48 protein-coding genes, 2 tRNA genes, 2 rRNA genes, 1 pseudogene and 1 other annotated feature (1 of these 54 running past the window's edge) are annotated in these 57671 nt (G+C 47.4%); of the genes and pseudogenes, 11 read left to right on the top strand and 42 right to left on the bottom strand.

The features are described 5' to 3' along the window. A protein-coding gene (locus LUCIF_RS10665; protein ID WP_122627876.1) for a hypothetical protein crosses the window boundary here: on the top strand, positions 1-349 show its 3' portion. 134 nt of this gene lie to the left of the window's left edge; the window shows 349 of its 483 coding nt (coding positions 135-483); its start codon lies beyond the left edge, outside the window; the stop codon is at positions 347-349. Positions 350-524: 175 nt separating this feature from the next. On the opposite strand, the gene LUCIF_RS26055 is transcribed toward LUCIF_RS10665, so the two are convergent. The 17 genes from LUCIF_RS26055 to LUCIF_RS10580 form a co-directional block, all read right to left on the bottom strand. Beyond that, positions 525-674 (bottom strand): hypothetical protein, encoded by a 150-nt coding sequence (locus LUCIF_RS26055; protein ID WP_165865961.1) that lies wholly within the window; start codon positions 672-674, stop codon positions 525-527. A gap of 319 nt (positions 675-993) precedes the next feature. Next, complete coding sequence (locus LUCIF_RS10655) at positions 994-2115, bottom strand: aldo/keto reductase (protein ID WP_122627875.1); 1122 nt, start codon at positions 2113-2115, stop codon at positions 994-996. A gap of 89 nt (positions 2116-2204) precedes the next feature. Next, positions 2205-3236, bottom strand: a complete 1032-nt coding sequence (locus tag LUCIF_RS10650) for an SDR family NAD(P)-dependent oxidoreductase (RefSeq protein WP_207857470.1) — start codon at positions 3234-3236, stop codon at positions 2205-2207. Between the two features lie 28 nt (positions 3237-3264). Next, on the bottom strand, positions 3265-3843 hold the full coding sequence (locus tag LUCIF_RS10645) for a Crp/Fnr family transcriptional regulator (protein ID WP_122627874.1): 579 nt from the start codon (positions 3841-3843) through the stop codon (positions 3265-3267). Positions 3844-3951: 108 nt separating this feature from the next. Next, positions 3952-4524: a LysE family transporter gene (locus LUCIF_RS10640; protein WP_207857461.1), complete on the bottom strand. Its 573-nt coding sequence runs from the start codon at positions 4522-4524 to the stop codon at positions 3952-3954. A gap of 196 nt (positions 4525-4720) precedes the next feature. Beyond that, on the bottom strand, positions 4721-5626 hold the full coding sequence (locus LUCIF_RS10635; RefSeq protein ID WP_122627872.1) for a LysR family transcriptional regulator: 906 nt from the start codon (positions 5624-5626) through the stop codon (positions 4721-4723). A gap of 208 nt (positions 5627-5834) precedes the next feature. Further along, a tRNA-Arg gene (locus LUCIF_RS10630) sits at positions 5835-5911 on the bottom strand. A 152-nt stretch (positions 5912-6063) separates the two neighbouring features. After that, positions 6064-6588 carry a hypothetical protein gene (locus LUCIF_RS10625; protein WP_122627871.1) on the bottom strand — a complete coding sequence of 175 codons (525 nt, stop codon included), beginning with the start codon at positions 6586-6588 and terminating at the stop codon, positions 6064-6066. A 168-nt stretch (positions 6589-6756) separates the two neighbouring features. Continuing rightward, positions 6757-8283 (bottom strand): PAS domain-containing sensor histidine kinase, encoded by a 1527-nt coding sequence (locus LUCIF_RS10620; protein WP_122627870.1) that lies wholly within the window; start codon positions 8281-8283, stop codon positions 6757-6759. 123 nt (positions 8284-8406) lie between these two features. Next, complete coding sequence (locus tag LUCIF_RS10615; protein ID WP_122627869.1) at positions 8407-9225, bottom strand: undecaprenyl-diphosphate phosphatase; 819 nt, start codon at positions 9223-9225, stop codon at positions 8407-8409. Positions 9226-9312: 87 nt separating this feature from the next. Then, positions 9313-10974 (bottom strand): ribonuclease J, encoded by a 1662-nt coding sequence (locus LUCIF_RS10610; RefSeq protein ID WP_122627868.1) that lies wholly within the window; start codon positions 10972-10974, stop codon positions 9313-9315. 379 nt (positions 10975-11353) lie between these two features. Next, positions 11354-11430 (bottom strand) — tRNA-Arg (locus LUCIF_RS10605). Between the two features lie 213 nt (positions 11431-11643). Next, a complete protein-coding gene (locus LUCIF_RS10600; RefSeq protein WP_122627867.1) occupies positions 11644-11937 on the bottom strand; it encodes a hypothetical protein in 294 nt (97 codons plus the stop codon). 254 nt (positions 11938-12191) lie between these two features. Then, complete coding sequence (locus LUCIF_RS10595; RefSeq protein WP_207857453.1) at positions 12192-12635, bottom strand: ACT domain-containing protein; 444 nt, start codon at positions 12633-12635, stop codon at positions 12192-12194. A gap of 26 nt (positions 12636-12661) precedes the next feature. Beyond that, positions 12662-13960, bottom strand: coding sequence for a phenylacetate--CoA ligase family protein (locus LUCIF_RS10590; RefSeq protein WP_122627866.1), 1299 nt, complete (start codon positions 13958-13960; stop codon positions 12662-12664). Positions 13961-14259: 299 nt separating this feature from the next. Continuing rightward, positions 14260-16362 carry an RNA degradosome polyphosphate kinase gene (locus LUCIF_RS10585; protein ID WP_122627865.1) on the bottom strand — a complete coding sequence of 701 codons (2103 nt, stop codon included), beginning with the start codon at positions 16360-16362 and terminating at the stop codon, positions 14260-14262. Further along, positions 16359-17915 carry a Ppx/GppA phosphatase family protein gene (locus LUCIF_RS10580; protein WP_122627864.1) on the bottom strand — a complete coding sequence of 519 codons (1557 nt, stop codon included), beginning with the start codon at positions 17913-17915 and terminating at the stop codon, positions 16359-16361. The genes LUCIF_RS10585 and LUCIF_RS10580 overlap by 4 nt, the downstream gene beginning before the upstream one ends. A 186-nt stretch (positions 17916-18101) precedes the next feature. Here LUCIF_RS10580 and ppx point away from each other — a divergent pair, with 186 nt between their 5' ends. Then, positions 18102-19619, top strand: a complete 1518-nt coding sequence (gene ppx / locus LUCIF_RS10575) for an exopolyphosphatase (RefSeq protein WP_207857450.1) — start codon at positions 18102-18104, stop codon at positions 19617-19619. 188 nt (positions 19620-19807) lie between these two features. Here ppx and uraA read toward each other — a convergent pair whose 3' ends face one another. The 6 genes from uraA to LUCIF_RS10545 all read right to left on the bottom strand — a co-directional run bounded on the left by uraA (position 19808) and on the right by LUCIF_RS10545 (position 26884). After that, a complete protein-coding gene (gene uraA / locus LUCIF_RS10570; protein WP_122627862.1) occupies positions 19808-21106 on the bottom strand; it encodes a uracil permease in 1299 nt (432 codons plus the stop codon). 198 nt (positions 21107-21304) lie between these two features. Continuing rightward, the gene (locus LUCIF_RS10565; RefSeq protein WP_122627861.1) at positions 21305-22273 is read right to left on the bottom strand and encodes an ABC transporter ATP-binding protein; all 969 of its coding nucleotides are present in this window, start codon (positions 22271-22273) and stop codon (positions 21305-21307) included. Next, entirely contained in the window at positions 22270-23262 is a 993-nt protein-coding gene (locus LUCIF_RS10560) for an ABC transporter ATP-binding protein (protein ID WP_122627860.1), read from the bottom strand. Before LUCIF_RS10560 ends, LUCIF_RS10565 begins: the two co-directional genes overlap by 4 nt. A gap of 13 nt (positions 23263-23275) precedes the next feature. Next, positions 23276-24163: an ABC transporter permease gene (locus LUCIF_RS10555; protein WP_122627859.1), complete on the bottom strand. Its 888-nt coding sequence runs from the start codon at positions 24161-24163 to the stop codon at positions 23276-23278. Positions 24164-24176: 13 nt separating this feature from the next. Then, positions 24177-25181 (bottom strand): ABC transporter permease, encoded by a 1005-nt coding sequence (locus tag LUCIF_RS10550; protein WP_122627858.1) that lies wholly within the window; start codon positions 25179-25181, stop codon positions 24177-24179. A 131-nt stretch (positions 25182-25312) separates the two neighbouring features. Next, entirely contained in the window at positions 25313-26884 is a 1572-nt protein-coding gene (locus tag LUCIF_RS10545; RefSeq protein WP_207857439.1) for an ABC transporter substrate-binding protein, read from the bottom strand. Positions 26885-27032: 148 nt separating this feature from the next. Between LUCIF_RS10545 and LUCIF_RS10540 the strand changes: the two genes are divergently transcribed. Together LUCIF_RS10540 and LUCIF_RS10535 are read left to right on the top strand one after the other, a co-directional pair. Further along, positions 27033-28124 carry a tetraprenyl-beta-curcumene synthase family protein gene (locus LUCIF_RS10540; protein WP_207857437.1) on the top strand — a complete coding sequence of 364 codons (1092 nt, stop codon included), beginning with the start codon at positions 27033-27035 and terminating at the stop codon, positions 28122-28124. 68 nt (positions 28125-28192) lie between these two features. Continuing rightward, on the top strand, positions 28193-28507 hold the full coding sequence (locus LUCIF_RS10535) for a hypothetical protein (RefSeq protein WP_122627856.1): 315 nt from the start codon (positions 28193-28195) through the stop codon (positions 28505-28507). 94 nt (positions 28508-28601) lie between these two features. On the opposite strand, the pseudogene LUCIF_RS10530 reads toward LUCIF_RS10535, so the two are convergent. Then, a pseudogene (locus LUCIF_RS10530) lies at positions 28602-28775 on the bottom strand (YjbQ family protein); the annotation flags it as partial. A 177-nt stretch (positions 28776-28952) separates the two neighbouring features. Between LUCIF_RS10530 and LUCIF_RS10525 the strand changes: the two are divergent. The 6 genes from LUCIF_RS10525 to LUCIF_RS10500 all read left to right on the top strand — a co-directional run bounded on the left by LUCIF_RS10525 (position 28953) and on the right by LUCIF_RS10500 (position 38472). Continuing rightward, the gene (locus LUCIF_RS10525; protein ID WP_122627855.1) at positions 28953-31415 is read left to right on the top strand and encodes a sigma-54-dependent transcriptional regulator; all 2463 of its coding nucleotides are present in this window, start codon (positions 28953-28955) and stop codon (positions 31413-31415) included. Positions 31416-31604: 189 nt separating this feature from the next. Further along, positions 31605-33101: a xylulokinase gene (xylB, locus tag LUCIF_RS10520; RefSeq protein ID WP_122627854.1), complete on the top strand. Its 1497-nt coding sequence runs from the start codon at positions 31605-31607 to the stop codon at positions 33099-33101. 3 nt (positions 33102-33104) lie between these two features. Then, positions 33105-34331: an ROK family transcriptional regulator gene (locus LUCIF_RS10515; RefSeq protein WP_207857435.1), complete on the top strand. Its 1227-nt coding sequence runs from the start codon at positions 33105-33107 to the stop codon at positions 34329-34331. A gap of 180 nt (positions 34332-34511) precedes the next feature. Then, positions 34512-35555, top strand: coding sequence for a sugar ABC transporter substrate-binding protein (locus tag LUCIF_RS10510; RefSeq protein ID WP_122627852.1), 1044 nt, complete (start codon positions 34512-34514; stop codon positions 35553-35555). Positions 35556-35726: 171 nt separating this feature from the next. Continuing rightward, entirely contained in the window at positions 35727-37244 is a 1518-nt protein-coding gene (locus LUCIF_RS10505; RefSeq protein WP_122627851.1) for a xylose ABC transporter ATP-binding protein, read from the top strand. A 1-nt stretch (position 37245) separates the two neighbouring features. Then, a complete protein-coding gene (locus LUCIF_RS10500) occupies positions 37246-38472 on the top strand; it encodes a sugar ABC transporter permease (protein WP_122627850.1) in 1227 nt (408 codons plus the stop codon). Between the two features lie 225 nt (positions 38473-38697). Here the strand turns inward: LUCIF_RS10500 and LUCIF_RS10495 are convergent, their stop codons facing one another. From LUCIF_RS10495 to ilvN, 14 genes are all read right to left on the bottom strand, one after another. Next, entirely contained in the window at positions 38698-40008 is a 1311-nt protein-coding gene (locus tag LUCIF_RS10495) for a hexokinase family protein (protein WP_122627849.1), read from the bottom strand. A gap of 138 nt (positions 40009-40146) precedes the next feature. After that, positions 40147-40716, bottom strand: a complete 570-nt coding sequence (pdxT, locus tag LUCIF_RS10490) for a pyridoxal 5'-phosphate synthase glutaminase subunit PdxT (RefSeq protein WP_122627848.1) — start codon at positions 40714-40716, stop codon at positions 40147-40149. Positions 40717-40737: 21 nt separating this feature from the next. Further along, complete coding sequence (gene pdxS, locus LUCIF_RS10485; RefSeq protein ID WP_122627847.1) at positions 40738-41619, bottom strand: pyridoxal 5'-phosphate synthase lyase subunit PdxS; 882 nt, start codon at positions 41617-41619, stop codon at positions 40738-40740. A 120-nt stretch (positions 41620-41739) separates the two neighbouring features. Further along, positions 41740-42426, bottom strand: coding sequence for a pyrroline-5-carboxylate reductase family protein (locus LUCIF_RS10480; RefSeq protein WP_122627846.1), 687 nt, complete (start codon positions 42424-42426; stop codon positions 41740-41742). An 89-nt stretch (positions 42427-42515) separates the two neighbouring features. Next, on the bottom strand, positions 42516-43811 hold the full coding sequence (locus LUCIF_RS10475) for a DUF445 domain-containing protein (protein WP_122627845.1): 1296 nt from the start codon (positions 43809-43811) through the stop codon (positions 42516-42518). 13 nt (positions 43812-43824) lie between these two features. Further along, positions 43825-45072: a DUF445 domain-containing protein gene (locus tag LUCIF_RS10470; RefSeq protein WP_243638718.1), complete on the bottom strand. Its 1248-nt coding sequence runs from the start codon at positions 45070-45072 to the stop codon at positions 43825-43827. A gap of 237 nt (positions 45073-45309) precedes the next feature. Further along, positions 45310-45453 carry a hypothetical protein gene (locus LUCIF_RS26050; protein ID WP_165865960.1) on the bottom strand — a complete coding sequence of 48 codons (144 nt, stop codon included), beginning with the start codon at positions 45451-45453 and terminating at the stop codon, positions 45310-45312. A gap of 45 nt (positions 45454-45498) precedes the next feature. After that, on the bottom strand, positions 45499-47163 hold the full coding sequence (gene ilvB / locus LUCIF_RS10465) for a biosynthetic-type acetolactate synthase large subunit (RefSeq protein WP_207857431.1): 1665 nt from the start codon (positions 47161-47163) through the stop codon (positions 45499-45501). Positions 47164-47181: 18 nt separating this feature from the next. Then, positions 47182-48234, bottom strand: a complete 1053-nt coding sequence (leuB, locus tag LUCIF_RS10460) for a 3-isopropylmalate dehydrogenase (RefSeq protein WP_122627843.1) — start codon at positions 48232-48234, stop codon at positions 47182-47184. Continuing rightward, positions 48231-48722, bottom strand: a complete 492-nt coding sequence (gene leuD / locus LUCIF_RS10455) for a 3-isopropylmalate dehydratase small subunit (RefSeq protein WP_122627842.1) — start codon at positions 48720-48722, stop codon at positions 48231-48233. Before leuD ends, leuB begins: the two co-directional genes overlap by 4 nt. After that, the gene (gene leuC, locus LUCIF_RS10450) at positions 48719-49981 is read right to left on the bottom strand and encodes a 3-isopropylmalate dehydratase large subunit (RefSeq protein WP_122627841.1); all 1263 of its coding nucleotides are present in this window, start codon (positions 49979-49981) and stop codon (positions 48719-48721) included. Before leuC ends, leuD begins: the two co-directional genes overlap by 4 nt. Continuing rightward, complete coding sequence (locus LUCIF_RS10445; RefSeq protein ID WP_122627840.1) at positions 49981-51537, bottom strand: 2-isopropylmalate synthase; 1557 nt, start codon at positions 51535-51537, stop codon at positions 49981-49983. Before LUCIF_RS10445 ends, leuC begins: the two co-directional genes overlap by 1 nt. 23 nt (positions 51538-51560) lie before the next feature. Then, positions 51561-52556: a ketol-acid reductoisomerase gene (ilvC, locus tag LUCIF_RS10440; protein WP_122627839.1), complete on the bottom strand. Its 996-nt coding sequence runs from the start codon at positions 52554-52556 to the stop codon at positions 51561-51563. Continuing rightward, on the bottom strand, positions 52537-53061 hold the full coding sequence (ilvN, locus tag LUCIF_RS10435; RefSeq protein WP_122627838.1) for an acetolactate synthase small subunit: 525 nt from the start codon (positions 53059-53061) through the stop codon (positions 52537-52539). Before ilvN ends, ilvC begins: the two co-directional genes overlap by 20 nt. Positions 53062-53132: 71 nt before the next feature. Then, positions 53133-53369: a binding site (T-box leader), on the bottom strand. A 373-nt stretch (positions 53370-53742) separates the two neighbouring features. On the opposite strand from ilvN, the gene LUCIF_RS10430 reads away from it, so the two are divergent. Continuing rightward, complete coding sequence (locus tag LUCIF_RS10430) at positions 53743-53976, top strand: DUF2164 domain-containing protein (RefSeq protein ID WP_122627837.1); 234 nt, start codon at positions 53743-53745, stop codon at positions 53974-53976. Between the two features lie 34 nt (positions 53977-54010). Here LUCIF_RS10430 and LUCIF_RS10425 read toward each other — a convergent pair whose 3' ends face one another. The 4 genes from LUCIF_RS10425 to LUCIF_RS10410 all read right to left on the bottom strand — a co-directional run. Next, positions 54011-54964 carry a 3-hydroxyacyl-CoA dehydrogenase family protein gene (locus tag LUCIF_RS10425; protein ID WP_122627836.1) on the bottom strand — a complete coding sequence of 318 codons (954 nt, stop codon included), beginning with the start codon at positions 54962-54964 and terminating at the stop codon, positions 54011-54013. After that, on the bottom strand, positions 54945-56300 hold the full coding sequence (locus LUCIF_RS10420) for a uracil-xanthine permease family protein (RefSeq protein WP_122627835.1): 1356 nt from the start codon (positions 56298-56300) through the stop codon (positions 54945-54947). The genes LUCIF_RS10425 and LUCIF_RS10420 overlap by 20 nt, the downstream gene beginning before the upstream one ends. A gap of 872 nt (positions 56301-57172) precedes the next feature. Next, positions 57173-57289 (bottom strand): 5S ribosomal RNA (rrf, locus tag LUCIF_RS10415). A gap of 70 nt (positions 57290-57359) precedes the next feature. Next, positions 57360-57671: ribosomal RNA gene (locus tag LUCIF_RS10410) — 23S ribosomal RNA — on the bottom strand; the annotation flags it as partial.

Raw genomic sequence — 57671 nt, 5'->3', positions numbered from 1 at the left:
GAATGAACACAATCGTGGTTTCGGTTTGGAATACACATTGCAGAAAGATGTTGCCGTAACAACTGGATTTTTTAATAATAGCTTGCGAAAAGATACCTTTTATATCGGCGTTCAATATACGCCATATCGTATATTAGGGCTACATTCGGGCGTTGTCGTAGGTCTTGATTTAAGTGGAGGGTATAATTCTGTCAATCCGTTCAAGCCTATAATTGGAGCCTTGCATTTTACTACTGGTAATGAGTCTCTGATTGGCTTCAATATCGATATACTGCCCGGCGGTAGATATACGAATGGTGATGGGGTGTATGGGGCCGTAGCCATCTCCATGAAGTATTCATTCCGATAATCTTGCAAGCAGTCGCCGTAGCATACAAATAGCATACAAAACTACAGAAATGGCTCTAAAAAACACAAAGGCGGCAAGGTTCAGAATCTCTGAAGCCTTGCCGCTCTAATATTTTTACTGGTGCCTCTTAGTTTTTAACGCTATGAGCTATATCGCCGAATCCAGCCGTTTATAATCAATTTACTAATTTCCCTCGAAGGGGGAAGGTTAACGGTATAGTAGCTAAGAGAACAACAGCCACGATAATAACAGTAGTCGTTATACCAGCAAAATCACTTAATGTCCCGTAAATAGCCGGTGATACCGCTCCTGCCCCTAGTGTCATCGTATAAAAAATTGAGAAGGCCGGTCTGTTGTGCCTAAGTCTGTGGCCAATACATTCGTCCAAACGGGACAATTTGTGATTCAGCGGTTACTGGCTTCACCGCCTGAGCGGATCTGCTATAAGATTATACACAAAAATAGTAAGCCGTCAGTAAAAAGAAGCCTTGCTGTTTTGGATCAGTATATGGCTGATTTATTCAAAAAAAAATCAATTTGATTTCTTTTAATTACTCCGGTATTGCTTCCGCCACGGTCACTCAATGTGCATGGAGTAATGATAAAGGCTGTAAAGAAAACACAAGCTCAGACTGATGCGTTTATCAAGAAACAACTTTTCCCATAAATTCTTCATGAACTGCTTTGAGCAATTCCGATATTTTGAGACCTTGAGGGCACTTTTTCTCACATACACCACAAGACACACATTGGTCTGCACCTAGACCGGAAGGAATCACGTTATTCTGATACACAACCTTATCGATTGGATGTGGCTTCACAAGCTGATAATTATTATATAGTTTAAACACCGTTGGAATACTCACTTTTCGCGGACATGGCATACAGTATTGACAGCCTGTACAACCAATGCTATTTTTAGCTTCAAACATTCCTCTTATCGTATCAATCAGTTTCAAATCTTCTGCTGACATAACGTTTGGTACAGCATGGTCAAAAATTCTCAAATTATCTTTCAACTGGTTAAGAGTACTTGTCCCACTTAGAATGACAGAGACTTCCGGCATATTATATAGCCAGCGGAAACACCACTCGACGAACGAGCGTCTTTCCGGGTACTTATGAATCAAGTCAATTACTTCTGGGGGTACATTATTCAGTAAATACCCTCCTCGAAGCGGCTCCATTATGACAACAGGCAATCCTTTGTCGGCAGTATATTTTAGGCCTTCAACACCAACTTGCTGTGATTCACCGAGGATATTCAACTGAATTTGTGCCATCTCCCAATCAAAAGTGCCGACAATTTCCTTGAATGCCCGCAATGTGTTATGAATTGAAAAACCCTTATGACGTATTTTCCCTTTGTCGACCGTCTTATCAAGAAATGTAAGTCCATCAAATTTTTTTATTTTTTCCCAATTGCCATAATTCAGGTTATGAAGGAGATAAATGTCAATATAGTCTGTCCCCAGGCGCTTCAACTCTTCGTCTAAATATTTTTCAAAATCTTCGTGTCTACCAACATTCCAAATTGGACTTTTGGTAGCTAAAACCGTTTTATTTCGGTAGCCCTCTTTTAACGCCTTACCGGTAATAATTTCGCTATCTTTATATATATAAGCTGTGTCAAGATAGTTTATTCCATTGTCAATCGCGTATCGAACCATTTCTATTGCCTCGCTCTCACTTGAAGGAAAGCGCATGCACCCTAGCCCCAACCTTGATACCATCATCCCTGTTTTACCGAAATTAGTATATTCCATTATTTTACTCCTTAATATTAATCTATGCTCAATATAAATATCGTTGTCCTTTTGTTATATGCGAGTTGACATATCTGTCCTTCTTCTTATTAAAATCGGAACGTTACCCCTGTTAACTCCTCGCTTAGTTTCCATAAACGCGTTGCAAGTTCCGGATTAATTGCCCAAGGACGAACTCCATATGGCTCATCGCTATCCGCCGATACCGCCTGTGCAATATTGCAGTCCTCACAATAAACACCGCCAAGATCATTCAAATCGCTGCTGACCGCACACCACACCAAGGTTGATGCTCCCTGTTCTATGGTTTTGAATGCGTCTTCAATCCGTGGATGTCTAAGAATGTTCAGTAATTCGGTTACGTGCAGCCCCCGCATAACTTGGGCAGACAGCCGTATGAGACTGACAACCCACGGGGGTTTGATCCCAACGAGACTTTCTGCGAAAAGGTCTGATGTGGGAATCGGCCCTGGGTGTACAGCAAAAGCTCTAACTTTATCCTTTTTGGCAAGTTCATCTAGTTTAACGGCAAACAAAGCAGTAGCAGATTTAGATTGTGCATAGGCTCTCATCCCGTTATATTCGGTTCTATTAAAATGGACATCATCAAACAGCACGCTGCCAAAGCGATGTCCCCGTGAAGCCACTTCGATTACACGAGCACCATTTGCCATCTTTAGTGCAGGGTATAATCTTGCAGTTAACTGAAAATGGCCCAGGTGATTTGTCGCAAATTGATACTCATACCCTCGTTTATCCCTAGTAAGTGGCGTGTTGATGATTCCCGCACTATTAATCAGGTAATGGACTGGTCTACCGGTTTTTAGAACCTTATCTGCAACGGCATCAATTGTATCTGGTTTTAAAAGATCGAAGTACTCGATTTCGATGTTATTTATCCCGCGAAGGTTTCGTCTTGCCCGCGCCAAATCCCTTGCAAGGACAATCACGCGAGCACCGGCACTAGTTAATGCCTTCGTAGTATAAAGACCAATTCCGGTATATCCGCCTGTTACCACTGCTAGTTTCCCACTCAGGTTCATTCCATTTACGATTTCATTCGCTTTTGTAAAATGTCCATACGGGGATGCAATCGGCTTTTGCAACTTATTTTCATTCACAATGTATCCCTCCAACTTCAAGATGAGGTTATTCTTCTCGGATTACCCGGCGAATTCTACTTAGCGATACAGGCGTAATCCCCAGGTAGGAAGCAATATGGACTTGGTTGACCCTCTTCTCTATATTGGGGTATTGTTTTTTCAAATCCAAATAGCGCTCGGTGGCAGTTTTGGTGACAAGACTTATTTCTCGTAGGATTTTTCCTTTTAGTGCTTCCTCCAGCATATTAATATAGGCCATCTGCCAACCATGGTCGGTTCTGATGTATTCCGCAATAGCGGCAGAATTTAACGGGACAGCCGTGCAATCTTCCAAAGCCTCAAAATTGCAGACATGAGGTTTGTCTGTCGTTAAAAACTGAGAGCCATAAACCATAGTTTCAATGATAAACATATTGGTGACTTCATTTCCATCCATATCCAGATAGTATCCCCGTATGATGCCTGAAAGCAGAAGAAATCCATTATTTTCAGAAAAAATCATATCTCCCTTTTTATAATGAATCAGCCTGTCGAAATCGATAATCCGATTAAGGGTTTCTTCACTGATGTATTTCATTAAATTATTTCGTATTTGTCCTTGTTGTGCTAGAGTTTTAATATCCATAGTATCCCCCCTCTTGGCCTATACCCTGATTATATATTGTTCTAAAAAACGATCATTAACATATGATAAGTGTTCTGCTGCATATTCATACCCGTTGTCTGCTTGGGGTTAATTGCCGGTCAGTTGATATGCACATTCTAAAAGAATTAAAGCCAAAACCACGTTCACTATCCTGAAATGTTTGCTGTAGGGCTTCTGGAATGCTGCTCCAAAAAATATCCACGTTATAGTTGCAATACTTCCTATTGTAGCGATAAACATTTCAAATAATAAGAGCATCCTAAAAGATGCATAGTAGGGAATTATATATCCTGTCAAAACGGTAATTCCAAACAGAAATATTTTTACATTTACAAACTGTAAGATGAAACCAATCCAAAAAGAGGCTTCTTTCTTCTCAGATTGGTCACACGGGTTACTAAGCGCAACATGAAGAGCAAGCCAGGTGATATAGATAATTCCGCCATACTTCAATAAATGCATGACAGGATGTAAGAACTGGTCTAACCCATATACAAAAAATGCGCATAAAGCCTGCACGCAATAATATCCCGCAAAGATTCCGAAGAATAGTCGTTTTCCTTTTTTCCAACCGTAGTTGCTTATGGTATTCAACGCCAAAATATTACCCGGCCCTGGTGTAAAGGCATTAATAAACACAAATACCAGAAATGAAGACATCGAGTGTATTTCCACGTTGCTATTCCCCTCCTGCTCTTATCAGCCGCTTTTCATATCAGATATCCCCACTTAGTCACTGCCGGGAAAAACCTGACAGTTACGATTATATAGCTTTTCTCTGGTATAATATAATACCAAATAAATATAGCCTGATATAGCTAAAATCTATACCAGGCTACTTATCTTATCCTTATTATTAAAGTTCCTTTGCAATTTTCTTTAAGGCATCCAGATAGATTTCTCCCAATTTCGTCATCGTGATATCTTTATGCATAATAATACCGATCTTAATATCTTCCTCGACCTTAAGGGGTACAGCAATAATTTGCTCGCCGTGCAGATATTTTGGGAAAATCCCAGAAGATATCGTATATCCGTTCAGACCAATCATGAAGTTGACTATGGCTGCCCGGTCACTGACTTTAATACTCTTCTTTACACTCCTGGTGCTTAAAATTTCTTCGGAAAAATAGAAAGAATTATATTCTCCCTGCTCAAAAGAAAGGCAAGGATAATCTTCCAATTCTTCTAGCTGAATTAGGTTTTTATGTGCTAATGGATGTGTCTTACTGATAAATACATGCGGTTTTGCCGTGACCAGTTCCGAAAAACTAATATTACTTTCCCTTAGTAATTTCAGGATAACTGTCTCATTATATTTGCTTAAGTAAATAACCCCTAGTTCACTCCGCAAATTCTTTACATCTTCAATAATCTCATAAGTTTTTGTCTCCCGGATAGTAAATTCATATTCCGAGCCTCCAAATTCTTTTACAAGATCGACAAAGGCATTCGCCGTAAAGGTGTAATGTTGGGTTGAGATGCAAAAACGCTGCTTTGCAGGTTCTCCGTTTAGATATTTTTCCTCCAGCATATCCGCTTGCTGTATAACCTGCCTAGCGTATCCAAGAAATTCTGCGCCTTCATTAGAAACAGCTATTCCACGATTACATCTGGTAAATATGGTGATCTGGATTTCTTTTTCCAGCTCTTTAATCGCATTAGATAAACTGGGTTGAGAAATAAATAGGCTTTTGGCCGCTTCACTAATTGATCCTTTCTCTGCAACCCTTAAAACGTATTTCAATTGCTGTAAAGTCAACTTATTCACCCCAACCTAGCTGTTAAATTTGGGACCGTTACTTGCAATGGCAAAAAAGGACCTTCCCCTTACACCTATTTTATGCGATTTCTCTAGTTGTTCGAATTCATACTATTTCGGGAGGACAGGTCACCTGTTTAAAGTATTTATTCCTACCCGTATAAAAAACGCCTTCCGGCAAATCGCCGGAAAGCGTGATTTTTCTATATGGTGCGCCCGGGAGGACTCGAACCACCGGCACGCGGTTTAGGAAACCGCTGCTCTATCCACCTGAGCTACGGGCGCATACATCTAGCTACGCAGCATCGGACCTTCTTACAATACGCTTCTACAAACTATGTCCTCTGCTCTACTCAAAGTATTATAACATTAACATAACTGAGAAGCAATGCTGCCCGGCAGGTATTTTCTAACTTTGGTGATTGCGTAACCCCGGACTAACTGTCATTATCATCCGATTCCCCGGTATAACGTTTGTAGGCAGGCACGGCAACTGCCGAATCCACTTGACGGCTTTCACGGGCAGTAGCATATTTCTCCATTCGTGTTAAGGCTACGGCGGCAACTACGCCCCATATTGCGGATGTAATAAGGTGGGAAAAGGCGTTTGTCGGTGACGATAGATAAAATAACGATAATTTATAGAGCGAGCCTATAGCAAAAACAGTAAACCAAACTACCGCCCCATACGTCGCCCCTTTGAATAAGAGATACTTATTATCAATTACCGGAACAAGAAATGCAAACGTAATCCCGACTAATGCGGCGTGGCCCAATTGTATTACTTGGGCAATACTTTGTCCAAAAACAGTTAAGGGGACGTAACCCCAGATCATAATTGCAACAAGATCGAGATATCTGGCCTCAGATATACCCAGCACAAATAATATATAATCCAGCAATACCATTACTATGCCACCAATAACCCCCGCAATGTAGCCTCTTATAAACCTGTCTTCCAAGTCTTTCCCCCCCATTTTTCACCTGCAGAATACTAATATACCAGTATACCCTTATCTTCCCCGTCAAATTGGCAATTATTCTTCTATGAAATTCCAGCATACAGAAAGGCTCTGAGAATTTATCTCAGAGCCCTCAATCGAAAGATATTGTAACCCGGTCTACAGTTACTACGCCGTTTTCTCTTCTTCTAATTTAAATTTAATGATAAACTGGCTGCCTTTTTCCACCGCCGGCTGTACTTCGATCGTAGCAGAATGCCTGGCCGCAATACTGGCACAGACCGCCAATCCTAATCCTGTCCCGTTCTCCTTGGTAGTAAAAAAGGGCGCAAATATTTTATCTTTAACGTGTTCGGAAATACCACAGCCGGTATCAGCAATCGATAATATAATTTCGTCCCCTTCCCGTCTGGTCGAAAATGCTAAGATTCCTTGTCCGCCTATTGCATCCATGCCATTTCGCGCTAAGTTGAGAACCATCTGCTTTATTTCCGTGGAAGATAAAAAGAGTTCCGGCAATCCTTCTTCCAAATTGAGCTGAATCTCTATGCTTTGCTTCACTGCCTCCGCATGCAGTAAAGGAATAATTTCATTTAATATGTTATTTAAATTACAAAACGATTTTTCGGCACTCTTATCCTTGGCGACCGAAAGAAAACCATTCAATATGGTTTCAACCCGGCCCAGTTCCCGTAATATCAGATCAAACTGGGATTGCATGCCCGGATTCACTTTGGGTCTAAGAAACTGCATATATCCCGAGATCACGGCCAGGGGATTGCGGATTTCGTGAACAATACCGGCCGACAGTTGTCCGATTAAATCCAGTTTATCCAGCCTATATATTTTATTTTGATAGGCTATAATTTCCGTAATATCCTGAAAAATAACAGCTGCGCCAAGAATCTGCCCGTCATTATCCTTCAGAGGGAAACAAGTCAATAATAAATTATAATCTAAAACTTTGCGATGTTCCGCAAAAATCTTCTGCCCCCTCAATGCTTTAAGAAAAACGGAATTATAATATTCTTCTGCATTAAATCCCAGCCGGAAAAAAATTTCCTTAAGAGATAGTCCTGTTGGACCCGGGATACTGCCAGGATAGAGTTTGGCGGCCAGTTCGTTATAAAGCAGGATGTTCTCCTCCCTGTCTATTAAGACAACGCCAAAAGGACTGTATTTTATAAATTCTTTAAACCATCTTGTGTATTTTATCAACTCAGAATGGATAGCAACTTGCATTGTATTCCAGATCGTGCAAATTACTGCGCCAACATCACCCTCGCCGGCATGCAAGGGATTCAATACATATTCGTAATTGTAAAGGTCTTGATTGTTCCGGCAAATAATGATTTTATCCCGCAACGAAACATCCTTGTCAAAAACAGTTTTTATGTTCGTTGTAACCGCTTCCGCCACTTGGGATGAAAATCCTAAGTCACTGAGTTTCTTCCCTTCCATTTCGAAAGGAGTATATCCCCAATGTTTGGCACCCGCTGTGCTGGCATAAACAATTTTCATATCCCGGTTACAAATGTAGCTAAAGGGAATTTGCATTTTAAAATCAGGTTCCAAATTCTGCCGGATCACAAGGATTTTTTCTAATTGTTTTTCCGTCCTTCTTAGCCTTTGTATATAATCCTTAATCGTATCCAACAGCTTCACTTCCTTGCAACGCTTTACATTATTATTCATATTTTGACATCTTTCAACAAATTCCTCTTTTCCCCTTGGAAAAACATAAGTAAACAAATAAGGCTCTGAAAAAATCAGAGCCTTATTTGTTACTTGTTTAGAAATTACCTTTGCATTACCACTTTACAAAAGCTGGCTGGCTAACACACCGATCCCAACTAGCCAGCAATACCAGGAAAATGGACGCATAGCGTTTATCTCATTAGTATGAAACCATTTCATTAGCGCCCAGACACTCAAGTATGCCATAATGCCGGCGACAACTCCACCAATAAGAGAAATTTGCAGCAAACCCGTGGTACTAATATGGAGCAATTTAGGGATCTCAATAATCCCCGCCCCGATAATTATTGGCGTTGCCAGCAACATAGATAACCGTGCGGAAGCCTCATGCCGTAATCCCATCCAAAATCCTGCCGTAATGGTTGCGCCCGACCGCGAAAAACCGGGAATCAGCGCCAATGCCTGGAATACTCCCACAATAGCGGCCTGCCCGTAGGTAAGGTCATTAATTTCTTTGCGGCCATGGCCTTTTAATTTTTCGCCCCAATAAAGAAGAAAGCCGTTAATAATTAAAAAAACTGCGGCGCTGGTCACATTACTAAAAGCATGACGAATCGTTTTTTCCAGGATAAAACCCAATAACGCGGCAGGAAATGTTCCGGCCGCAATTAACCATAACAATTTTCTTGCTTGCCTGTCTTTAGTAAATAGGGAGCGGATAATCCGAATCCATTCCGTACCAAAGAATAAAAGCAGCGCCGTCGCTGTTCCCAGATGCAGCATTACCACAAAAGGTAAAAAATGCTCTTTCAGAAAGCTAGGCGCTAAATTCCAATGGAAAAAATAGGGTGTCAAAACGCCATGTGCTACACTACTAATCGGGAAGAGCTCGGTAATTCCCTGAATCACCGCAAAAACGAGTGATTGAAACAGTGTCATATAAAAGCCTCCAAGTATTTGCTCTAACTATTACAAAAACTTTATCTTCATACACGTCAGCCTAGTAGGTTGTCTGGCCGAAACTTGTCATACTTCAATAATAATCGGTAAAATCATGGGGCGGCGTCCGGTTTTTTCATTAAGATATTTGCCTAAAACCTCACGAATCTGAAGCTTTATAGAAGACCAATCCGTAATCTTGCCGGATTCGCAGCGCTCCAGCGCCACTTTTACTCTGTTCTGAGCCTCATTCATAAGTTCGCCCGAATCCCGGACATAAACAAAGCCGCGTGATACCAAATCGGGGCCCGACAACAAAACGCCCTTCTGTTTATCTAGGGTTACAACGACAATCAAGATGCCTTCTTTGGAAAGCTGCTGTCTGTCGCGAATGACGATATTACCGACATCCCCGACGCCCAGTCCGTCAACAAAGACCTTTCCCACCTTAACTTTTCCGGCAACCCGGCCTGTGTCTTTGGTAAATTCGAAGATATCTCCGTTTTCTCCCACAAAAATATTCTCGCGGGGAACTCCCAACCCCTCGGCAATTTTGCTATGCTGCTTTTGCATACGGTATTCTCCGTGCACCGGGATAAAAAACTTGGGCCTCACCAGATTCAGCATCAGTTTAAGTTCTTCCCGGCTGGCGTGACCGGAAACATGGATACCCGAGATTCTTTCATATACCACCTGGGCCCCTAAACGGAGCAGATTATCGATGGTTTTTGATACGGACGTTTCATTCCCCGGAATGGGTGTCGCCGCAATCAAAACAGTATCCCCCGGACTAATAGACACACTTCGGTGATTGTTGGTAGCCATGCGGCTTAAACCGGACATAGGCTCTCCCTGGCTGCCGGTAGTAAGAATGAGGATTTGCTCATCCCGATACCGCTTCATTTCCTCCGCTTCAATCAGCATTCCTTCGGGCATCTCCAGGTATCCCAGTTCCATGGCAATATTCACAACATTAACCATACTCCGGCCAAGCACCACGACTTTGCGCCTATACTTACAGGCCGAATGAACAGCCTGCTGAATACGGGATACATTCGAAGCGAACGTAGCCATAATAACCCGGCCTTTGGCGTCTTTAAATTCTTCCTCCAACGCCATGGCAACCTCACGCTCCGAACCTGTATATCCGGGCCGTTCGGCATTCGTGCTGTCTGACATTAGCACTAAAACTCCCTGATTTCCCAATTCAGCAAATTTATGAATATCAATTAACTTGCCATCCACCGGCGTTTGGTCAATTTTAAAGTCCCCGGTATGAACGACAGTGCCCACAGGTGTTTTGAAATACAGGCCGCAGGCATCCGGAATGGAATGGCTGCCTTGAATAAAACCGATTTGAAACGCTCCCAGGGTTATTTGGTCTCCCGGCCTGACGGGCATCAATTGGTAACCCGACACCCGGTTTTCTTTTAACCGCTCTTCCGCCAATCCCAATGCCAGTCTTGTACCATAAACAGGCACATTAATCTCTTTCAGGAGATAGGACAAAGACCCGATATGATCCTCATGTCCGTGAGTCAGGACAACGGCCCGTACTTTATCCCGGTTGTCCAATAAATAAGTAATATCCGGTATAACCAGATCAATCCCCAACATCTCGTCTTCCGGAAAGGCAAGCCCGGCATCCAAAATAACGATGTCCTCGCCATACTGAAAAACAGTCATGTTTTTGCCGATTTCGCCCAACCCGCCAAGCGGAATAATCAGTAATTTATTATTTTGTTCCAAAAAATAATCCCTCCATTTAATTTGATACCGTCCGCGCAATATTGAATCATCGTGATCACGTTCGCTGATGCAGTCAATCTATTATACATTACATTTAGTTCCAATACAAGTTAGGGTCCCCTCCTGCCGCAGTAACCGTCGTCCACCGTGCAATTATTTTAGGGTATCCTATGTTTTTGTATTTTATCAACAATGATCAGGATAAAGAAAGGCCTCCCACACGTTAACGTGGTGACAGTAAAAAAGACCGCCTGACGCGGTCATCAAACTTAATTTCACTAAAAAAAGGAACTGACGTACTTGATACACGCCAGTCCCGTAAATTTATTTAACAAAATAAAAAGCTTTACATAACCGTAAAACCCTCTTACGGTAGCTATGGCCTGCCCGGGAGGATTCGAACCTCCGGCCTTTTGATTCGTAGTCAAACGCTCTATCCAGCTGAGCTACGGGCAGACGAATAAAAGTCTTCCGTTTTACCGACAAAAAGGATTGTATCATACCCCATAAGTAAAGTCAAGTTCTTGGCTGCTTGAAGTTTTCCCCAGAAACAACCCCAGTTATCCACAGGTTCAATCCCGGTTTTTGTCTATTTTGGGTTGTTACCCTCAATTTCCCCACAAAGTTATCCACATAAACAGACTTTTTGTGTATAATTCTGTGGATAACTCAAGGCACAGGATGACTCCAATCTACATAGACTCCGGTTTTTCCCCACATCCGGGTCAACGCCAGCTTAAGATTGTCCAAACTAGATGTAGGTTCAACCGTCGTTTCCTGAAAATCCAGCAAGGTTTGATCCGCGCTGGGGATAACATAAGTTCCGGCCAAATAGTTTTCCACATCCTGGCGAGCCTTTTCATTCGCTAAAACGACCTGCACCGTCTTGTTGTCCAAATCATAAACAATATATCCATATTCGTCTTTTGCGGTGCGAATACCCACCTTAAACTGATTGCTCATGGTTTTACACACCTTTCTTTTCATAAAATTCGTTTATATAATACGGTCAACATAAGAAAAAATCCTGCCTGTAGAGGGAAAATCCGTAAAAACAATTAAGAAAGACCGCTAAAAACGCGGTCTTTTGCTCGTAGTTCAGAGCTCATCTGTATGGTTGGCACTCCGTGCCTTTGAACTTAGCCTGTGTGTCACAGATACTCTGACACACAAAAGAAGTTAGTTTAATTGATTGGGTTTGTGCCTATCGAGACGGCTTACCAGTAAAATCCGGGAGCTTCCGATGGTTCATAGGGGGTTGAGCAGCCTTCCTCACCGCAAATCAGACGCTCGGCCCGGGTTAAATCATCAACTTTCAGAACAACCCTTGCCTCTTGCTCGGGAGCAGCCGCAAAGGCATACATATATTCAACGCTAATACCGGCGGAGCTTAGCTTTTCAATCTGGCCCAAAAGACTTCCCGGGTGGTCCTCTACCGTAATAGCCAACACCTCGGTTGTTTTAACAGCAAATTTGGCGCCGCGCAACACTCGTTCCACCTTTTCCGGTTCGTTCACAATCAGCCGGAGAATGCCGAAATCGGAAGTATCCGCAACGGACAGCGCCCTCATATTCACACCATGCTCTTTAAGCACAGCCAGTACTTCGGCTAGTGTACCCGGCCTGTTCTCTACAAATACTGAAATCTGCCGAATAATCATGTTGTCTCCCTCCTTATTCTAACTGCCTAAATTTTTCTTTTATCAACTACCCGCTGGGCCTTTCCTTCACTGCGCTCAAGAGCTTTAGCGCTTACAAGGCGGACTTTGGCCGTGATATTCAGTACGGAAGCTAGCTGAGCCGCAATTTTATGCTCCAGTGCCTCCAAGCCTCGTACCTCATCGCTAAACATATTTTCCGTCATCTCCACCAGCACGGTCAAACTGTCCAAATTATCTTCCCGTTCCACAATTAACTGATAATGTGGCGACGTTTCGCCCAGGCTCAAAAGCACCGTTTCCACCTGGGAAGGAAATACGTTGACTCCCCGGATAATCAACATATCATCACTGCGTCCCAGTACCTTGCTCATCCTCACCAATGACCGGCCGCAAGTGCACACGCTATGATTCAGGGTGGTTAAGTCCCGGGTCCGGTAACGGACCAGCGGCATGCCCTCTTTGGTAATCGTTGTAATTACCAATTCTCCTTTTTCGCCGTCAGGCAGGGGATCGCCTGTTAGGGGATTGATGATTTCCGGATAAAAGTGATCTTCGTTGATATGTAGTCCGTCCTGCATCTGGCATTCACACGCCACACCCGGGCCGATGATTTCACTCAGGCCATAAATGTCAATTGCCTTAATATTAAGCTGTGACTCAATTTCCCGCCGCATATTTTCCGACCAGGGTTCTGCCCCAAATATGCCCACTTTTAGCGAGGTGTCAGCCGGGGAAATACCCATTTCCCGCATGGTTTCCGCAATATATAAGGCATAGGACGGTGTACAGGCCAACACCGTGGTACCAAAATCTTTCATTAACATAATCTGACGAGAGGTATTGCCGCTTGATACGGGAATGACAGAAGCGCCAATAAGCTCGGCGCCATAGTGAACGCCCAGTCCGCCGGTAAATAGCCCATAGCCGTAGGCAATCTGAATGTAAGACTGTCTGGTAACCCCGGTTGCGGTTAAGGCTCTGGCCATCGCTTCCGCCCAAATTCCGAGATCCCGTTTAGTATAACCGACCACCGTCGGTTTTCCCGTTGTACCGCTTGAAGCATGAATACGGACAATTTCACTGGGAGGAACGGCAAACAAACCATACGGATAGTTGTCCCGCATATCCTGCTTTATAGTAAACGGCAGTTTCTTAATATCCTCCAGGTTATTTACATCCCCCGGCAATAGGCCGGCGGCCTGCATTTTAGCCCGGTAAAACGGTACCTGACGATAGATGCGGTCTATCATGTCCCGCAACTTGCCACTTTGCAGCTTACTTAATTCTTCCCGCTCCATCGTTTCCATCGGTTGATTCCAATACATTTTGTCCCCTCCTAATATCCCTGCCATTCCGGCGCAAGACAAAAACTCCATAGACATTTCTCTTTTTCCCGCGCACAATGTATACAATTTTGCCAACATTATACCAAGCCGTTTTTTTACGGTCAAGAAAAATAAGAAAAACCGCTGACGCGTTTTTTTCGGTCCATGGCGCAGGGCTAGGAGCGCAGGGAAACTATCTGGAAATTATTTTGGGCGAACAATCCAGGCAGAAGGATCATCTTGTCATAAGCGTAGGCGGAGCAGTGTATCAAAAAAAATCGCCCATGCGGGCGATTCTCTTACTCTTGTTTTCTATACATCGGCTTAAGCATTTGTTCCAATGTAATATCCTGCGGTTTAGCTGCCAGTTGGGCCATCTCGTAAAATAATTCCTGACTGTTTGTTCCCGCTCTTCCCCGCCGGTCTGCCCGGCGGTACGTTCCATCGCTTTTCATAATATGGGCCTTTTGATTGTCTTTTAGCATCAGATCCAGCAATCCTCTAATCCGTTCCGCCTGACGGGGATCTTCCACGGGAAAGAAAAGTTCTACCCGCTCCCGCAAGTTCCGGGTCATCCAATCGGCGCTGGACAGATAAACTTTTTCATCGCCCCCGTTAGCAAAATAGAAAATCCGGCTATGCTCCAAAAAACGGCCTACAATACTGCGTACGGAAACGTTTTCACTAACCTCGGGCAAGCCTGGCCGTAAAATGCAGATCCCTCTTATGATCAAATCAATTTTTACCCCTTTATGGGCTGCTTCATATAACTTTAAAACGATTTCTTTATCCACCAGCGCGTTCATCTTGGCTATAATCCGGCCGGTTTTACCGTTCTCTACATGTTCAATCTCCCGGGCAATCAACTCTTCCAATTTCCGCCGCAAACCCATGGGGGCGACTACAATCTTATTCCATACAGGTGGATCGGAATACCCGGACAGCAAATTGAAAAACGCCGATGCATCGGCTCCCATTTGGTCATTGGCTGTAAAAAGTCCCATATCGGTATAGACACGGGCGGTGGCATCATTATAATTACCGGTCCCCATGTGGACATACCGTTTAATGCCGCTGCTTTCCCGCCTCACCACCAACAAAATTTTGGCATGAGTCTTTAAGCCAACCAAACCATATATCACATGGCAGCCCGCTTCTTCCAACTGCCTGGCCCAAAGAATGTTTCTCTCTTCATCAAAACGGGCTTTCAATTCCACCAGCACCGTCACTTGTTTGCCATTTTCCGCCGCCTGTGCCAACGCACGGACAATCGGCGAATTGCCGCTTACCCGGTACAAGGTCTGCTTAATCGCTAAAACGTCCGGGTCTGCGGCCGCCCGCCGGATCAACTCAACAACCGGTTCAAAGGACTCATAGGGATGATGCAGCAAGATATCCCTCTCCCGGATAGCCGCAAACAAATCATCAACCTCCACAAGATCCGCCGGCACTTGCGGCACAAAAGCAGGATAGCGTAAAAAATCACCTTCCGGCAAATCGACGAATTTCATGAGAAAGGTAAGGTCAATGGGGCCATTGATTTCATAAATATCTTGTCCTTCTATTTTTAGGGCGTCAATCAGAAAGTTTTTCAGATTTTTATTAGCTGTTTTGCTTAGCTCGAGACGAACGCCCTGTCCTCGCTTCCGTTGCCGCAGTGATTTTTCTACCAGAGCCAAAAGGTCCTCCGATTCCTCTTCGTCAATGGATAAATCCGAATTGCGGGTAATACGGAACGCCAAAATGTCCTTGAGTATATACCCATGAAACAGGTGAAAGCAAAAGGACCGGATTAACTCTTCCAGTAAAATAAATTTCTTTTTCTTGCCGCCGCCGGGTATTGGTATAATCCGGGGCAGTACGGCCGGAACTTGAACAACCGCCGTCATGCATTCCCGTTCATGACCCAGCATGACTGCCAGATTCAGGCTGCGATTAGCCAAAAAGGGAAAGGGATGGGACGCATCTACCGCCAAGGGCGTTATGACCGGATAAACGGTGTGTAAGAAATAGTCTTCCGCCCAGGCTTTATTTTTCTCCGACAAGCTTTCCACATCAGTAACCAGGATTTCCTGTTTAATCAATTCCTGCAAGATAGTCCGCAGATAACGGTACTGCGTCTTGACCATGGCATGGACAGCCCGCGATATTTCTTCCAACTGCTGCTTTACGGTCAGACCGGCGGCATCCTGCTTATTAATGCCGCTTTCCAGTTGCTGCTGCAATCCGGCCACCCGGATCATAAAAAACTCATCCAGATTCGAAGCAAAAATAGCAATAAACCGCAGCTGTTCCAGGAGAGGGTTCGCTTTATCATCCGCCTCCTGCAGCACCCGCATGTTAAATTTCAACCAGCTTAGTTCCCGGTTTAAAAAATAACCCGGTTTATCAAATTCTGTCATCTTGATCCCGCCTGTCTCTCAAGAATAGCCCGAATTCCAAATACATCTTCAAAAAAATCAGCCTTATCCACAAATGTCCATTCTTCCAGCGACATATCCTCTTGAGCGGACACACTGATAATCATCTCGTCCCCTTTCAGGACAATATCATGAATGACTGCTTTTTGCCGGTGGCTGCGGTCCAAAGCATCGGCCAGCCGGATTAGAGCGGCCAGTTTAGCTACTGTTACTTTCTGTTCCATGGATAATAGCGAAAAATTACTGTCTGAATCATTCGGTGTACCTTTGGAATGGTAATAGGCCACATTCGCGATAACCTCTTTTTCCCGTTCCGAAAAACCCGGCATATCGGACGAAGCAATCAAGCGGTAAGAATAAAAATAGTGCTTCCGCAAACTGACAAACTTACCGATATCATGCAGTATCGTTGCCACCTTAAGCTGCAGACGTTCCCGTCTTCCCAGACCGTGAACTTTCACTAACCTGTCAAACAATAAAAGCGATGCTTCCTCCACCCGCCCGGCATGCTGAGAATCGTACTGATATTTACGGCCTAATGCCCTGGCAAAGCTGACAACCTGCTCTTCCAGCATGTCCAGCCATTTGTCTTCATACTGCTGAGCGACATGAAGATAAGTAATACCGTCCATTACACTGTCACCCGCTATAACAATCTCATCACTGCTGGCTAGCGATAAAATTTGGCTGTAAAGCAAAATCGTCGGCAGAACCATCTCCGCTTTCGATTCGGATAAATCAAATTTTTTCATCAACTGAGGCAAATTTAACATTCTCACCTGTTCATACAAATGATAAAAATCAGCCAAACTAACAAAGGACAATTGAGCACTTTGCTCTCCGCCCAGCATCTTCTGCAAAAGACGGGTCTCGAATCCCGAGAGCACAAGATACTTGATTTTATATTGCCCCAGCTCTTGTTCCACCAGCTCAATCGTACTGTATATATATTCAGCCAAAGCCTGCTGAAAATATGCCGAATCCCGCTGGGTTTTATCAAAACTTTCCTTAATTCTCAGAGCCCCGATATGAATGTTTTGATGATACTTAATTTTCCGCTCCTGATAAAGGGTAAATCCCAATCCGCCGGAGGAAATATCGACGAAAAGAATACCATCGGCTTCTTTCGTTATCTGCCGCTCCTGTAACGCTTTAAACATCGCCACATATTTGAAAAAAATCTCTTGCGGCATATCGACAACTTCTACTTTGAAACCTGTTTTTACCTTAATTTGATCAATAATATATTGCTGGTTCTTAGCTTCCCGGATGGCGGTTGTGGCAATAAGCCGGTATTCTCCAACGTCATATTCACTCATCATGCGGCGATATCCTTTGAGCAACTCGCAAACTTCACTGATTGAATTAAAGCCGATCCGTCCCGTTTTAAACGTTTCTTCCCCCAGTACAACCTGCCGTTGCGCCCGCTCAACGATTTTAATACTACGGAGGTCTGTATACTCTACAATTTGCATGCCGATCTGCTCTGATCCTACATGAATAGCGGCAAATAGTTCAGGACTTGTCTTGGGCATTTGATTTGATTCCTCCTCCTTTATAGATTATTATTGATGATTCTTACAAATACCTTTCCGGATATGTAAAAATTGTGTTAAAATTCCGCCTATATTTTTTTCTCCATCCGCGCAAGGATTTTGCGTCTGGATGCCAAATTAGAATAAAGATAATATTAATGTTCCGGGTAAGGGGTTGAGTATATAGTGCAACGAATAGCCATTATTGACCTTGGATCCAACTCAGCGCGTCTCATAGTCATGCACATCTACGAAAACGGTGCGTATAATTTGATATACCATCAGAAGGAGGGAGTCCGTCTCAGCGAAGGCACCACCGGTGAAAATACGCTTCGTCCGGAAGCAATCAGCCGGGCGATTTCAGCGCTTAAAACATTTTCCCATATGTGTTCCCTGTTAAAAGTTGACAAAGTGCTCGCCGTTGCCACTGCCGCCGTCCGCAATGCTACGAACGGTCAAGAATTTGTTAAGCTGGCTTTGGAGCAAACTGGCATTCCACTCCGGATTGTCAGTGGCGAAGAAGAGGCAAAACTTGGCTTTATCGGCGTGATCAACTCGGTTGACATCAACGATGCCCTGTTATTTGACCTAGGTGGCGGCAGCACGGAACTGACCCTGATCCGCAACCGGCGAATTGAACAAAGTGTAAGTCTTCCCTTTGGCGCCGTTAATCTGACCGAGAAGTTCAGCACCCAGGACAAAGTCAGTGAAAATCAATTGACGGAGTTAAAAATTTTCATCAATCAGAAACTCGACGCGTATCCCTGGCTGAAGGACATCGGCTTGCCAATTATCGGCATTGGCGGAACGGCACGTAATATTGCAAAAATGGATCAGCGCCGTAAAAACTATCCTTTTCCCAAACTTCATAACTACCGGTTGGGCGTCTATTCACTGGAGGACTTGTGGAAATCTATTGTACGGACTTCCGTGAACCAACGGGGAAAAATTCCTGGTCTCAGCAGTGAACGCGCCGACCTCATCGTAGCCGGCACAACGATTGTAAAGTGCCTGTTTGATGCAACCCGCAGTCCAAACCTGATTATCAGCGGCTGCGGCATCCGGGAAGGCTTATTCCTGGAACAATACCGGAATCAGGAACAGCAAGATGTCGTGATTGATGATATTCTAACCCATAGCGCGCATAACATTCTGTTGTTCTATAACGGCAACAGCCTCCACGCCGAGCATGTGGCGCTCTTAACAACAGCTATGTTTGACGGCTGGCAGGAATTGCATAAAATGGGCCCGCGGGACCGGACTTTGCTGCAAATTGTCTCATTACTGCATGATATCGGTATTACGATTAATTATTACGACCATCCCCGTCACAGCGCCTATTTAATCGAGAATGCCCGTTTGTTCGGCCTGACTCATCGGGAACAAATGCTGCTGGCCGTTGTAGCCGGCTGGCATCATGGACAGTCCGCCAAATATGTTCGCAATAAAATCTACAGCGAATTTCTGGATGAAGCGGACTGGCAAAAAGCCCGGAAAATGGCCTTATTATTAGCGCTGGCGGAAAGCCTGGACACTACCCAAGCCGGTCTGATTGAGCGTCTGGACGCCGGCTTGAAGGATGGTAAGGCTTACCTGGGGTTACTGCCGAATACAATTCCGGTCATCGAAAAACAGGCAGCGGAAAAACATAGCAGGTGGTTTAAAAAAGAATTCGGACAAGAATTAAAGATTGAAATTCCCTGATATAAGAAAGACCGTTGACGCGATCTTTCAGCTCATGGCGCAAGGTCCAAAGCGCGGGAAAGCTCGTGCTTCTAACAAACATAAAAAAGGAACAGGCTCAAAGCGCCTGTTCCCCATTGAACATTTTGACTTCCCGGACAATGCGTCCGGGATTTCTTATTCTAACCCACTTTTCGCAGTTCTCGCATTCAACGGCCGGAAAAACCGGGTTCCGCTTCCTCTTCGGCTGTTTCAGCGGCTTCATCATTCGTCAGTTTGCACAGATCCAGAATCTTAAACGTTACACTGATAATGATCGCGATGACGGTGGCCAGCGACATTCCTTTTAGGCTGATCGATCCCAGCGTCACTTCCACGCCGCTAAGGCCCAGAACCAGCACGGCCGCCGTAAGGATCATATTTCTGGATTTGCTGTAATCAACCTTGCTCTCTACCAACATCCGGATACCCGAAGCGGCAATGACGCCGAAGAGAAGAATGCAGACCCCGCCCATAACCGGGACCGGAATACTCTGAATGAGGGCCGCCATCTTTCCTACGAATGAAAGGATAACTGCAATCACGGCTGCTCCGCCGATAACCCAGGTGCTATATACTTTCGTAATCGCCATGACGCCGATGTTTTCCCCATAAGTAGTATTCGGCGTAGAACCGAAGAAACCGGAAAGGGTATTGGATATGCCGTCGGCAAACAGGGAGCGGTGCAGGCCGGGGTCTTCCACCAGGTCACGGCCGACAATATTGGCTGTAACGATAAGATGTCCTACATGCTCGGCGATGACTACCAGCGACGCCGGAACAATGATCGCAATCGCATTCCAATTCAGCACAGGCCTATAAAAAGTCGGTAAGGCAAACCAGGGGGCTTTGGCCACCATGGACAAATCGACCATGCCCATAGCCAGCGATAAAACATACCCGGCCACGACTCCCACCAGTACCGGAATAACCGAGAGAAAACCGCGGAAAACAACCGAACCCAGAATCGTTACCACAAGGGTGAACAAGGATACGGTAACAACATGCACATCAATCGTTTTAGCGGTCATACCGGCCATTCCTGCCGCTACCGGTGCCAGTTCCAGACCGATAATGGCCACAATGGCGCCCATAGCCGCCGGTGGAAAAATGATATCAATCCATTTTGTACCTGCCTTTTTTACCAGTAAGGACGCCAGCAGAAAGATAATACCGTTGGCAATGAAACCACCCAGCGCCGCTTCATAGCCATATAGGGGAAGGATAGTCAGCACCGGCGAAATAAACGCGAAGCTCGATCCTAAGTAAGCCGGAATTTTTCCTTTACAGAACCATATGTAAAACAGGGTTCCGATGCCGTTGAAAAAAAGAACGGTAGCCGGGTTAATCTTGAATAAAATCGGCACCAATACGGTCGAACCAAACATTGCAAATAAGTGTTGCAAACTGAGGGGAAACGTTTGCGCCAAGGGCAGCCTTTCGTCGACTCGAATGATTCGTCTGCTCACCAATATTCCTCCTTATTTGCCTTTGTGCATAATAAAACCTCTTGCCTAAAAGGACAAGAGGTTAAGGGCATAAGGACGTACATACACCACGTACTATGCACCTTGCCGGCCTCTCTGGACCGCCTTAAAGGCTTTTGTCTTATTGTAACATGGGTACTATTCCGTTGCAAGCAAAATTCCTGATTTCGTGACAAGTTTTTACTGTATTAGATGACAGGCAATATGGCGGGAACCAACCTTACGGAATTCCGGTTCTTCCTCGGCGCAAACGGGCATGCACTCCGGGCAGCGGGTATGAAAGCGGCATCCCTTGGGCGGATTGGCCGGACTAGGCACATCCCCTTCTAAAAGGATACGGCTTTTTTTTGCCCCCGGCTGCGGCACGGGAATGGCGGACAAAAGCGTTTTGGTATAAGGATGAAGCGGCTGGGTAATCAGTTCCTCTCCGTTGGCCAATTCGACCATCTTACCCAGATACATGACCCCGATGCGGTCGGATATATGCTTCACCACATTCAGGCCGTGGGCAATAAACAGATAGGTCAAACCCAGCTCCCGCTGCAATTCCACCAGTAAGTTGAGAATCTGGGATTGAATCGACACATCAAGGGCCGACACCGGTTCGTCACACACAACCAACTTAGGCTGTACGGCCAGCGCTCTGGCAATCCCGATACGCTGCCGTTGCCCGCCGGAAAATTCATGGGGATAGCGGTCGGCGTAATGGGGGCTTAACCCAACCAGCCGCATCAGTTTTTCAACCAGCTTGGTCCGTTCGGCACCAACAGCCAGATTGTGCAGCATCATCGGTTCGGCAATAATATCGCCTACGGCCATACGGGGATTGAGGGAAGCATAGGGGTCTTGAAAGATAATCTGGGCATGCCGGCGAAATTGACGCAACTCTTTACGCTTAAACTTGGTTACATCCCGGCCTTCAAACCAGATTTCCCCCTCCGTCGCCTCCAGTAATCGTAAAATCAGCATTCCCGTCGTAGACTTGCCGCAGCCTGACTCGCCCACAAGCCCCAGGGTCTCTCCCTTCTCAATCTCAAAGGAGACCCCGTCTACCGCCTTCACACTGCCAACCGGGCGCCCCAGCAGTCCGCCGCGGATGGGAAAATACTTACGCAGATTTCTCACGGTCAACAGCATTTCCTCACTCATGCTTCCACCCCTTCCAGCGGATAATGGCAGGCAACCTGCCTGTCCGGCAAGGCCCTTAACTCTGGCCTTTCCTGGCGGCATTTTTCCCTGACGCATTCACAACGGTCGACAAAGCTGCAGCCGGGCGGCAACTGACTTAAATCAGGCACTGCTCCCTCAATAGTATGCAGCTTTTGCTTTTTCTGTCCGTCTAATTTGGGAATCGAATCCATCAACCCTGCCGTATACGGATGACAAGGATGGGCAAAGACATCGGCAACCGTTCCCTGCTCCACAACCCGCCCGGCATACATGACAACCATGTTTTGGGCCATTTCGGCCACAACTCCCAGGTCATGGGTAATAAGAACCAGAGCCGTGTTCAATTCCTGAGCCAGTTTACGTATAAGGTCCAAAATTTGGGCCTGAATGGTAACATCCAGCGCCGTAGTCGGCTCATCAGCCAATAACAGCTTGGGATTGCAGGCTAAAGCCATAGCGATCATGACCCGCTGCCGCATACCACCGCTCATTTGATGCGGATAATCCTTGGCCCGCTGCGCTGCCGCCGGAATACCGACCAGCTCCAGCATTTCCACCGCCCGCGCCCAGGCGGCTTTTTTATCCTTGCGCGCTGCAGAATTATGGACCCGGACGACTTCGGCAATTTGCTCCCCGACGGTATAGGCCGGGTTTAGCGAAGTCATAGGTTCCTGAAAAATCATGGAAATTTCTTTTCCCCGGATATTCTGCACTTCCTGGACCGGCAATTGCAGAATATCCCGTCCTTCAAATAAAATTTGACCCCGGATATGTGCCGGCGGCTCTGGTACCAGCCGCATCACTGACATCGCCGTCACACTTTTTCCGCAGCCCGACTCTCCCACAACCGCCAGCGTCTCACCGGGCTGAACAGAAATATTCACTCCATCCACCGCTTTTACAATCCGTTTGCCCACATGGAAGTGGGTTTGCAAATTTTTTATTTCCAATAATGGTTTCTGCGTCATTAGGCTGCACCTCCTATTTCAATCGCGGGTCAAGCACATCCCGCAGCCCGTCGCCCAGCAGGTTAAAGGCCATAACCGTCAACGTGATGGCAATTCCCGGAAAGGTTACCACATGGGGAGCACTGAAAATAGTCTGACGTCCGGATCCCAGCATAGTTCCCCATTCGGCTGTCGGCGGCTGAACTCCCAAACCAAGAAAGCCCAATGCGGCCGCATCCAGTATCGCCATCGACACCCCGATTGTCGCCCGTACAATAATCGGCGCCAGCACATTCGGTAAAATGTGCTTGAATATCAATCGGCGGTCACTATTGCCGATGGCCTTGGCCGCCATAATATAGACATTTTCCTTTACGGACAAAACACTGCCCCTCACAATCCGGGCATACTGGGGGATAGAGACAATTCCGATGGCAATAACCGCCTTATCCACCCCACGGCCCAGTACGGTCATAAACGCAATGGCCAGCAAGATATCGGGAAAAGACATCATAATATCCATAAATCCCATAATAACGGTATCAATTTTTCCGCCATAATATCCGGCCACTGCTCCCAGGACCACCCCGCATAAAAGGGCCAGCGCCACGGCTTCCACGCCAACCATCAGAGAAATGCGGGCGCCGTAGAGAATGCGGGAAAAAATATCCCGTCCCAGTTCATCCGTACCCATTATATGGGCAGCACCGGGAGCCTGAAGCGCATGCGGCAAATCACTGTTATAGGGATTATACGGAGCCAGAACCGGTGCCAAAACAGCGCACAATACCAGAATTACCAGCATTATTAAGCCAATCATGGCCGAACCGGATTTTGAAAAACGGGCAACAAAATCTTTCAGTTGTTTATGCCGATGCACAGTGTTTACTGGTGCATTCACTACCTTTAAATTCGCTTCCATGATATCACCCGCCCTATGAATGTTGAATCCGGGGATCCAGATAACTGTATAAGACATCAACCACCAAGTTGGCCAGCACATAAACCGTGCCAATTAGTAGGACCGTCCCCTGTACCCTGGGATAGTCGGACGCCATAATGCCGTCCACCACGTAGGAGCCAATGCCTGGCCAGGAAAAAACTGTCTCCGTAAGCACCGCTCCGGCCATCAATTGTCCCAATTGCAGTCCGATAACGGTGACAATGGGAATCAGTGCATTCCGGAGCGCATGTTTAAAAATAACTACGTTTTCCTTTAGTCCTTTGGCCCGGGCTGTGCGGATATAGTCCTGCCGGATGGTCTCCAGCATGGCGGCCCGGGTCATTCTGGCAATAATGGCCATGGAATAAGCGCCCAGAGCAACGGCAGGCAATATAAGATGTTTTAAAGCATCCCAGAAACTGGCCATATTGCCGGTTATTAATGAATCCACCAAATAAAATCCGGTTATATCGGTCGGTTCCATACCGATGCCAATCCGGCCGGCAACCGGCAGCCAGCCCAATGTTACTGAAAATAGAATAATCAACATTAATCCCAGCCAGAATATGGGCATACTAACTCCCAACAGGGCACCCGCCATGGTGCCATAATCCCAAATGGTATTTTGTTTTACCGCCGAAATAACGCCGGCAAAAATCCCAAATACAGAAGCAATAATCATAGCCGCCAAGGATAATTCCACCGTAGCGGGAAACCGTTTCATCAGTTCTTCCGAAATCGAAGTTTTCGTAATGACCGATCTGCCTAAGTCTCCCTTGACCGCATGAGAAAGGTAGTCCCAAAATTGAACGTAAATGGGTTTATTTAAGCCCATCTCTTCGCGGAGAGCCGCTACCCGCTCGGCTGTCGCATGCTGGCCGAGGATAATCTCTGTCGGGTCGGTAGTAAACGCGTGCATAACGACAAACGTTGCCAGTGAAACGCCAAAGAGAATGGGAATTAATAGAAGCAATCGGCGAACAATATAATTTGCCACAACAATCCTCCTTTTTTTGTCTGATTCCAGCTACATCACGGCATTCCTAAAGTAGCGTGAAAAGAAGGTGATTTCTTGAGAAACCACCTTCTCCCAACTTTATTTAACCTCGCCTTTGAGGCGTACCGGAGTTATTCCTTGCTAACGACATCAAGCCAGTGAATTCCGGTCGGATGCAGGGCAAACCCTTTAATATTAGGCCGGGCCGCCGCCATATCCACGCTATGGCTGATAAACACCCAGGGAGCGTCTTCCGCTATAAGTTTCTGCGCCTCATGGTAAATAGTAACCCGTTTTGCCGGATCAAGGGTGGTGCGTCCTTCTTCCAGCAATGCATCATACTTGGGGTTAGCGTATTTTGAAGAATTGAGCGAGTCTTTAATCTCTTTGGAATCCAGCAGCATCAGGAAGTTGTCGGCGTCGCCGTTATCTCCGATCCAGCCGTAGAAATAGGCGTCGCCTTCGCCGTCGAACAGCACTTGTTTATACTCTTTCCACGGGTAGGATTTGATGTTCATTTTTACGCCGATTTTAGCCAATTCGGCCTGAATGGCGGCGGCCAGTTTTTCCCCGTTAACCGGATTATAGGGCCGCGGATTCGAATAGGTAATGGCTGTAAATTCAAAACCGTTCGGATAACCGGCTTCGGCCAGCAGTTTTTTGGCCTCTTCCGGATTGTAATCATAGGTTTTTATATCTTTGGCATAACCGGGAATAAAATCAGGCAGCATACCATTGGCAGCAACCGTTGCATTGCCCTGATACAAATAATCGACCAGGTTCTGACGGTTGATGGCCATACTGATAGCTTTACGCAGCAGCAGATTGTTAAACGGTTTCTTGTAGGTAAAGAAACCCATATAGTTAATGTTCATACCCGGTGATTTGATCATCTTTATGCCTTTGCTTTCGAGTGTCTTAACGTCATTGGCATCCACGCCGTCCATGATGTCCACCGAGCCGGTCATCAGCTCTGAAGCGCGGACGGAATTTTCCTTCACGAACTTATATACTACCTTGCCGACTTTTGGTTTTTCACCCCAATAGCCGTCAAATGCCGTTAATTCAATCTGTTGCCCTTTGTCCCATTTTACAAATTTATACGGACCGGTGCCCACCGGATGTTCAACAAACTTATCCCCGTATTTCTTGACCGCCGCCGGGCTGACGATCGGCGCCGCCAAAGCCATGGCCATGTTAGCCAGGAATGCGGCATTGGGTTTTTCCATAATAATTTTCACCGTATAATCGTCTACAACTTCGACTTTTTTCACACCGTCATAAACAAAGGCGGCATACGGCATATCATCCTTGCGCTGAGGCGGCAACTGACGGTCAATACTGAACTTGACCGCTTGCGCATTAAACGGAGTTCCGTCCTGGAATTTAACATTCTTGCGCAATTTGAACGTCCACTCTTTCCCGTCGGGGCTGACGCTCCATTCGGTTGCCAGCAGTGGTTCAATCTCCGTACTGCCGGGTTTATACCGTACCAATCCTTCATAAATCTGGTTCATTATTTTGGCGGATTCCCCGTCATCCACATAGGCAGGATCCAATCCGCGCGGGTCGGAACCCTGGGCAAACACCAGCACTTTTCCGCCGTTGGCCGTTTTGGCGCTGTTGCCGCCACAGCCAGCCAGGGCAATGCCGGCCACAAACATCAGTACCAGCATCCAGGCAATATTCTTTTTCTTCAACACAGTCCCCTCCTAAATAATTTCTCTCTAAAAAATAGATTTCATGGAAAAATATAATTAGCTATAAATCCCAAAAATCCTGCCAATAAATTCTTCTATGGCAGAATAAAATATGTATACAATGGACAATATGTTATTTTACCAACATCAATTGAGTAACTTTGTAAATGGAGTGAGGTCTTCCTTGACTGCTACCGTAACCGGCCTGGCATTAATCGGGAAATTAGTATACCGGACCTTTCCCGCCGTCAACCACGAATTGAGCCAATGGCGCAAATACGTTCTTTGTCATTCCCGTGGCATACTGCAAGAGCAAGCCCTGGCCAGTCTGCGCGAAAAAAAATTTCACTGCCTCGGCGGCAGTGTCTTCAGTCTGTACCCGGAGGTCGACCCGGCCGGATTCCTCCGGTTAATCGTTGCTTTTCAGACGGTCAGCGACTATTTGGACAACCTTTGTGACCGGACCGGCCTGGCCGACGAGACGGCTTTTTATCAATTGCATTTGGCCATAACCGACGCGTTGAATCCGGAAACGACTCCCGCCGACTACTATCAATTTTATCCTTACAAGGAAGACGGCGGTTATCTGGTTAATTTGGTAACCCTTTGCCGCCAGGAAATTCAAAAACTTCCCTCGTATTCCCTGGTCCAGGGAACGCTTTTACACTGGGCAGACCTATATAGCAGGCTCCAAACCTATAAACATTTAGCGCCTGACTTCCGGGAGGAAAAAATGGTCACCTGGCTCGAAACATTTTCCCGTCTTTATCCGGAAGCAACAATTTGGGAACTGGCTGCCGCTACCGGCTCCACGCTGGGAATGTTCATGCTGTGCGCCGCCGCTGCGAATCCCACCTTAACGAAAACTGAACTGGACCGGATTCGCTGTGCCTACTTTCCCTGGATCAACGGCTTTCACATTTTACTGGATTATTTTATCGACGCGGCTGAGGACAGGCTCCACGGTGACTTGAACTTTGTCTCCTATTATGGAAATGACCGGATCATTCCCACCCGTCTGCTTTATTTTTTTCGCCAGTCCCTCCGGCAGGCCCGACCGCTCTCCCGCCCGGACTTTACTGAAACGGTAATCCACGGCTTGCTTGCTTTCTATTTATCCGATCCCAAAACAAATACCGCAGCAGCCAAAGAAATCAAGCGTCACCTGCTAAACGAGGCGGGATTCCGGTCCTGGCTGCTTTATCAGTTGTGCCTTTGGCTGCGGCGGAAAAAACTATTATAAAACATCGCGCATAGTTTGAGGCGGTTTCGCTCATAATAGCGGCAAAATCACTTAAAGGAGAAGCCGCCATGCCTAAAACAGTTGCCTTGTCACGGCATACTTATTCTCTTTCCCGGCATTTGCGGGACGCAGGCTATCAGGTCATTGACGATGATCATTTGCCGGCCGCCGGTCGCCATCCGGATGTATATCTTTATTCCGGTCACCATCCGGATTTAAACGCCGATATGACTGCCGGCGAAACTGCGGACATCTCCTTGGGCAGCACCGGCGAAGACAATACCGACTATCCTGCAGCCATTTCCTTGAATATTACCGGATTAAAGCCGGCAGAAGTCGTATCCCGGTTAAATCATATCATCCGGCCTAAAAACTGGCATTAAGTAAGAAAGACCGCTAATGCGGTCTTTGCTCATGGCGCAGGGCTCAGGGCACGGGAATTACCAATTACCGAAAAACCGCCTTAAGCGGTTTTTCTTATGCTTCCTGCCGTATAATGTGCACATTAACCGTTCGCTGCCGCGGCCCGTCAAACTCACACAGATAAATTCCCTGCCACACACCCAGTTGTAACCGGCTGTCCAAAACGGGAACAAGAACGGAGCATCCCATCAGGGATGCTTTGACATGCGCCCGGGAATTCCCTTCACTATGACGGTAATTGAACTATTAATTTCCGGTATTGCTGTAAATTTACAGAAGAGTGTTAATTTTCCTGCTTACGTAGTACAACTTGTGTGTCATCCGTGTTAAAATAAGAATAACTGTGTAGTTACTTTCCCCCCAAAATTCGTTGTCACCAACTTTTCCGAAGAGCGAGGTGTCCTTGTGAAGCGTATTGACCGGATTTTGGCAACATTGCAGGAAAAATGCCGGCAAAGCCGTTCCCTATTATCCGTATCCCCTAATTACCGAAAAGGATTTTCTGCCCAGGAAATTGCCGCTTCCCTTCAACTGGACAGGACGAATGTCAGCCGGGACCTAAACCTTTTATATGCACAGGGAAAAGTCGACAAAATTCCGGGTAAGCCTGCTCTTTTCTTCACACGGGAATTGGAGCCGGAAATGGATGTAACGGTTCCGGCCACTGTTGTGGCGGAAGCCATTGCGCCAGACCCACCCGGCCGGATTGATGCAGGCGCTTTTGCCACGCTAATAGGTGCCAACGGTAGTCTGCACAGTCAGGTAAAACAAGCGCAAGCAGCAGTTTTATATCCCCCCCACGGTTTACATACTTTGCTTTTAGGAGAGACGGGCGTAGGAAAAAGCATGTTTGCCGAAATCATGTACCGTTTTGCCGTACGCACCAAACAGTTGTCTGACAAATCTCCTTTTGTCTCTTTTAATTGTGCCGATTACGCTTCCAATCCCCAGCTCCTGCTTGGCCAGTTGTTTGGGGTAGTAAAAGGGGCCTATACCGGTGCCGAAAAAGACCGTTCCGGATTAATTGAGAAAGCCAATGGCGGTATTTTGTTTTTGGATGAAGTTCACCGGCTGCCGCCGGAAGGGCAAGAAATGCTCTTTTATCTTATGGATCGCGGCTTTTTCCGCCGCTTGGGTGAAACGGAAAAACAGCGGCCGGCCAATATTCTGATTCTTGCCGCCACTACGGAAAATCCGACCTGCCTCTTGCATACCTTCTTCCGCCGCATTCCTATGGTCATTCGCATTCCTTCTTTGCTTGAACGTCCCTTCCTGGAACGCCTGAAACTAATTGAGCTTTTTTTTCTGCAAGAATCAACTCGCATTGACATTCCCATCCGTATCACCGCCGATGCCTTACGGGGATTTTGCTCCTACGATTGTCCGGGCAATATCGGACAGCTTCGCAGTGATATTCAATTAAGTTGTGCCGGTGCTTTTCTGGAATGTATCCGGCAAGATGACTCGGAGCTTAGGATTACTCTCAGTGTGGCTCCCCAGCATGTAAAAAACGGTCTATTTAAGGTAAAACGCCCTAAAGTGGAAGTAGATTATTTTTTAAATCAAGAAAATCAGGATCTCATTATCTCCGGCAATACTGATTTTCCCCGCCAAAATAGAATCCCGCCGCTGGCCGGCAGCTTCTATGATCTAATTGAGCAACGCTACCAGGCTTTGCGTCTCGAAGGACTGTCCGATGACGAAATCTACAACGGCGCCTCCTCCCCTGCCGCTGCCCGTGTAGGCATTCTAGTCGTAGCCCATGGTCATTCCGCCGCCCGCGCCATGGCGGAAGTTGCGAATCATTCCCTGGGCGTTGAATATGCGCATGCCATTGATGTTCCCCTTGACCATCAACCGGAGACGATTTTAATTGCCGTTGAGGAGACAATCCGGAAAATCGATACTGGAAAGGGCGTTCTTTTACTGGTGGATATGGGATTTCTGCTGCTGTTTGGTGAAATAATTACCAGCCGCACGGGTATTCCTGTAGCGACAGCAGAAATGGTGAGCACGCCGATGGTGCTGGAGGCCGTTCGCAAAGCCTACTTTGGCCGGGCGGAATTAGCGGAGGTGGCTCAGGCTGTCGTTAACTTGAATCCGTGTATCATCCGGTCCGGCATCGGAAAACCATCGGATAGTAAACGGGTTATCCTTACGGTCTGTCTGACGGGAGAAGGAAGCGGACTGCGGCTGAAAGAGCTTTTGGAAGACTGTCTGCCGGAACTGGCCGAAAACGGCATTGAAGTCCGGCCGGTCAGCTTAATTGCCGGTACGGCCGCACCGGAACCGCTGCAAAACATTGCATCAGAAAAAGAACTCCTGGCAGTAGTCGGCGCATTTAATCCCAACCTGGGCGAAATCCCCTTTTTCTCTACTGAAAGTATAATTGCCGGAACGGGACTGCAACGGCTGCGTCTCCTAATTCATGGTCTGCCTAAAAAAATCACTTTGTCACCGGAAGCAGATGTTTCCCGCCAGACACTGTTAAATAAAATGGAAGCGACCCTGGCCGAAACAATGCGCTTCATTAATCCACACTTATTTCTGAAACATATTTTAACAGTTCTTGCCAGACTGGAAACGCACTTTTCTCTTTTGGACAATGGCCGGCTCACCGGCTTTATTCTACATGCCGGAGCCATACTGGAGCGAAAAATTCAAGAAGATCAGCCGGTGGCACCATTTCCGGCCCGCCGTCTGTTTCTTTCCCGCTATGCCCGGGAATTGGACTGGGTCTCTCAGGCTTGTTCCATTCTTGAAAAAGCCTACAGCATCCGTTTTTGTCAGGATGATTGTTGTTTCCTTTTACAAATCATTATCCAGGAAGACATACCCAATGCCCTGCATTCACAGCAGTCGCTGTAGAAAAAACCAGCTGTCACAACAGCTGGTTTTTTCAATCTTTTCACAAATAAAAAAATTTTAAGAAAATAGAAAAGATTAGCAGGAATCTTTCTGTACTTGTTGAATAAGTTTGTTGCATAGACAAACTAAGTATTATTTTGTAATTCAGAGTCGAACGAAGCTTGTTGCGCTATAAGGAGGCCCTTTGTTATGGCTTATTTAGGAATTGATCTCGGAACGTCTTCGGTAAAAATTATAGCAATGGATGAATCCGGCAAGGTCATCGGCAGCGTTTCCAAGGAATATCCGGTTTACTATCCGCAACCAGGCTGGGCGGAACAAAACCCGGAGGACTGGTGGACGGCTACCCGGGATGGCATCCGGGAATTACTATATAAAACCGGTCTTACCGGCGAAAAGGTGCAAGGCATCGGTTTAAGCGGTCAAATGCACGGCATGGTGCTGCTGGATGAAAATCAGCAGGTTCTCATGCCGGCACTCCTATGGTGTGACCAGCGGACCCAGGCGGAATGCGATCATATCATGAAAACACTGGGCCGGGAACGCCTCTCGGAATATACGGGTAACAAGGCTCTGACCGGTTTTACCGCCCCCAAGGTATTATGGGTCAAAAAGCATCATCCGGATATTCACGCCCGTATTCGTCATATTTTACTTCCTAAAGATTACATCCGTTTAAAACTGACCGGCGAATTTGCCACCGATGTATCGGACGCGTCGGGAACCCTTTTCTTCGATGTGGCTCGCCGGCAATGGTCGGCTGAAATGATCGACTTTCTCACGATCAAACCTTCTTCTTTGCCCGCCTGTTATGAATCCTATGAGCCAACCGGCGGGATTACGTCCCAAGCCGCCGCTGCAACCGGACTTAAAACCGGTACTATGGTTGTCGGCGGTGGTGGTGACCAGGCCGCCGGCGCGGTTGGCACGGGCGCCGTCAACACCGGTACTGTTTCTTTGGCCCTCGGCACATCCGGTGTGGTCTTTGCCTGCCAGGAACAGTATTCCGTCGATCCGGAGAACCGGCTTCACTCCTTCTGCCATGCCAACGGCAAATGGCATGTGATGGGTGTTATGCTGTCCGCCGCATCCTGCCTCAAATGGTGGGTGAAAGAAATTTGCCAGAGCGGTTCCGACGCCGGGTATGACCGGCTGTTGAATGAAGCGGCCAATGTACCTGCTGCCACCGGCGGGTTAGTCTTTCTCCCCTATCTTATGGGAGAAAGAACCCCTCACAGCGACCCCTACGCCCGTGGTTCTTTCGTGGGTTTGAATATGACCCATGGGCGCGGTCATATGACCAGGGCCATTATGGAAGGAGTCGGTTTTGGTCTGAAAGACTCCTTTGAAATCATTCGCGCCCAGGCAATTCCGGTTCAGGCCGTACGGGTGAGCGGCGGCGGTGCCAGAAGCCGTCTATGGCGTCAGATTCTGGCCGACATACTGGGCATGCGCGTCGATTTGATCGGTGCAGTGGAAGGTCCGGCCTATGGCGCGGCTATTTTGGCCGCCGTTGGCGCCAGGCAGTTTGCCAATGTGGAAGAAGCGTGCGCCGCTTTCATCAAGGTAACTGACGGAGTGGATCCCCAGCCGGCCAGTCTCGCCCCGTATCAGGCCATGTACCAAGTGTATCAGGGCTTATATGGCACAATGAAAGAAACATTTAAAACCATTTCAATGTTATAGAATGTGAGCGATGGAATGTTAACAGCAGATCAAGTACTTGTCAAACAAATTAACAAAGCGATCGTTTTGAATACCATACAAAAAAATGAAACGGTCTTCCGGGCGGAAATCGCCAAAAAAACCGGTCTTAACCGCTCCACCGTTTCCGGTCTGGTCGATGAGCTTTTAGCTGACGGACTGATCCTGGAGACCGGCATCGGCATATCCCAGGGAGGCCGCAAACCGGTGATCCTTTCCATCAACCGGAATTATGGCAGCATTATCGGCGTTGACTGCGGCGTTAATTACATATTGATTGTTCTAACTAATTTTGCCGGTGAAATCCTGCTGGAACGCCGTATCCCGGTCAGCGCGGCCGATTTGCCGGAGGAACGGATTGGCCTTCTTAAGCAATTGATTCAGGAAACAATCAACAGTGCCCCTTCCTCCGTAAGCGGCATTATCGGCATTGGCATCTGCGTTCCCGGTATTGTTAATTACGAAGAAGGGCTGATTCTTCAAACCCCCAATCTCAACTGGCATAATGTGCCCCTAAAAAAAATCATTCAGGACCAGTTCCAGATTCCCGTGCTGATTGATAACGACGCCAACGCCGGCGCCATCGGTGAGAAATGGTTCGGCCTGGGTAAAAAAGCAACCGATCTGGTTTATCTGAGTGCCGGTATCGGTATTGGCACCGGTGTACTGATAAAAAACGAACTGTACCGGGGGGCTTCCGGCTTGGCCGGAGAAATGGGGCATGTAACCATTCATATGCACGGTCGCCGCTGCTCTTGCGGCAACATTGGCTGTTGGGAAGAATATGCAGCCGAAAAGGCACTGCTTAATTTTATCAGTGAAAATATCGGTAACTATCCCGCTACCGGCTTTCTTGACAAACATCATATCGGTCAACTGACCGTATTTGAGATCGTACAGGCGGCTAAGGCAGGAGATCCGCTTTCCATTGCCGCCCTAAAACATATTGGCCAACAACTGGGGATCGGTGTGGCTAATATCATTAATACCTTTAATCCGTCCACTGTCATTATTGGCAATACGCTGGCCGTTGCCGAGGAGTTTATTCTGGATGAACTGAAAGCCGAAGTCAAGGCCCGCTGTTTTACTGCCAAATATTATCCCATTACTATTGTCTGTTCGGCTTTGGGAATCTACGCGGGTGCCATGGGAGCCGCCTCTCTGATTCTGTCGAGAGTTTTTGCCGCTCCTGTAACCCAGCAAAAATTATAGATTTATACTTCCTTTTGGCCATGCGTGTTACACACATTTTGGCATACATTATGCAAGATTATTGAGTCACCGGAAATAGATTCCGGATTTATTAGGAGGTGGACGGGTAGGGATAAGTAAAAATCGGGTTTCCATTTGGTTTGTTCGGGTTCTCTAAAAACAAAAAAGGGAGATGTACAAATGAAAAAAGCTTTAAAAGTGTTTTCCCTGGTAGTGGCTTTGGCATTTGCAGTGACTCTGTTCGCCGGCTGCGGCAGCAGCGGCGACAAAAAAGCAGAAGCGCCGAAAGAAAAGAAAATAGTAATCGGTTTATCTTTACCGACTCAACGGGAAGAAAGATGGGTAAGAGATAGAGATGCCATGGTTGCGGAAGCGAAAAAGTTGGGTATTGATCTTGAAGTTCAAATTTCCGACAATGACTCCGCGAAACAGGAATCACAAGCTGAAAACCTGATCACCAAAGGCGTACAAGTTCTGATCGTTGCTCCTAACGACAGCAAAGCGGCCGCCAACATCGTAGAAAAAGCGCACGCCGCTAAAATCCCGGTTATTTCTTATGACCGTCTCATCCTTGGTACGGATGTAGATCTGTATATGTCCTTTGATAATGAGAAAGTTGGCGAACTGCAAGGTAAATGGCTGACTGATCATGTCAAGAAAGGTAATCTTATTGTTCTTTCCGGCGACCCTGGCGACAACAATGCGACTCTTTTCAAAAAAGGCGCTATGCAAATCATTCAGCCGCTGGTTGACAAAGGCGACTTGAAAATCGTTACCGACCAGCCCTGCAAAGATTGGCAGCCTTCTGAAGCTATGAAACATGCGGAAGACGCATTAACCGCTAACCATAACGATATTCAGGGCGTTTTGGCTCCTAACGACAATACCGCCGGCGGCGTTATTCAGGCTCTGGCCGCCCAAGGATTGGCCGGAAAAGTGCCAATCACCGGTCAGGACTCCGACCTTGCCGCTGCTCAACGGATTGTTCAGGGCACTCAGGGCATGACCATCTTCAAGGATACGCGTGAATTGGGTAAAGCCGCCATCGACGCTGCCGTAAAAATGGCCAAAGGGGAAAAGCCTGACGCAAACAACAAAGTAAACAACGGTAAAATGGACGTTCCTTCCATTCTGTTGCCGCCGGTTGCTGTTGACAAGTCGAATATCGACAAGGTTCTCATCGACAGCGGTTACCTCAAGAAGGAAGACGTTTATAAGAAATAGTATTCTGTAAATCCAGTTTCAAAATAATCAGGCTGCCGGCCGGCATATCTTGTCTCCCAGGCACGCTATTTCGGGTACTTTATGTTCGTCCGGCAGCCTCTATAAATTTGAGAAGGCGTTAGAGGAACAGACTATAGCCTGTTCCTCTAAAATTTATTAAGGGTGGAATATATGAGCGATTATATTCTTGAAATGGTCAACATTACCAAAGAGTTCCCTGGCGTTAAAGCTCTTGACAATGTTACATTTAAAGTAAAAAAAGGTGAAATTCACGCTCTTGTTGGTGAGAACGGAGCCGGTAAATCCACATTGATGAAAGTGCTCAGCGGCGTATATCCCACCGGTACTTATACTGGCGATATTGTGTTGAAAGGTCAAACGCAGCATTTCCAGAATATTAAGGAAAGTGAGCATGCCGGCATTGCCATAATTTATCAGGAGCTGGCCCTGGTGAAACAGATGAGCGTCGGTGAAAATATCTTTTTAGGCAATGAATTCCAGGAACGGGGCATTATAGACTGGGACCAGTCCTATATCGAGGCCAAAAAGTATTTGGATGAAGTCCGTCTGGACATCAATCCGGCTACCAAAATTCTGCATCTCGGCATTGGCCAGCAACAGCTGGTGGAAATTGCCAAAGCCATCTCGAAAAAGGCGAATTTGCTGATTCTGGATGAACCGACGGCTGCCTTAACCGAACACGAAACCGATAATCTGCTAAACTTACTGGTCGAACTGAAAGCAAAAGGTGTTACCTGTATCTACATTTCTCATAAATTGAATGAGGTATTCCGGATATGCGACACTGTTACCATCCTGCGGGACGGCAAAACCATCGGCACCTATCCGGCCCAGGAATTAAATGAAGACCGGGTCATTTCTCTTATGGTGGGCCGTGAGCTGACTCAAAGGTTCCCGCGTAAGCCCCATACCCCTGGAGATGTTGTATTGGAAGTAAAGAACTGGACGGTTTATAATCCTGAAATTCCTGACAAAAAGATACTTTCCAATGTAAACTTTACCGCCCGCAAAGGGGAAATTCTAGGCATTGCCGGCCTCATGGGCGCAGGACGCACCGAACTGGCCATGAGCCTTTTTGGCGCCTATGCCGGTAAGCGAACAGGCGAAATGTTTCTGGAAGGCAAACCAGTCGATGTCACTTCTCCCCGGGATGCCATAAATCAGGGCTTATGCTACCTGTCTGAAGATAGAAAACAATATGGCCTTGTGCTGATGATGGACATAAAAAATAATATTTCCATGGCCAATCTTTCCAGCCTGTGCACCAATAATATAATCAATTCCAATGAGGAAGTCCGGGCTGCTGAACGATACACGAACGACTTAAAGATTAAAACACCGTCGATTGAACAAAAAACCGGGAATCTAAGCGGCGGCAACCAGCAAAAAGTCGTTCTAGGCAAATGGCTGATGGCCAGTCCCAAAGTATTGATTCTGGACGAACCGACCCGCGGTATTGACGTGGGGGCCAAGTTTGAAATCTATAATATCATGAATAGCCTGGTAGACCAAGGTGTTTCCATTATTATGATTTCCTCGGAGCTGCCGGAAATATTAGGCATGAGTGACCGGGTCATTGTAATGCATGAAGGTAAATTTAACGGTGAACTTCCCTGGGAAGAAGCCACACAAGAAAAAGTAATTTTTTATGCGACAGGAGGACAGTAATATGGCGTCCAACACCCAAACGAATCTTCCGATCAATCCCACAAATAACACACCTTCAATTAAAAAAATTTTAGTAAGTTCTTTAAAACAGAATATCCGTCAATACACCATGTTGATTGCCCTAATTGGCATCTGGGTCTTCTTCGGCATCATTTCCGACGGTATCTTTGTATCGGCCCGTAACCTTTCTAATTTGTTCCTGCAGGCCGTTACCATTGCCATTTTGGCTACCAGCATGGTTTTAGTCATGGTTGCCGGCCACATTGACTTGTCAGTCGGTTCTCTGGCCGGGTTTTTAGGCGCTGTGGCCGCCGTACTCATGGTTAAAGTAGGATTAGGAACAATTCCTACGATTATACTTACCATGCTGGTAGGTCTCATTGTCGGTATCTGGCACGGTTACTGGGTTGCCTATCGTGGCGTGCCCGCGTTTATCGTTACTCTGGCCAGCATGATGGGGTTTAAAGGAGCGATCATTGGGGTAACGAAAGGTGCTACCATTGCGCCCATGCTGCCGGCCTTTAAAGCCATTGGTCAAGGCTATCTGCCAAAACTCTTTTTACCCCATGCCTCATTTAACGATACCAGCGCGATTATCAGTGTAATTTTTATTCTGTTATTTATCATTTTTGATTGGCGTAAACGGCAGTCCCGCATCAAGTATGGATTTACCGTATTACCTTTATCGCTGCAATTGATCCGGATGGTTGTGATCTGTATCGCCATGGCGGCCGTCTTGTCCATTATGGTTACCTATATGGGAATTCCCTACGCGATTCTGCTGCTTATCGGGTTAGTCGTTCTCTTTAGTTTCATCACGGAAAAAACTACCTTTGGCCGTTATGTTTATGCCATCGGCGGCAACAAAGAAGCGGCCCGGCTGTCCGGCATTAACATCCGTAAGACCAACATGACCATTTTTATGATTATGGGGGTCATGACAGCGATCGCCGGTATGGTATTTACGGCCAGATTAAATGCGGCAACTACGGCTGCCGGCAATCTGTTTGAATTGGATGCTATTGCCGCCGCCATTATCGGCGGTACCAGTACCATGGGCGGTGAAGGTACCGTGGTTGGAGCTATCATTGGCGCCTTGGTTACCTCCAGTCTGGATAACGGCATGAGTTTAATGGACTGGGATATAACCTATCAATACATCGTAAAAGGCCTGGTATTGCTTCTGGCCGTCTGGGTGGATATTGCCACCCGTAAAAAATCCGCTTAAATAATTCCATTCTTTTCTAATCCCCCCCAAGAAAGATCCAAGGTCTTTAAGTGGAAGGAAAGTATTTTACTTTTCGGCTTTCTTTAAGAAGAATGTGTTTATGGAAACAACCCGAAAAGTTATACTTTCCGATCCAGCAAAAGGGCATCTGAGTTTGTCTCAGATGCCCTTTTGCTATGCTACACATATATACTTTTTGCTTCTGGCCCATTTTTCATTTTTTCTCTATTGATCAGCAATGGCCGCTGCGATCGCAGCCCCTACGCCGGAACCGTCTTTTGTCAGTACTACCGTGATCAAGGACGCCTTAGCGGCCAGGTTTTCAGCTAACGCAGCTTTTAGCCGGCTTGCATAGCCGGGCATTTTTTCATAAAGGGAGCCATCAATGGCAATAGTATGCCGTTGTTGCAATTCGGGGTCGATATGGCGGATAACCCCTAAAAAAGTAGCCGCTACCAATCTGGCGGAACGATTAATAACCAACTCAGCGATTTCCCGGATCGCCTGCCGCTCAGCCAGCGTCGAACCACTGGCCCCCCATTGGCCTTCAATCACTTCTTGAACTTGGGTCAAGCCGGGTGTATTATCAGCCACAAGAGCTGCGACCTGTTCTCCTCCCAGGGGCACCAGCCCGGCCGGCTGCTGAAAGCCGGTCCCGAGTAAACCCTTTTTCCCGTATTGGCTGCTGATGATGCTGACCAGCTCGCCAACATACCGCCCGGAAGACATCTTTTCCAGACGCTGTTTACCCGGCTTCTCACTGGCTTGGTCCAATAGCCGGTCATATTCAGTCACTGCTATTTTATCGAAATTTCCTGATTCCATATTGATAATCATGGGCTTTCCCGTCAAGGGCGAACAAGGTTCCAGATAGCAGGTATTATGCCCTGTGCCGCAGATAGAGCCAATATCCGCCCACCGGTCGCTGTAGGCGGCCGCCAGTAAAGTGCCTACCGTATCATTAATAATGGCTTTCGCAACAACATGGGTCATTTGCCGTTGGTCCAACGCCGCTTGTAAAAGAGTACCCACATCCTGCCCCTCTACACCCTGCGTCTTGATTTCCTTGGTCCAAATTATTAATATGGCTTGATTCAACCCTGTCTGGCGGCAGGGAAAAGAAAATGTGTGCCCTAATGAATATCTGCCATGACGGTCAGCCAATTCTTCAATATTGGCAGCAATGAAATCAAACAGTTCGTTGCCGGAAGCGGTATTGGCCGTATAATCATAGCCTTTCTGCCGGTCTTTTAGCGGAAACGACCGGGCCGCCTTAATGGAAAACCGGCCTTGGCCGGATAACTCTACTAAAATAATCCGTACATTGGTGCCGCCAAAATCAATCGCTAAAAAATCTCCCTTTTCTTCCCCATTCGGTTTTGCTAAAAATGATGGCAACATTTTTAGCGTACTTAGCTGTCCTCGCAATCCGGCTATCATTTCCTCCTGAAACCGCAAAGCGATTTCTGCCACCATCGCCGCAGGCACAGCCAGTTCTTGCCGCAGCGCAATGAATGCATCCACCAAATTACCCACGATTCATCATCTCCCTCTGCGCTTCCTATAGCATAAAGCATTAATAAAGTCTATGTTTATTTCCACACAAATACACCTGATTCCTGCAAAAAAAAGCCGTTCTATGCTAATTTTACCAGCATTAGAACGGTTTTTCCCTTATTCTTGCATCATATTGATAAAATACTTGTGAATGCGTTCGTCTTCAGTTAATTCCGGATGAAAAGCGGTAGCTAAAAAATTCCCTTGGCGGGCAATTACTACTTTATCTTTTACCTTTGCCAGAACCTGAACATCCGGGCCCGTCTTTTCTATATAGGGGGCCCGGATAAATACAGCCCGCACCGGGTCTTCGCCAAATTCCGGTACAGCTAAGTCGGCTTCAAAACTTTCCCGCTGACGGCCAAAAGCATTACGCCGCACAGCAATATCCATGAGCCCCAACCGGGGCTGATCGCTGCCGATAATCTCTTTCGCCAATAAAATCATGCCCGCACAAGTACCGTAAATTGCCATTCCCTGGGAGGCCCGAAGCCTTATTTTATCCAATAAGCCCCACTCTACCATGAGCTTGCCGATTGTGGTACTCTCCCCGCCGGGAATAATCAGCCCGGCAACGGCGTCCAGATCTTGCGGCGTCCGTATCTCTGTTGCCACAGCCCCGCAGAGTTCGAGCATCCGGCGATGCTCCCTGAAAGCCCCCTGTAGGGCAAGTACACCAATTTTCATACCTGGTCCTTCTTTCTACGATTACCAGCCACGCTCCTGCATACGCTCATTCGGAGCAATGGTGGAAATTTCAATACCCACCATCGCTTCGCCAAGGTCTTTGGAAACGTCTGCCAATACTTTGGGATCGTTATAATAAGTAGTCGCTGCCACAATGGCTTTGGCCCGTTTCGCCGGATCACCGGATTTAAATATACCGGAACCGACAAAGATACCATCACAGCCGAGCTGCATCATCAAAGCCGCATCCGCCGGTGTGGCAATGCCGCCGGCCGCAAAATTTACAACCGGCAACCGGCCCATCTTTTTCGTTTCCAGCACTAACTCCAGCGGCGCGCCAGTGTTTTTAGCAAAGGCGGCAACTTCGTCGTCTGGTAGATTTAATAATTGGCGAATCTCGCCCATTACCATGCGGATATGTTTGACCGCTTCCACCACATTACCCGTTCCCGGTTCCCCTTTAGTACGGATCATTGCTGCGCCCTCACCAATGCGGCGCAGGGCTTCTCCCAGATTTTTCGCCCCGCATACAAAGGGAATCTTGAATTGGTGTTTATTAATATGAAATTTATCGTCTGCCGGCGTCAGTACTTCACTTTCATCAATATAATCGATACCTAAGGATTCTAAAATTTGCGCTTCCACAAAATGTCCGATACGAGCCTTAGCCATAACCGGAATGGAAACAGCGTCTTGTATCCGCATAACGACGGTCGGATCCGCCATACGGGCCACTCCACCCGCCGCCCGAATATCTGCCGGTACCCTTTCCAGTGCCATTACGGCGCAAGCGCCGGCTTCTTCGGCAATCTTGGCCTGTTCCGGTGTTGTTACATCCATAATAACGCCGCCCTTGAGCATTTCCGCCAAGCCGGCTTTTACCCGAAATGTTCCTTGTTGCATATTCTTTCCTCCTGTATCTAAAGCCTACTATGACGAGGCTAAAACAGCCTCCTGGGAACGAAATATAATTATTATATTATACGACATGATAACCCATTTTCCTGCTATCTCCTATTTTAATTACCATTTGTTTATCCTGGCCCTTATCGCTCTCACAATTTCCCGGGCGAAGGGACCTAAATCATTATCGGCATAAGCCTTGAGTATACCCGCTCCCACCTGACGAATCGCGGTCTGAATTACTACCGGCTCGGTAATACCACGGTAACGCAGGCTTTCCTCCATGCGTACCGCCGCTTCCAGTACGGCTTCTGCTGCCACCGTATTAATATAGGTAACCATATCGGCTTTTCCGACCACAATCGGGCCGATCCCCGCAAAAATTTCCTTCACCAGCGGTACTAAATCGGCCGGCTGGTCGTCGATAATGATAACCGGCTTTTGCCCCAGCACAATCTCACCGGCTTGTCCGACAAATTTTGCGCCAATGCATTTTACATGACCGGCTGCCATTTCCTGCAGTGTATACCGGGCCACATTGGTTGCCGCATTAATTACAACCACCGGCTTTTTAATTTGGTTCAGTTCCTTAAGGCAACTAACAACTTCCCTGTCCGGAACAACTAATATTACAACTCCTGATTCTGCAATTTGCGCTAAATCCTTTGCTATAAAAACAGGATATTTTTCCGCCACTGTCTCCATATTAGCCGGGTCCCGGTCATAAATCCACAATTCAAACTGTTCTGCCAGCCCGGGTATTAAAGCCTTACCCATACGCCCGATTCCAATTAAGCCCACCTGCATACTTTTCACCCCTTACCAGCCATTCTTCATCCTATGCTGTGAGGTACGATTTTATGCCGGTACGAATTAGTATGTCCAATCTGTCTTCCCTACATAAACCAACTACGGATTATCGGCACAATAAACGGCATGTATACCAGTTGCGTCCAGATAAATAAAATAAAACCTACCAGCGCACCAACAACGGAACCGTTAATCCGGATCCATTGTAAATCATCCCCTGCTCTTTCTTCTACAAATTGATTCATTTCTTCTTTGGTCAAAATGACAAGGGCGTCCCGGACCACATCCCCGATTAGCGCGTGTTCTGTTTCAATAACATGCTGCAAAATTTCTTGCAGGTAACTTTCAATCCAGTCCTGCAACGCCTTGTTAGTTTTAAACAGTTGCCAGTATGTGTCAGTTTGCTGCCGGAGCCATGTCCCTATTGTCGATTGCTCTTCCTTACCCTGCAGAGACATCATTACGGCCTGCAATACTTCGACAAACGCTTCCTCCAATTTGGCTTGCCCAATCAGGTTGCTCTTCCATTCTTCCACGGCTTGCACCCACGCCGGATTTTGTTCTAATTCCTGTCCAATGTCGGTCAGCCGGCTGTGAAGCCAACGACGCAAACGATGTTCAGGCTGCTTTAGTTCAATGAGAATCGTTAATAGTTCCTGATGAAGCGCCTTGGCAGCATCATTCAAATTAAACGCATCGAATGCTTCCAGCCCGCTAAAAACAAGCATTCTCCAGGGAGAAGAGCGACGTTCCCACATTGTATACCGCCTGAGAAAATGCCAAACTGTGCTGGTGGCAGCCGGTTTTTGCATGGTCTGAAGCAGTTGGTCCAACAGCATATCAAAAACAACTTCATCTTTTTTTTGCGCCAGCATCCAACGAACAAAGCGGCTGATTGCCGGCGTCAAATGCAATTGGTCCGAATGAGCCCGGAGAACTTTTGCCACCTGGCTCGCCGCTTGATCACTGTCTAAACGGCCGGCGGCAAACTCGAGCAGCGGTGTCAGTGCGTCATCCAGCCAGGCTGCCTTGTGGCCGTCAATCCATTCAATAAAAAAATGGCTCAACCGGACATTTTCCAGACGTTGCCGTATAAAATTCTTGCTTAATAATTCTTGCTGAACGGCAAAAACGAGCGCCTCTACAACCCGGTCCCGGTTACGGGGCAAAATAGCCGTATACCAGGGTATGCCGAGCGGTTTACGGAATAATGCCGTTACGGCAAACCAGTCGGCAATTCCTCCTACCAGAGCAGCCTCCGTTACTGCCAGGAATAGCCGGCCGGCAAAAGTAGTTCCCTGATAATGCCAGTAAACAATAGCCATAATAAATAGCAAAAAAACACCGATCAGTATATTGTTCGCCATTCTTTGCCTGCGCATCGTCTCTTCCACCCTATAACCAGATAATCGCCAGATAAATTAGCATTCCTACTACAGAACCTACGACGGAACCGTTAATCCGTACCATCTGCAGATCGTTTCCTACTTTGTCTTCCATAAAATTCACCAGCATTTCATCGGAGAATTGCTCCAGTTTTTCCCGAACTGTCCGGCCAATCTGGTAATGATAGGCGTCTACGATTCCTGCCAGCTTTTCCTTGGTATATCGGTCAAACCGTTCTTGTTTTCCGTAATCGGAACGAAAATTTTCGATCAGCCGTTCTACCTGATTATCAAAAATCTGCAGCCAGTCGGCAGTCTCACTTGGGCGGCTATTTTGCTGCAGCCGGCTGATAAATTTGCTTATATAATCCTGCCAATCCGTTTGCGATATGGACTGCTCTTTCCATTCCTCTAATTTTGCCTGATAAACAGGATCTTGCCGGAGATATGTCAATAGTAGGATAACCCTGCTTTTAAGAAGGTAGCGTAACGAATGCTCCGGATTATGCAATTGTGTCAGAAAATCCCCAATTTTTCGTTGGGCTAACGCTGCCAGCTTACCGGTAGAATATCCTCCGGAGCGGGCAAGCAACCAATCGACTACCTTGCGGCGGGCCATGTCTTGTTCATATTTGTCCCTTGTTTCCTGCAGCAATGCTTTCAGAATCAGGTATATTTGCGGGTGTTTAGCCAAACGCCCCAGTTCATCCAAAACAAAAAGCACTAATTTATCATCATAACCGTTTCGGATCGACCATTCAATTGCATCGCTAATTGCCGGCACAACCCGAATACTATCCATATACTTCTCCACTACAGGGGCCATCCATTTTCCCGTTTCTTCCGGATCAATTTTTTTTAAAATATCCAGCATTACCCGGTGCAAAACTTTTTTCGTTTTTAGCAAGCCGCCATGCTGTTCCAGATAGTCTAGCAGCAGTTTGGAGGGGCTACGCCGTTGAATCTGGGCTATGATACTTTCTTGGGTTAATAAATCATTTTCAACCAGCTTTACAATCGCCCGGAAAATTTTTTCCCGGTTTCGGGGAATCAAGGCGGTATGAAAGGGAATGCCCAGGGGCTTACGGAATAAAGCCGTCACGGCAAACCAATCCGCCAGTCCGCCAACAACGGCTGCGCCAAAACCGCTGGTCAGCAGCCCGCCAAGCAGCGTCTCATGAAACGGATAGGCAATAAAGTAGCCGGCAATTGATATCCCAAGCGTGATGGTTGCCACGGAGCGAATGCTTCCTGTCATTTGTTTCACTTTCCAATTGCTCCTTTGCCGCTATTTGTTACTCAGTTCCCTTCTTCGCACTGTATTCCCTTCTTTGTTCCGTTCATTTTACGTTATCTTTGTTCGCTAAAAAATCAACGGCAATCTTTATTCCTTTATATAGCCTATGCAAATAAATCATAAATCAAACCGCCCCACATGGCGTTCCTTACCATGCAGAGCGGTTCATTAACCCCGTTCTTTTGCTTTTCTACCCGTTTAACCGGGATTTCCCGTCAACCGCAGCAAATTCTGATCTGCGTGGGGATCGACGCCACCCAAAAAGTCATTAATTCCGCCGACGTGAAATTCAGAATCCCCGTATGACACCTTTTCCGGAACTTTTTTTTCCTGGTTATCCATAAGGCTTCTCCTCCTCTTTCACTATCAACTTTTTTAGTATGCGCGTCAGGTAAAGTCTACATACTCATTTAGCGCCGCTCCCGGTGCAATCATTGGTTGCACCAATTGCTTGCCGGAAATTTTCACCACAATAACCTGCGGCTTGGTTGCCTGAAGAGAGGTAGCAAAGGTCTCAGAAAATTCCTCCCGGGTACATACTGTATTTGCCTCGATACCAAAGGCCCGGGCATACAGCGCAAAATCCATCTTATCCGGCAGAACACAGGCACAATAGTGCCGGTCAAAAAAAACATGCTGCAATTGGCGGATCATTCCCAGCCCCTGGTTATGGATCACAATAACGGTCACCGGCAAGTCATAACAGGAAACCGTATAGAGTTCCCCTCCCGTCATCTTGAAGCCGCCGTCACCGGCAATGAGCACCACCCGTTTATGCGGCACCGCGGCCTGCGCCCCCAGCGCCGCCGGCAAACCAAAACCCATAGCGCCCAATCCGCCTGATGTAAGCCATTCGCGCGGTTTCTCAATCTTTAAGTGCTGTGCCGCCCACATCTGGTGTTGTCCCACATCGGTGACAAAGGTACAGTCGCTATTTTGAGCTAACTCAGCCGTCCGCTTCATAACCCAGGAACCGGTTAATTCTTCGCCTGTTACATTTTCTTTATACTCTTGCCGCCACCGGTCTATGTCCAGCCACCAGTCATCCCGGTCTGACCCTGGAACACAGTCGGTCAACCGTTGCAGCAACAGGCGGATTTCACCCGCTAATCCGATTCCGGCAGCCACATTCTTATCAATTTCCGCCGGATCGACATCAATATGAATAACCACTTTGTTATCGGCATAACTGGCCCGGTTGCCGGTTACCCGGTCGCTGAAACGGCTGCCGACAGCAATAATTACGTCGGCAGCATGAACCACATTATTAGCAAGCTTGTGACCGTGCATACCGGTTAGCCCTAAAAACTGCCGGTGGGAAGCCGGAAAAGCCCCCAGGCCCATGAGCGTGCTTACTACGGGGATGCGGCTCTTTTCTGCCAGTTGTTGTACTTCCTGGTGGGCCTCCCCCGTAATCACCCCGCCGCCGACTATTACAACCGGTTTTTGGGCCGACCGGATTACACCGGCTGCCTCCTTGAGCAGCCGGTCCGTATGAGAAGACGGCTGCCATGGCATCCGGACCGGTGTAGCGGCAGCCTCAAATTCGACCACTGCGGTTTGAACATCACGGGGTATATCAATTAACACCGGCCCCGGCCTGCCGGACCGGGCAATCCGAAAAGCCTGGCGGAGCATTTCCACCAGTTTGGCCGGATTTTTCACCTGAAAATTATGCTTTGTAATCGGCATGGTAATACCGGTAATGTCCACTTCCTGAAATGCGTCCCGTCCGATTAAAGTCGTCGGTACCTGACCGGTAATGGCTATTACCGGTACCGAGTCCATAAAGGCAGCAGCCAGTCCGGTGACCAGGTTAGTCGCCCCCGGTCCGGAAGTAGCAATACAAACTCCTACTTTGCCGCTGGCTCTCGCGTAGCCGTCGGCCGCATGCGCCGCACCCTGTTCATGAACGGTTAGTATGTGGCGGAGTGGAGCATTTTGCAGGGCGTCATACAGCGGCAGAATGGTTCCGCCCGGAAAACCGAACAGGGTATCCACGCCCTGTTCCAGTAAACATTCTACAATAGCGCGGGCGCCAGTCATTTTCATGCCCACTCACCTCACTTTTCAAAGCCGGTCTAAAATCTGCCGGCCCATTTCCATTGTCGAAACCTTGGTAAATCCAGGCCGGTATAAGTCAGCCGTACGATAGCCGTCCTTCAGTACTGCTTCGACCGCTTGTTCCACCCGGCAGGCAGCCTCATCTTCTCCCAGAGAATGGCGCAGCAGCATTGCCGCTGATAACACCGTGCCAATCGGATTGGCAATTCCCCTGCCGGCAATATCCGGAGCGGAACCGTGTATGGGCTCATACAAGCCGGTGCCGTCGCCAATGCTGGCGGAAGGCAGCAGTCCGATAGATCCGGTCAATACGGCGGCTTCATCACTTAAAATATCACCAAATAAATTGCTGGTTACAATGACGTCGAACTGCCGCGGCGCCAGCACCAACTGCATGGCACAATTATCCACATATAAATGGTCGAGGTTAATATCGGTAAATTTGGCCGCCACGGTACCGGCAGTCTGGCGCCACAGGCGGGATGTAGCCAAAACATTGGCCTTGTCAACAGATGTAACTTTTCCCCGGCGTACCTTTGCCGCTTGGCAGGCAACCGCCACGATGCGTTCCACTTCCATTGCGCTATAGACCTCCGTATCCCAGGCCCGGTCCTTCTCGCTGCCTTTTTCACCATAGTAAATGCCGCCGTTCAATTCCCGGACAATAAGAATATCCACGCCTGCCACCAGTTCCGGTTTTAAGGGAGAATAATCAGCCAGCGCCGGCGATACTTTTACCGGCCGCAAGTTGGCGTATAACCCCAGCGCTTTGCGCAATCCCAGAATCGCCCGTTCCGGCCGTAATTCGGGTGCTACCTGGTCCCAAGCCGGTCCGCCCACAGCGCCTAACAATACAGCGTCAGCCTGCCTGGCGGCTGCCAGTGTTTCCTCCGGCAGAGGCACTCCCATTTTATCGATAGCGGTGCCACCGGCCGGTTTTTCTTCAAAGGTTAGGGCGAGTCCGGCTTTCGCCGCTGTTTTTTCGAGAACCTGCCGGGCAACCGCCGTAATCTCTACCCCGATTCCGTCACCGGGAATGATAACAATATGATGACTCAACCCCGGCACCCCCTGACATAGTTCACGAGTCCACCCGCTTTGGCAATTTCCTGAATAAAACCCGGTAATGGCGGCGCCGAGAAGACCTCTCCTGTCGACCGGTTTTCCACCGTTCCGGTGGACAAATCCACCCGCAGGCTGTCGCCACTGCGGATTTGTTTCACGGCGTCGCCTAATTCCAGCAGCGGCAGGCCGATATTAATCGCATTCCGGTAGAAAATGCGGGCAAAGCTCTGAGCAATAACACAGGTAATGCCGCTGGCCTTGATAGCTACCGGAGCATGCTCCCGGGAAGAACCGCAGCCAAAATTTTTTTCCGCCACCATAATGTCCCCGGCCTTGACCTTGCCAACAAAAGACGGATCCAGGTCCTCCATACAATGGGCCGCCAATTCCTTGGGTTCGGCCGTATTCAAATAGCGGGCCGGAATAATGACATCCGTATCCACGTTGTCACCGTATTTCCAAACCGTTCCTTCTAAAATCATGCCACTACCTCCCCGGGAGCCCCGATCCGCCCCAAAATCGCGCTGGCGGCAGCAACAGCCGGGCCGGCCAGATATACCTCACTATCCACATGACCCATGCGGCCGCGGAAATTACGGTTAGTCGTCGCAACAGCCTTCTCACCGGCCGCCAGGATCCCCATATAGCCGCCCAGGCATGGTCCGCATGTCGGCGTGCTGACAACAGCGCCGGAACGGATAAAGGTTTCAATATAGCCCCGCTCCATAGCCTCCAGGTATACGGCTTGACTCCCGGGAATGATAATCGCCCGCACTTTGGGATGAACTTGTCTGCCGGCCATTATTTGAGCCGCCTGTTCCAAATCTTCAATCCGGCCATTGGTGCAGGAACCGATTACTACCTGATCAATCGCAATGGTACCGACTTCACTGACCCTTTTTACATTTTCCGGCAAATGCGGCAGCGCTACGACCGGACTTAATGCACTCAGATCAATATCAATCATTTCGGCATAGTCTGCATCGGCATCCGCCACAACGGCTTCATACGGCTTAGTTGTCCGCCCGTTCAAATAGGACCGGGTAATGTCGTCGACCGGAAAAATCCCGTTTTTGGCGCCCCCTTCAATTGCCATATTGGCAATGGTCAACCGGTCGGTCATCGACAATTCGCTTACCCCGGGCCCGGCGAATTCCAGTGACTGGTAACGGGCGCCATCAACACCGATTCGGCCGATCAGAGTCAAAATAACATCCTTACCGCTAACCCAGGGCGGTAACTTACCTGTCAAATTGACCTTAATGGAGGAAGGCACTTTGAACCAGGTATCACCGGTAGCCATCGCTGTTCCCATATCGGTAGAACCCACACCGGTGGCAAAGGCGCCGACCGCGCCGTAGGTGCAGGTATGAGAATCGGCGCCGATGATTACTTCTCCCGGTACCACCAAGCCTGCTTCCGGCAGCAGTACATGCTCAATGCCCATCCTGCCGACTTCAAAATAATGCGTAATCTCATGCTCCCGGGCAAACTCCCGCATGGTTTTGGTCATTTGCGCCGATTTTATGTCTTTGTTCGGTGCGAAATGATCCGGCACCAAAACAACTTTATTTTTATCGAAGACAGGCCGGCCTATTTTATTGAATTCTTTAATGGCCGGCGGTGCCGTTATATCGTTGCCCAATACCAGGTCGACCCTGCTCTTGATTAACTGTCCCGGCCGGACGGAGTCCAACCCGGCGTGACGGGCGAGAATCTTTTCCGTCATAGTCATTCCCATTAGCCTCTACCTCCTGCTGCCTGATAGTCGGCCGGATAACCGCATGTAGCCAGCATTTTGTTGATGGCGTTCACATACGCTTTCGCACTGGCTTCGATCACATCCGTGCTCAAACCGCGGCCGCTGAAAGTACGACCGTCCTGCTGAACCCAAACGGTAGCCTCGCCCAGAGCATCCTGACCGGCTGTTACTGCTTTCAATTGATAATCTTTCAAATTGACGGCAAAACCAACCGCTTTTTCAATCGCTTTAAAGGTTGCATCGACCGGGCCGTCGCCGCAGCTGGCTTCCTCCAGTATGCCGGCGCTGGTTTCCAGCCGTACGGAAGCCGTCGCTAACGTCTGATTGCCGCTGACCACATTATGATAGACCAGTCGGTACCACTCCGGTTTTACAGCACTTTTCTCCGACAGCAGCGCTTCGATATCGCGGTCGAAGACCATTTTTTTTCGATCGGCCAATGCTTTAAATTCAACAAATAAATTGTTGATTGCCTCCGCTTCCAGCTCATAACCCATCTCCCTCAGCCGCTCTTCAAAGGCATGCCGGCCCGAATGCTTGCCGAGCACGATCGCGTTCCGGCTGATGCCGATCGCTTCCGGGCGCATGATTTCATAGGTCAGGGAGTTATTCAACACCCCGTGCTGATGAATCCCAGACTCATGCGCAAAGGCATTGTCCCCGACAATTGACTTGGTCGGTGCTACCACAACACCGGTCAGAGTACTTACCAAACGGGAGGTACGATAAATCTGGCGGGTATCGATCCCGGTCACAGCTTTAAAATACTCTCTGCGGGTGGTCAGCGCCATAACCAGCTCTTCCATGGCGGCATTGCCGGCCCGTTCACCCAAACCGTTAATAGTGCATTCCACCTGGGTAGCGCCGTTCAGAACGGCTGCCAAGGAATTGGCTACCGCCATTCCCAGATCATCATGACAATGCACGCTGATCGCCGCCTGATCAATATTGGGAACATGGGTCCGGATATATTGAATCAATGTGCCAAACTCGCCGGGAGTCGTATAACCAACCGTATCGGGAATATTAATCACACTGGCACCGGCATCGATGGCCGCCGTAAAAACCTGACAAAGAAAATCCCAGTCCGACCGAGAGGCATCCTCGGCGGAAAATTCCACGTCCGGCACTAATTTCCGCGCATGGCGCACGGCCTCTGCCGCCTGGGCCAACACCTGTTCCCGACTCATTTTAAGCTTATATTCCAGGTGAATGTCACTGGTGGCGATAAAAGTATGAATGCGGGGCCGTTCCGCTTTCGCAAGCGCTTGCCCGGCCATATCAATATCTTTTTGGTTGGCTCTGGCGAGACCGGCAATCACCGGACCTTTCACTTGCGCTGCCACCAGGCTGACCGCTTCAAAGTCACCGGATGAAGCAACAGGGAACCCTGCTTCAATCACATCAACCTTTAATTTGGCCAATGCCTGGGCAATTTCCAGCTTTTCCCCGGCCTCCAAACACACTCCCGGAGTCTGCTCCCCATCCCGCAAGGTAGTATCAAATATTTTAATAGTAGAGACCCCATCGTCCATATAGCGTCACCCTCTTTAATCCTTTACTTTTTTTTGAGCCAGCCCATCATTCCCCGAAGTTCCTTGCCGACGGCTTCGATAGGATGATTGGCTTCTTTCCGTCTGGTCGCTGTAAAGCTCGGCCGGTTGGCCTGATTTTCCAATATCCAATTCCGTGCAAAGGTGCCGTCCTGAATTTCAGCCAAAACTTTTTTCATTTCCGCCTTAGTGGCATCCGTGATAATCCGGGGCCCTGTCACATAGTCACCGTATTCGGCAGTGTCACTGACAGAGTAGCGCATAGCGGCCATACCCCCTTCATACAGCAGGTCTACAATCAATTTCATTTCGTGCATACATTCAAAATAGGCTGATTCCGGCTGATATCCCGCTTCTACCAAGGTTTCAAAACCCGCCTTGATAAGCGCCGTCACCCCACCACACAATACCGCCTGTTCCCCGAACAGGTCGGTTTCCGTTTCTTCCTGAAAAGTCGTTACCAGTACCCCGGCACGGGTTCCCCCGATTCCTCTGGCATACGCCAGCGCCAGTTCGCGGGCCTTACCGGTATAATCCTGTTGAACAGCCATTAGGCAAGGCACTCCGCCGCCTTCGGTGAATACCCGGCGAACCAGATGTCCCGGTCCTTTCGGTGCTACCATAAATACGTCAATATTGGCGGGAGGAATGATTTGGTTAAAGTGAATATTAAAACCGTGTGCAAACGCCAATGCCGCACCGTCTTTCAGGTTAGGGGCAATTTCCTCCCGGTAGACTTTCGCCTGTTTTTCGTCTGGAATAAGAATCATGGTAATGTCGGCAACCGCCACCGCCTGACTTACTGCTGCCACTTTTAGTCCCTGTGCCTCAGCCTTTTCCCGGGATTTACTGCCCTCGTACAGGCCGACAATAACGTTGACTCCGCTTTCCTTTAGATTTAACGCATGAGCATGGCCCTGGCTGCCATAGCCAATGACGGCTACAGTCTTTCCTTGCAGTACATCCCAGTTTACATCTTGGTCATAATACATTTTCTTCATAATTTTCTCTCTCCTCATATTGATAAATTGTATTTTCTCCCCGCGCCAGGCCAATTAGCCCGGTGCGGGTCATCTCCAGCATACCGTAAGGTATTAGGAGCTCAACCAACGCATTTATTTTGTCTTCGTCGCCGGTAACTTCCAATGTCAGGGTATTCTCGGAAATGTCGACCACGCTAGCCCGGAATATTTCCGCCAGTTTCAAAATTTCGCCCCGTCTTTCTCCGGCCGTCACTTTTAGCATGGCCATTCCCCTGCTGACCGAGGCGGATGCCTCCAAAATCTGAACATTAACCACTTCAACCAATTTTTCCAGTTGCTTTACCACCTGATTGACAACTGCCTGGTTCCCGCATATTACGGCGGTAATTCGCGAATATTCCGGTACATGCGTTACCCCCACGGCCAGACTGTCAATATTAAAGCCCCGACGGGAAAACATACTCGTTACCCGCACCAGCACGCCCGGCTGATTTTGTACTAAGACTGACAGAACATGCTTCACACTGCTCCCCCTTCCTTGCGTTTTTAATGAGATTGGATAAAATAAAACGCCCCTATTGACGCATATACGTCAATAGGGGCGAGGCAACTCGCGGTACCACCCTACTTTGGGCTTGTTGCGCCGGTAAATACCGGCTTCCTTATAACGCCAGGCCGCGTCATTACCTACTGTATACTAAAATACAATATACAATCAGTAAGGAAGTTCGTGGGCGACGTAACGGCAACAGCCTCCGTACCGGTTCGCAGCGACCACCGGCTCTCTGCAGCGGATTACGCTGTTGCTTTTATCCCACTCATTACTCTTCTTCGTATTGAACTTTCCCATCCTAAGACATTTAAAAGGTAAAAAAATTCCGCCGAATCGTTCTTACTCAACCAATGGTTTAGTAAGAAACCTTCCGCAGAGTGTTTTATCCTCACGGTGTAATGCAGTATAACCGCATCTGCATCGCTCGGCCCAGACCCGCCCTTGCAGGCAGCGGAACCCTAGATGCACTTTCTTACAACAAATGTAACGTTGTATACATTATGCCAAGACGTATGTTTTTTGTCAAGATATATTTTTAAACTTTTTTCGTTTTAGTAAAAAGGCACACTATTCTATCTTCTATATACCATAATTTTACCTTTTATTGTATAATTTAACCAATTAAAATGAAGAGGCAAAAGGAGTCCCTTTATGAAAAAAATTGAACTTGACAATAATTCCTTACCCATTGTTTTGGAAGAAATTCAGAAGTTTTACCAAACGGAGCGTGAGGAAACAATCAGTGATTTTCAGGCTTCCCTGTTCCTGGATTTTATTCTCGCCAAAATCGGTCCATACATTTATAATCAGGCCATTACCGATGCCCACCAATTCATGACGGATAAGACGGAAGAGCTCTTCACCCTGCAAAAACGGTTTCGATAAAAAAAGACCGCATCCGCGGTCTTTGGCTTTTTTACTATTTATTTTCCTGCCTGTCTCTATGCAGCCATTCAAGCAGCATGTCTTCCCGGGTCCGTTTGATTTTTTCCAATTCTTCCGGCGTCCATTCGTACAAGCCGCTGCCTGTTTTGGCACCCAAGGTTCCCTTGTCTACAGCCGCCTGTAACAGGGGTGATATCCCGGTTGAATTGGAAAGGTCGGCCAATAAATAGCGGGAGATGTTATAAAAAATATCCAGTCCCCCTAAATCGGCGCTTTCCAAGGGACCTGTGGTTGACAGACGGCGGCCAAGACTATATTTGACCGTTGTATCTACTGCCTCTTTACTGGCGATGCCGGACTCTACAATATACAATGCCTCACGTAATAAAGCAAGCTGAAGCCGGTTGCCGATAAAGCCCATTGCTTCCCGTTTCAATGCCACCGGTTTTTTACCGATTTTCTCCATGAGCTGCCAGGTAACATCCACTGTTTCCTGGGTCGTATACTTACCTGGTACAACTTCTACCAGCGGCATCAGATGAGGTGGATTCCAAAAATGGGCAACTACAAATTTGTCTTTGCGGCCCACTGCTTCCGCAATGGTTGTAGGACTCAGCCCCGACGTATTAGTTGCAAAAATCGTATGTCCGGCGCACAGCCCATCCAGCTTGGTAAACACAGCCTGTTTAACGGCAATATCCTCAGCTACGGATTCAATGACAAAATCCGCGTCAATTGCTGCTTCCTCCAGAGTAGTGACGCCTTGAATCCGGCCCATTACGGCCGCGATATCCGGTTGCTGTACCAGCCCATGTTCATAATAAGTTGCTAATGCCGCCTTTATTCCCGCCAGGCCGCGGGTAATACTGGCTTCCGACCGGCCGTACATGCGCACATTATAACCGGCCATAGCAAACATAACGGTTGTGCCAAACCCCATTGTTCCCGTTCCCAGATTACAAATGGTTTTAATATCTTCCACGTTCATCTATATCATCTCCTTTACTTAGTTTATCCTGCGGCCTTGACCGGGGAGAAGCCGGAAATATGACATGTTCCATTATAAAAACTGTTAATACTCCTACTATAAACCCATTGCCAATAATCGGCCGCAGCATTGCGGGAAAATTAGCAACAACAGCAGCGGGTAAAAAGGCAATCATCGTTCCGATTAGAATCGGCGTGGCGATTATAATGCCGGACTCTAACGTGTACGGTCCCGGATCATCCGCTATGATTTGTAAGCCCGATGTCATCTGAGAACACATAATATAGAGTAAAATAGTACCGGTCACAGCCTGAGGAATGCTTCCCAATATGGCAATAACGCCGGGAAATAATGAAATTAGCAGTAATCCCAAACCAGCCGGTGCTAAAACCCAAAAAGAAGCACAACCGGCAACAAGCACAACTCCGGCACTAAATGAATAATTAACCGGACCAATAACCCCCAAAAACCCGGCCAGCAAATTACTTAATCCCGTACAGGCCACACCACGGGTTATGCGCTTTTCCATCAAATCAGGCTGAATCAGACGTTCCATAGCCTGTATGGAACCTAAATCATTAATTAAGAGAGCTAAAAAACAAATAAGGAATGCGGCTACCACCGGTATTTCCAGCGTTACTTGCGATATTCCCATAGATAAATAATCCAGGGATATCTTGAAATGAACCGACGCCGGATTGATTATCCTCATAGGGAAGAGTATACGGTAAAGCAAGGTCCCGCTCATAATTGCCCAAACAACCAGAGTGGACTTCCAGATACCTCGTAAAAAACGCCCGGCAAGCAACATGACAAAGAGCAATAAAAGAGAAAATAATAGATTGTCAATAACCGGAATACCTGCGCTAATCGTTACAATCATCTTCATAATAGTCGGCGCAAGCGTAAAAGCAATTAATAATAAAATAACAGCTACAATTCGCGGTGTAAATAATCCGGTCAATCGCTTAAACAAACCAGTGACACTTGCCCCCAAGAGAAGCAAGCCTCCTAAAGCCATGCTGGAATATATTACATCATAGCTTTTACTTAATGCAGTTACCACTCCCACCAGCAAAATAGCAGCCGGACCGCTCAATACGGGCAAGCGATGTCCATAATAAGCCTGTAGCAAGACAGATAAGCCGGTCACGAAAAACAATCGTTGTAAATACATAACCTGCTTGTCCGCCTCCGAAAAATGAAGCCCGGCTACTACATTGCCGATGATAATAACAAAGGGTACGCAAATAACCAGCCATTGCAGGCTAAAGAGCAGGGCCTTGCCTAGTGGCGGCCGTTCATTTAAAGCATAGCGTAATCGTAAATGAGTCATGGTCTGGAGTTCTCCTATTATGTATAAATAATTAAAGCAACCTTTTAAATCATACCATACTACCCCTTAACTATTCCATGATTCAGGGTTAATTCTATACTAAAATAATAACAAAAAGCGCTTATCAAAATGATAAGCGCTTTTTTAACCGGCAACTTCCTATTCTCCCAGGCCGTTTCCAGCCGATGGAAGACACGCGTGTCTTTGAATAGAGCCTGTGTGTCGCCGATACTCTGCTTTCTATTTCAGTAATCTATACAATATGTTCTATTCGCCGCAAGACGGCTGACTTTCGGCGTTTGTGGGCTTAACTACTGTGTTCGGTATGGGAACAGGTCATCCGTTTTAACGAGAATCACTATCTCAATGTTCCTAGACAAACTATAAACGGATAGTCTGCGACACACAGGATCAAATTCAGAGGATGCGGCAGCATCCTTCCTTCCCACAGCGGTTAGATGTATGTACCAATACAAAAGCACCTGCTAGTGTAGCAGGTGCTTTTCACAATCAGCAGCGTCCTATCCTCCCAGGCCGTTTCCAGCCAATGGAGGACACTCCGTGTCTTTGAATAGAGCCTGTGTGTCACTGATACTCTACTTTCTATTTCATGTAATCTCTATTATTGGTGTCTCTGGCTGTAAGACGGCTGACTTTCGGCGTTTAAGGGCTTAACTACTGTGTTCGATATGGGAACAGGTCATCCGTCTTAACGGGAGCAATATGTAAATACTTTTAAGCAAACTCAAGGCAGTTAGTCTGCGACATACAGGATATTTTCAAAGGATGCGCCAGCATCCATCCTTCCCCGAGTTATCGCCACAGATCCTTATAATACAAAAACGCTTATCAAAATGATAAGCGTTTTTGCGAACCGGCAACTTCCTATCCTTCCAGGCCGTTTCCAGCCAAGTACTTTCGGCGTTTGTGGGCTTAACTACTGTGTTCGGTATGGGAACAGGTGGATCCCCACAGCGATCGCCACCGGATTTTTAAGAGGTGAATCTCCCAAAGGGTATATTCCCTCAAAACTTCACAGAAGAAAGATGAACAAATCATGAAGTCAAGCCCTCGACCGATTAGTACCAGTCAGCTTCATCCCTTACAGGACTTCCACACCTGGCCTATCTACCTTATCATCTCTAAGGGGTCTTACTAGTCTACACTATGAGAGACCTCATCTTAAGGCTGGTTTCACGCTTAGATGCTTTCAGCGTTTATCCGTTCCGGACGTAGCTACCCAGCTGTACCCCTGGCGGGATAACTGGTACACCATTGGTCCGTCCACTCCGGTCCTCTCGTACTAGGAGCAGTTCCCTTCAAGTCTCTTACGCCCGCGATGGATAGGGACCGAACTGTCTCACGACGTTC

Origin of the sequence: Allolucifera butyrica (assembly GCF_900476375.1) — a bacterium.
GTDB classification, from domain to species: domain Bacteria; phylum Bacillota; class Negativicutes; order Sporomusales; family UPPP01; genus Lucifera; species Lucifera butyrica.
Note: the sequence above shows the minus strand (reverse complement) of the source record. Positions and strands in the feature narration are given on the sequence as shown.

Bases quoted from the DNA above. Each gene is read 5' to 3' on its own strand.
- LUCIF_RS26055 (WP_165865961.1), bottom strand. From the start codon at position 674: ATGACACTAGGGGCAGGAGCGGTATCACCGGCTATTTACGGGACATTA.
- LUCIF_RS10655 (WP_122627875.1), bottom strand. From the start codon at position 2,115: ATGGAATATACTAATTTCGGTAAAACAGGGATGATGGTATCAAGGTTG.
- LUCIF_RS10645 (WP_122627874.1), bottom strand. From the start codon at position 3,843: ATGGATATTAAAACTCTAGCACAACAAGGACAAATACGAAATAATTTA.
- LUCIF_RS10640 (WP_207857461.1), bottom strand. From the start codon at position 4,524: ATGTCTTCATTTCTGGTATTTGTGTTTATTAATGCCTTTACACCAGGG.
- LUCIF_RS10620 (WP_122627870.1), bottom strand. From the start codon at position 8,283: ATGAATAATAATGTAAAGCGTTGCAAGGAAGTGAAGCTGTTGGATACG.
- LUCIF_RS10615 (WP_122627869.1), bottom strand. From the start codon at position 9,225: ATGACACTGTTTCAATCACTCGTTTTTGCGGTGATTCAGGGAATTACC.
- LUCIF_RS10600 (WP_122627867.1), bottom strand. From the start codon at position 11,937: ATGAGCAATCAGTTTAAGGTGGGTATTCGCACCGCAAAAGACGAATAT.
- LUCIF_RS10595 (WP_207857453.1), bottom strand. From the start codon at position 12,635: ATGATTATTCGGCAGATTTCAGTATTTGTAGAGAACAGGCCGGGTACA.
- LUCIF_RS10590 (WP_122627866.1), bottom strand. From the start codon at position 13,960: ATGTATTGGAATCAACCGATGGAAACGATGGAGCGGGAAGAATTAAGT.
- LUCIF_RS10585 (WP_122627865.1), bottom strand. From the start codon at position 16,362: ATGACAGAATTTGATAAACCGGGTTATTTTTTAAACCGGGAACTAAGC.
- LUCIF_RS10580 (WP_122627864.1), bottom strand. From the start codon at position 17,915: ATGCCCAAGACAAGTCCTGAACTATTTGCCGCTATTCATGTAGGATCA.
- LUCIF_RS10565 (WP_122627861.1), bottom strand. From the start codon at position 22,273: ATGAGTGAGGAAATGCTGTTGACCGTGAGAAATCTGCGTAAGTATTTT.
- LUCIF_RS10560 (WP_122627860.1), bottom strand. From the start codon at position 23,262: ATGACGCAGAAACCATTATTGGAAATAAAAAATTTGCAAACCCACTTC.
- LUCIF_RS10555 (WP_122627859.1), bottom strand. From the start codon at position 24,163: ATGGAAGCGAATTTAAAGGTAGTGAATGCACCAGTAAACACTGTGCAT.
- LUCIF_RS10535 (WP_122627856.1), top strand. From the start codon at position 28,193: ATGCCTAAAACAGTTGCCTTGTCACGGCATACTTATTCTCTTTCCCGG.
- xylB (WP_122627854.1), top strand. From the start codon at position 31,605: ATGGCTTATTTAGGAATTGATCTCGGAACGTCTTCGGTAAAAATTATA.
- LUCIF_RS10510 (WP_122627852.1), top strand. From the start codon at position 34,512: ATGAAAAAAGCTTTAAAAGTGTTTTCCCTGGTAGTGGCTTTGGCATTT.
- LUCIF_RS10505 (WP_122627851.1), top strand. From the start codon at position 35,727: ATGAGCGATTATATTCTTGAAATGGTCAACATTACCAAAGAGTTCCCT.
- LUCIF_RS10500 (WP_122627850.1), top strand. From the start codon at position 37,246: ATGGCGTCCAACACCCAAACGAATCTTCCGATCAATCCCACAAATAAC.
- pdxT (WP_122627848.1), bottom strand. From the start codon at position 40,716: ATGAAAATTGGTGTACTTGCCCTACAGGGGGCTTTCAGGGAGCATCGC.
- pdxS (WP_122627847.1), bottom strand. From the start codon at position 41,619: ATGCAACAAGGAACATTTCGGGTAAAAGCCGGCTTGGCGGAAATGCTC.
- LUCIF_RS10480 (WP_122627846.1), bottom strand. From the start codon at position 42,426: ATGCAGGTGGGCTTAATTGGAATCGGGCGTATGGGTAAGGCTTTAATA.
- LUCIF_RS10475 (WP_122627845.1), bottom strand. From the start codon at position 43,811: ATGCGCAGGCAAAGAATGGCGAACAATATACTGATCGGTGTTTTTTTG.
- LUCIF_RS10470 (WP_243638718.1), bottom strand. From the start codon at position 45,072: ATGACAGGAAGCATTCGCTCCGTGGCAACCATCACGCTTGGGATATCA.
- LUCIF_RS26050 (WP_165865960.1), bottom strand. From the start codon at position 45,453: ATGGATAACCAGGAAAAAAAAGTTCCGGAAAAGGTGTCATACGGGGAT.
- ilvB (WP_207857431.1), bottom strand. From the start codon at position 47,163: ATGAAAATGACTGGCGCCCGCGCTATTGTAGAATGTTTACTGGAACAG.
- leuD (WP_122627842.1), bottom strand. From the start codon at position 48,722: ATGATTTTAGAAGGAACGGTTTGGAAATACGGTGACAACGTGGATACG.
- leuC (WP_122627841.1), bottom strand. From the start codon at position 49,981: ATGGGAATGACTATGACGGAAAAGATTCTCGCCCGTCACGCCGGGTTG.
- LUCIF_RS10445 (WP_122627840.1), bottom strand. From the start codon at position 51,537: ATGGACGATGGGGTCTCTACTATTAAAATATTTGATACTACCTTGCGG.
- ilvC (WP_122627839.1), bottom strand. From the start codon at position 52,556: ATGAAGAAAATGTATTATGACCAAGATGTAAACTGGGATGTACTGCAA.
- LUCIF_RS10430 (WP_122627837.1), top strand. From the start codon at position 53,743: ATGAAAAAAATTGAACTTGACAATAATTCCTTACCCATTGTTTTGGAA.
- LUCIF_RS10425 (WP_122627836.1), bottom strand. From the start codon at position 54,964: ATGAACGTGGAAGATATTAAAACCATTTGTAATCTGGGAACGGGAACA.
- LUCIF_RS10420 (WP_122627835.1), bottom strand. From the start codon at position 56,300: ATGACTCATTTACGATTACGCTATGCTTTAAATGAACGGCCGCCACTA.